At 43.8% G+C, this 41,643-nt stretch carries 30 protein-coding genes; 16 read left to right on the forward strand and 14 right to left on the reverse strand.

Annotation, left to right across the window (positions count from 1 at the left end):
- Positions 1 to 20: 20 nt before the first annotated feature.
- Complete coding sequence (locus L1D50_RS05400) at positions 21 to 677, reverse strand: AhpA/YtjB family protein (protein WP_128726721.1); 657 nt, start codon at positions 675 to 677, stop codon at positions 21 to 23.
- A 95-nt stretch (positions 678 to 772) separates the two neighbouring features.
- On the opposite strand from L1D50_RS05400, the gene serB reads away from it, so the two are divergent.
- Entirely contained in the window at positions 773 to 1,786 is a 1,014-nt protein-coding gene (serB, locus tag L1D50_RS05405; protein ID WP_128726720.1) for a phosphoserine phosphatase SerB, read from the forward strand.
- 710 nt (positions 1,787 to 2,496) lie between these two features.
- Here the strand turns inward: serB and L1D50_RS05410 are convergent.
- Positions 2,497 to 3,615 (reverse strand): DUF1570 domain-containing protein, encoded by a 1,119-nt coding sequence (locus L1D50_RS05410; protein ID WP_128726714.1) that lies wholly within the window; start codon positions 3,613 to 3,615, stop codon positions 2,497 to 2,499.
- A 231-nt stretch (positions 3,616 to 3,846) separates the two neighbouring features.
- Between L1D50_RS05410 and L1D50_RS05415 the strand changes: the two genes are divergently transcribed.
- The 6 genes from L1D50_RS05415 (at position 3,847) to L1D50_RS05440 (ending at position 12,561) form a co-directional block, all read left to right on the forward strand.
- Entirely contained in the window at positions 3,847 to 4,593 is a 747-nt protein-coding gene (locus tag L1D50_RS05415) for a transporter substrate-binding domain-containing protein (protein ID WP_239965653.1), read from the forward strand.
- A gap of 553 nt (positions 4,594 to 5,146) precedes the next feature.
- The gene (gene pdhR / locus L1D50_RS05420) at positions 5,147 to 5,896 is read left to right on the forward strand and encodes a pyruvate dehydrogenase complex transcriptional repressor PdhR (protein WP_125250480.1); all 750 of its coding nucleotides are present in this window, start codon (positions 5,147 to 5,149) and stop codon (positions 5,894 to 5,896) included.
- Between the two features lie 70 nt (positions 5,897 to 5,966).
- A complete protein-coding gene (gene aceE / locus L1D50_RS05425) occupies positions 5,967 to 8,633 on the forward strand; it encodes a pyruvate dehydrogenase (acetyl-transferring), homodimeric type (protein WP_128726712.1) in 2,667 nt (888 codons plus the stop codon).
- A gap of 11 nt (positions 8,634 to 8,644) precedes the next feature.
- Positions 8,645 to 10,534 carry a pyruvate dehydrogenase complex dihydrolipoyllysine-residue acetyltransferase gene (gene aceF / locus L1D50_RS05430; RefSeq protein ID WP_167815427.1) on the forward strand — a complete coding sequence of 630 codons (1,890 nt, stop codon included), beginning with the start codon at positions 8,645 to 8,647 and terminating at the stop codon, positions 10,532 to 10,534.
- A 211-nt stretch (positions 10,535 to 10,745) separates the two neighbouring features.
- The gene (gene lpdA / locus L1D50_RS05435; protein ID WP_095726763.1) at positions 10,746 to 12,170 is read left to right on the forward strand and encodes a dihydrolipoyl dehydrogenase; all 1,425 of its coding nucleotides are present in this window, start codon (positions 10,746 to 10,748) and stop codon (positions 12,168 to 12,170) included.
- 142 nt (positions 12,171 to 12,312) lie between these two features.
- The gene (locus L1D50_RS05440) at positions 12,313 to 12,561 is read left to right on the forward strand and encodes a DUF1289 domain-containing protein (RefSeq protein WP_128726710.1); all 249 of its coding nucleotides are present in this window, start codon (positions 12,313 to 12,315) and stop codon (positions 12,559 to 12,561) included.
- On the opposite strand, the gene L1D50_RS05445 is transcribed toward L1D50_RS05440, so the two are convergent.
- Positions 12,545 to 13,234, reverse strand: coding sequence for a hypothetical protein (locus L1D50_RS05445; protein ID WP_235956573.1), 690 nt, complete (start codon positions 13,232 to 13,234; stop codon positions 12,545 to 12,547). The two genes, L1D50_RS05440 and L1D50_RS05445, sit on opposite strands and share 17 nt — an antisense overlap.
- 180 nt (positions 13,235 to 13,414) lie before the next feature.
- Here L1D50_RS05445 and L1D50_RS05450 point away from each other — a divergent pair, with 180 nt between their 5' ends.
- The 3 genes from L1D50_RS05450 to L1D50_RS05460 are packed head-to-tail and all read left to right on the forward strand — an operon-like array spanning position 13,415 to position 18,529.
- The gene (locus L1D50_RS05450) at positions 13,415 to 13,618 is read left to right on the forward strand and encodes a DUF3283 family protein (protein ID WP_010374667.1); all 204 of its coding nucleotides are present in this window, start codon (positions 13,415 to 13,417) and stop codon (positions 13,616 to 13,618) included.
- Positions 13,618 to 14,043: a GNAT family N-acetyltransferase gene (locus L1D50_RS05455; RefSeq protein ID WP_128726709.1), complete on the forward strand. Its 426-nt coding sequence runs from the start codon at positions 13,618 to 13,620 to the stop codon at positions 14,041 to 14,043. The genes L1D50_RS05450 and L1D50_RS05455 overlap by 1 nt, the downstream gene beginning before the upstream one ends.
- A gap of 19 nt (positions 14,044 to 14,062) precedes the next feature.
- Entirely contained in the window at positions 14,063 to 18,529 is a 4,467-nt protein-coding gene (locus tag L1D50_RS05460; RefSeq protein WP_345773968.1) for an EAL domain-containing protein, read from the forward strand.
- Between the two features lie 9 nt (positions 18,530 to 18,538).
- Here the strand turns inward: L1D50_RS05460 and L1D50_RS05465 are convergent, their stop codons facing one another.
- Together L1D50_RS05465 and L1D50_RS05470 are read right to left on the reverse strand one after the other, a co-directional pair.
- Complete coding sequence (locus tag L1D50_RS05465; RefSeq protein WP_138523512.1) at positions 18,539 to 19,486, reverse strand: ion transporter; 948 nt, start codon at positions 19,484 to 19,486, stop codon at positions 18,539 to 18,541.
- Positions 19,487 to 19,520: 34 nt separating this feature from the next.
- Positions 19,521 to 22,190: a bifunctional acetate--CoA ligase family protein/GNAT family N-acetyltransferase gene (locus tag L1D50_RS05470; protein WP_239965655.1), complete on the reverse strand. Its 2,670-nt coding sequence runs from the start codon at positions 22,188 to 22,190 to the stop codon at positions 19,521 to 19,523.
- A 145-nt stretch (positions 22,191 to 22,335) separates the two neighbouring features.
- Here L1D50_RS05470 and L1D50_RS05475 point away from each other — a divergent pair, with 145 nt between their 5' ends.
- A complete protein-coding gene (locus L1D50_RS05475; protein WP_128726706.1) occupies positions 22,336 to 23,046 on the forward strand; it encodes an SIMPL domain-containing protein in 711 nt (236 codons plus the stop codon).
- 86 nt (positions 23,047 to 23,132) lie between these two features.
- Here the strand turns inward: L1D50_RS05475 and L1D50_RS05480 are convergent, their stop codons facing one another.
- The 4 genes from L1D50_RS05480 to L1D50_RS05495 form a co-directional block, all read right to left on the reverse strand.
- Complete coding sequence (locus L1D50_RS05480; RefSeq protein ID WP_239965656.1) at positions 23,133 to 23,615, reverse strand: NYN domain-containing protein; 483 nt, start codon at positions 23,613 to 23,615, stop codon at positions 23,133 to 23,135.
- A gap of 40 nt (positions 23,616 to 23,655) precedes the next feature.
- A complete protein-coding gene (locus L1D50_RS05485) occupies positions 23,656 to 24,345 on the reverse strand; it encodes a hypothetical protein (RefSeq protein WP_128726704.1) in 690 nt (229 codons plus the stop codon).
- Between the two features lie 73 nt (positions 24,346 to 24,418).
- A complete protein-coding gene (locus L1D50_RS05490) occupies positions 24,419 to 24,931 on the reverse strand; it encodes an NUDIX domain-containing protein (RefSeq protein WP_069022598.1) in 513 nt (170 codons plus the stop codon).
- A gap of 85 nt (positions 24,932 to 25,016) precedes the next feature.
- On the reverse strand, positions 25,017 to 26,069 hold the full coding sequence (locus L1D50_RS05495) for an aldo/keto reductase (RefSeq protein ID WP_128726703.1): 1,053 nt from the start codon (positions 26,067 to 26,069) through the stop codon (positions 25,017 to 25,019).
- 218 nt (positions 26,070 to 26,287) lie between these two features.
- On the opposite strand from L1D50_RS05495, the gene dinB reads away from it, so the two are divergent.
- From dinB to L1D50_RS05510, 3 genes are all read left to right on the forward strand, one after another.
- Positions 26,288 to 27,343 carry a DNA polymerase IV gene (gene dinB / locus L1D50_RS05500; RefSeq protein WP_128726702.1) on the forward strand — a complete coding sequence of 352 codons (1,056 nt, stop codon included), beginning with the start codon at positions 26,288 to 26,290 and terminating at the stop codon, positions 27,341 to 27,343.
- A 125-nt stretch (positions 27,344 to 27,468) separates the two neighbouring features.
- The gene (locus tag L1D50_RS05505; RefSeq protein WP_128726701.1) at positions 27,469 to 29,154 is read left to right on the forward strand and encodes a carbon starvation protein A; all 1,686 of its coding nucleotides are present in this window, start codon (positions 27,469 to 27,471) and stop codon (positions 29,152 to 29,154) included.
- Between the two features lie 69 nt (positions 29,155 to 29,223).
- A complete protein-coding gene (locus L1D50_RS05510; RefSeq protein ID WP_138523508.1) occupies positions 29,224 to 30,756 on the forward strand; it encodes a leucyl aminopeptidase family protein in 1,533 nt (510 codons plus the stop codon).
- Positions 30,757 to 31,022: 266 nt separating this feature from the next.
- On the opposite strand, the gene L1D50_RS05515 is transcribed toward L1D50_RS05510, so the two are convergent.
- From L1D50_RS05515 to L1D50_RS05530, 4 genes are all read right to left on the reverse strand, one after another.
- On the reverse strand, positions 31,023 to 33,173 hold the full coding sequence (locus tag L1D50_RS05515; RefSeq protein ID WP_138522649.1) for a M3 family metallopeptidase: 2,151 nt from the start codon (positions 33,171 to 33,173) through the stop codon (positions 31,023 to 31,025).
- 117 nt (positions 33,174 to 33,290) lie between these two features.
- Positions 33,291 to 34,208, reverse strand: a complete 918-nt coding sequence (gene folE2 / locus L1D50_RS05520) for a GTP cyclohydrolase FolE2 (protein ID WP_128725229.1) — start codon at positions 34,206 to 34,208, stop codon at positions 33,291 to 33,293.
- Between the two features lie 285 nt (positions 34,209 to 34,493).
- The gene (locus L1D50_RS05525) at positions 34,494 to 35,828 is read right to left on the reverse strand and encodes a dihydroorotase (protein WP_138522651.1); all 1,335 of its coding nucleotides are present in this window, start codon (positions 35,826 to 35,828) and stop codon (positions 34,494 to 34,496) included.
- An 11-nt stretch (positions 35,829 to 35,839) separates the two neighbouring features.
- A complete protein-coding gene (locus L1D50_RS05530; RefSeq protein ID WP_138522653.1) occupies positions 35,840 to 36,331 on the reverse strand; it encodes a Fur family transcriptional regulator in 492 nt (163 codons plus the stop codon).
- A gap of 66 nt (positions 36,332 to 36,397) precedes the next feature.
- Between L1D50_RS05530 and L1D50_RS05535 the strand changes: the two genes are divergently transcribed.
- Both L1D50_RS05535 and L1D50_RS05540 read left to right on the forward strand, forming a co-directional pair.
- A complete protein-coding gene (locus L1D50_RS05535) occupies positions 36,398 to 38,791 on the forward strand; it encodes a TonB-dependent receptor (RefSeq protein ID WP_138522655.1) in 2,394 nt (797 codons plus the stop codon).
- A 140-nt stretch (positions 38,792 to 38,931) separates the two neighbouring features.
- On the forward strand, positions 38,932 to 40,320 hold the full coding sequence (locus tag L1D50_RS05540) for an alkaline phosphatase PhoX (protein WP_239965657.1): 1,389 nt from the start codon (positions 38,932 to 38,934) through the stop codon (positions 40,318 to 40,320).
- Positions 40,321 to 40,470: 150 nt separating this feature from the next.
- On the opposite strand, the gene L1D50_RS05545 is transcribed toward L1D50_RS05540, so the two are convergent.
- The gene (locus L1D50_RS05545; RefSeq protein WP_138522659.1) at positions 40,471 to 41,442 is read right to left on the reverse strand and encodes a YihY/virulence factor BrkB family protein; all 972 of its coding nucleotides are present in this window, start codon (positions 41,440 to 41,442) and stop codon (positions 40,471 to 40,473) included.
- Positions 41,443 to 41,643 lie beyond the last annotated feature (201 nt).

Genomic DNA, 41,643 nt, shown 5'->3' on the forward strand with positions numbered 1-41,643 from the left:
TATTTACACAGCTAACAGCGTTAGCCTTGTTCTAATTTATTACTACTTTTGTCTGGCGCTGGTAGCATTTTTACTTTCTTGCGAATTTTACGTTTTACTTCCCAGCGTTTTAATGCCCGTCCTATTTGCCATGTGAACACCATTGTGATCACTAGCATCAGCAAAACGACTCGTCCAAGTTCGTGGAAATGCGAGTGGCTTTGTGACATGGCAGCTTCTGTTAAATAGACCATATTGACGAACCCAAGAGGCTGTCCGGTGGGCGTATAAACGGGTTCAGAAATAATACTCTTGGTTTTACTGAGTCCCGGTAAGGTTTGAGGTAGCTGCTGATAATCTGTGGGTGAGGAATTTCCGTCGCTCCCCACAACAAAGCGCCCTTGATAATCATAAATCGCAACTTGAAGTACAAAGTCATCGCCAGCGAGGTGATTTGCCAGAGCGCTCAGCCTTGGCGTATCACTACGAGAAAGAGGCAATGCCACATTTTTTGCGAGCTGCTTGGTGAGGCTTCTTGCAGTAAGATCTGCACCGTTATGGAGCAAGCGATGAGATTCAAAACTGGTATTAAACGCAAGCCATGTCACCATGATCAGGCAAGCCGCAGCAATACATAAACGAAATAATCTGCGTCCTCTGGTCGAGTTTAACACTTCTAATACATGTAAATTTTTCATATTTATCGCATATTGCCCGCTTTTGCTAAGGTCCAGTGCTGACAGCTTAGCGCAATCATGTTAAAAATCGGCTTAACGCTATCAAGGAGCAACTTATGTCGTCAATCATTCAATTCGCTAATAGTGAACTAAACACACCAATTCAGGAATACATGGCGCTAGCGCGCTGGTATAGCTACCAAGGTAACACAAGCCTCACTCAAGTAAATCAACTACCTGAGACGACGACTCAATCAATATGCTTTTTTGGCCCAAATATAGAATTACAACACCTTGTAGAAGTTGCTAAATTTCTTCGAACATTTGCTATCGAGCAGGCTTATTTTACGGCATATCAACCTCATGAACAGCTCCCCGTTGCTTTAGGTATTCGCTTTAATGCATCGCAATTGCCGAGTAAGGCTGAGGTAAGAAATTTTGCCAAAAGCATTAATGCGCAAGGTGCGGTGATAACACAAGCACCTACTCTAGAAGAGCCGGGGCTACTTGTGATGGACATGGACTCCACCGCAATTCAAATTGAATGTATTGACGAAATTGCTCGATTGGCCGACCGATATGACGAAGTGGCTTCTGTCACCGCACAGGCGATGGCGGGTGCACTCTCTTTTTCTGAAAGCCTACATCGCCGCGTTGCGTCACTCTCTGGCGTACCGTTATCACAAATTCAATCATTAAAAGAAAACTTACCGCTAATGCCCGGCATAGAACTGTTGTGTCAGGCGCTCAAGCAGCATCACTGGCACCTTGCCATCGCTTCGGGTGGCTTTACATGGTTTGCAGAATCATTGATTGAGCCACTCCAACTAGACGCTGTATTTGCTAATACTCTAGAGGTGGAAAATGAGCAGCTTACCGGCAAAGTGCTAGGTGATATCGTAGATGCCGACAAAAAGGCGGCAGTGCTAGGTCAACTTGCAACCCAGTATGCGATCCCAATAACTCAAACCGTTGCCATTGGTGATGGCGCAAATGACTTAGTGATGATGGCAAAAGCCCAACTAGGTGTGGCGATCCATGGCAAGCCAAAAGTGGTAGAAAATGCCGACGCGGCGGTTTGTGAAGGGTCTTTGCTACAACTGTTATATTTGCTAAGTGTGCCGAAATAATATGCGCGATGAGACGTACCATGGCAGGTGATTTCTTCAGTTACTCGAGACTATGAGTTAAGTCCGCCCGCGTTTCTGGCAGGCTTCGAGGCCCATCCATGGGTCACGAACTACTTTTCTTTGATGCCCAAAGAATCGTTGCGTAAAAGAAAGGGCTGTTCCTCTTTACCCGAAAATCATACTTCTCGGCAGGTGAACTGCCTCCCACAAAACTATTTGCACCGTGAGTTAGGAGGCTATGCTGATAGTTTATTTTAGCTGTTACAAACAACTTACTTGCTGAAATCGTAGAAGATCTTACAAGCAACTTTATTCCCCCTCCATCACACCCGAAAAGCATAAGCCGATATGCAATGTGCCGACAGGATGTCGGCCAAGTCTTGTCAGGTATCATGGACGTGCCTTACAAGACGGTTGCGATACCAATTGTATTAGGTAAATGAGCCATTTGAAGCGGAGAAATAGCTTTAGTAGCTAGGCAAAAATTTTGCTATTTAGTTGCTCTAAATGAGAAATTTTTAACGACGCTAATATGGTATTTCACCCTTCAAATTGATTGGAGACTTAGTGCAATTGGTATTATATATCGGCTTAAGGTTTGAGGATTAAGTGTGATGTTGGGGCGACGTTTTCTTGGTTCGTTCTTTTTCGTCGTTTAAAAAGAATGGACGAGGAGCACATGGATGCACTTTGATATTAAATAGGGAGAGTTATTGCCATGCGCCGTTTTGAATTTGGCGAGGCGTGCTACGCCATCCCTCAAATTGTGACTCGACGTTTTCATTAAAGTTACGAAAGAGCTGTTCGATGTTTTGTGCAGGTACAATATTGCACGGATTGCTGCTTTCTTGTCGTAAATACTCGAAAAAAGCGTTGCTGTTGTGCTCGACCATAAATCCCGTAAATAGGTAACTATTGGCATATAAGGTGGTACTTTGCATGGTTTGCCACTGATTTTCGCTATTGAATAGGGTGTTAATATCAAGCTTGGCAAAGCGGGATTTCAAAATCCCTTCTTTTGTCAACCAGTCTTCATCAGAGAGGTAAATCGAAAATTGACCCGTATCGGTAATTCTTAGGTGCTCAAAATACTCGGCTAAGCCTTCTGTTACCCAGCGAGGGGTTACGCCGAAATAGTAAAAAACTAGGGCATGCACGGACTCATGGATAAGTGTTCTTAGCGTTTCTTCCTCAGTGCGACTGCCATTAATAAAGCCCTGATTTTGAAACAAGAAGTACATGCCTAAAGTACCGGCTGGCTCTGCATCGCGAGAGAGAATTAACTCATTGTAGTCAGTATCATTGGCGGTAATATGCATGTTCAATTGTATGGGAGATAAGGCTTTTTTATGCGCTAATTGGTTAAAAAAGTGCTTAAACATCATATACACCACGTTGAGAGCTTGCTGCGCCTGATACTCAACATAAGGGCTCACGGGTTCACCCGTTAGATTAAGTTTAAAATTCTCAATGTCGTTGAATTGTGTTTGCAAGGAAAATACCTCGCGCTTTAGTGCTCCGCAGGTAGGTGTTGAGATACCACTGAACATATTAACAATATCACTGTGTCCGTTTAGGCTATAAAAGGTTTTGTCTGGTACTTCAGATAGGTGTTGTCTTGTTATTTTTGGCGGTGCAACCGTTGGGGGCTGAGCGATATCAGGATGACTTAAGTGTGTTTCTGTATGGGTTTCAAGCTGTATGCCGAATTCAGTCAATAAAGGTTTGATAGACCTCATCGAGTTTGCTGCGGCACTTGGATAGATAAAATAAAGTGCAAACAATATCAGTGTGATGATAAATAGTAGGACAAAGATCCGCCAAACCAAAGTGATATCCTTGTGTAATACCTGTCCGGAGACTTTGGTTATACTCGATTATCGGTAAGTTTGGCAATGGGTAATTTGATTATCTACTTATTCCCAAACCGTTAAATAACAGTCAGTTTAGTGTGTCATAAAGTGTATTGCTTGCTTTATGTATCATTCTTTTTTCTACAACAATGTACCCATAACTTAATTCGTTGCCTATACTTTTTGAAAAAATAACAGAGTATGCAGATGAAAGTGGTTTGGCCGTTAGTTTTGCTGTGTTGTGCGAGTACGAGCGCACTCGAGGCTCAGGTGAATATTACGACGGGGCAATGGCCGCCGTACTTAGATCAAACAAAACAAGATCAAGGTTGTGTGGCTGTGGTGATCAGAGATGTCTTTGCGCTCTCTGATATTAAAGTTCGGTTTTTATTTATGCCTTGGGAGCGTGCTTATCAAGAAGGTATGAAGGCGGCTTACATTGGTAGCGCCTATTGGTATTATAGTGAGCAAAGGAGTAAAGACTATATTTATACACAATATCCACTTACCGAAGAAACAGCACGTTTTTATCATCATCGAGATCTAGCATTTACCTATACGAGTTACGCAGATCTTAAGCCATTTAGGTTGTTGCTCAATCAAGGATTAACTTATCCGCCCTCTATGCTAGAGGCGATAGAGACGCTTGAAATCAAAACCTCATACGCCACGTATACCAGTAAAAATGTGGCACTGATCCTACGAAACCGTGCAGATATAATGGTTATGGATGAAAAGTCGGCGAAATCCTATCAGCAGGAGCTGCCAGCTCAAGAAGCCCAGTTATTAGTGGCGCAAGCGGTCCCGGCTTTTATTCAAAAAGGCTATTTGCTTATTAATAAGCATCACAGTGAATATGTCAAACTGTATAATGAAGGGCTTAAAAAGCTGTGGGGGGATGAAGACTATGTTGCTCAATATCGTGCTCGCTGCTCTCGTGTGTTTACCGATTGATTGCTTTTTGGCTTTGCTAAAACCAAATAATGTCCTGATTCGTTGCAAAATCATTCATAAGTGAGAACCCAAATTCGGTTTTAATATTTTTCATAGCCTGTTGCCTATTTTAACGATATATCAAGCATAAAGAATGTTATTACACGTAAAGCCTAATGGTGTATTCAGTGGTTTTTAAAGCATGCTTTGCAGCCAACAACCGTAAAGGCTATCTTGAATCTCATTGGCTGCTTTAGATTAAGACTTGCCTATCCAAAGCGCCTTTCTGATAGTTTTATTTAGAGTTAAATAGAATATTACCATCTGGTCTGACCATTTAAATCACCTTTTAAATTTTGCTAATTCTTGGTTAAAGTTTATGCACTTCAACTGTTGTTTTTACACTCAGCTATTTATTGAATTGGGCTGAATTTTGACAGTTGTCATGGATTTTGATAACGTATTGTGCAAATTTGGTATGACCAATTTACCTATGAAGTTAATTCTTACCAAATTGATTAAAATAAGTCAGCAGTCTGGCTAGGTCACATCATAAAAAATTGGCGTTATTTCAATGTCTTTAAAGATTAAAGCAGCAAAACTATCGGACGTAATACTAGAACAGCTTGAGAATATGATCCTCGAGGGCTCGTTATTACCGGGTGAAAAGTTGCCGCCTGAGCGTGAGCTAGCTAAGCAATTTGAAGTGTCGCGTCCATCACTACGTGAGGCTATCCAGAAATTGGAAGCAAAGGGGCTTGTAACCCGTCGTCAAGGTGGTGGTACGTATGTTAAGAATCAGCTCGAAGAGGGGCTGACTGATCCATTATTCGACTTGATCAGTAAACACCCTGAATCTCAGTTCGATTTACTTGAGTTCCGTCATGCACTAGAGGGCATTGCAGCCTACTATGCGGCGCTCAGGGGCACAGAGAATGACTTTGCAAAGGTACAACAAAGCTTTGACAATATTGCACAGATAGGTGATGACCTGATGCAAAAGGCAAGAGCAATTAATGCTTTTCACTTTGCCGTTGCGGAAGCGTCGCACAACGTCGTCTTGCTTCATCTTGTAAAAGGGATGCAGTCACTGCTTGAGCAAAACGTGTTGCAAAACTTAACCGTCTTGGTGCAAAAATCAGACGTGAGTGAGCAGCTCGGTGAGCACAGAAAGTTGTTATTAGATGCGGTGATCAATGGTAATCCTGAACAAGCAAGACTTGCTAGTAACGCCCACTTAGCCTTTATCGAAGAAGCGTTATTAGAAGCCGGTAAAGAGCGTTCGCGAATAGAGCGCTCACTGCGTAGAACAAAACAGCAGTAATCGGGCTTGATTCAGTAAGAATTGGCACAAATAGAATAAATTCGTATTTTAAACATAAGGAACACTCCATATGTCTGAAGTCAATAAAATTGACGTAGACGCGCTAGAAACCCAAGAATGGTTACAGGCGCTTGAGTCGGTCGTAAAAGAAGAAGGCGTAGAGCGCGCTCAGTTCTTGTTAGAGCAAGTATTAGAGCAAGCGCGTCTTGATGGCGTAGATATGCCAACAGGCACTACGACTAACTATGTCAACACTATCCCAGCAGATCAAGAACCTGCGTATCCAGGGGATGTGAACCTTGAGCGTCGTATTCGCTCTATCATCCGTTGGAATGCGATCATGATCGTACTTCGTGCGTCGAAGAAAGATCTTGAGCTGGGCGGGCATATGGCCTCTTACCAGTCGTCAGCTGCATTCTATGAAATGTGTTTCAACCACTTCTTCCGTGCACCAAACGAGAAGGACGGTGGTGACTTAGTATATTACCAAGGCCACATTTCTCCGGGTATTTATGCTCGTGCGTTTGTCGAAGGCCGCCTAAGCGCTGAACAGCTAGACAACTTCCGTCAGGAAGTAGACGGTAACGGTATTTCTTCATACCCACACCCTAAATTAATGCCTGAATTCTGGCAGTTCCCAACGGTTTCTATGGGTCTAGGTCCAATCGCGTCTATCTATCAAGCGCGCTTCCTTAAATACCTAGATGGCCGTGGACTAAAAGACACCTCTGAGCAACGCGTTTATGCCTTCCTTGGTGATGGTGAAATGGACGAGCCAGAATCACGTGGTGCAATTTCATTCGCTGCCCGTGAAAAGCTAGACAATCTATGCTATCTAATCAACTGTAACCTACAGCGTCTTGACGGCCCAGTAATGGGTAACGGTAAGATCATTCAGGAGCTAGAAGGCCTATTTAAAGGTGCTGGTTGGAACGTGATCAAAGTGGTTTGGGGTTCTGGTTGGGACAAACTACTGGCTAAAGACACCACAGGTAAATTACTACAACTGATGAACGAAACAGTTGATGGCGATTACCAAACCTACAAATCAAAAGATGGTGCGTTCGTACGTGAGCACTTCTTTGGTCGTTACCCAGAAACTGCAGCATTGGTTGCTGATATGACTGACGAAGAAATCTTTGCGTTGAAGCGCGGTGGTCACGAGCCGTCTAAACTATTCGCGGCGTTTAAAGCGGCGCAAGACACCAAAGGTCGTCCAACAGTTATCTTAGCTAAAACGGTAAAAGGTTACGGCATGGGTGCTGCGGCTGAAGGTAAGAACATTGCTCACCAAGTTAAGAAAATGGACATGACGCACGTAGCGCATCTACGTTCACGTCTAGGTCTAGATGACTTAGTGTCTGACGAGCAATTACAAGACCTACCATACTTAACGCTAGAAGAGGGCTCAAAAGAGCACGAGTATTTACATGCTCGCCGTAACGCCCTTCATGGTTACACGCCTAAGCGTTTGCCTAATTTCACAGAAACGTTAACGCTACCAGAGTTAGATGCATTCAAACCGCTTCTAGAAGAGCAAAAGCGTGATATTTCTACAACGATGGCATATGTTCGTGCATTAAACATCTTACTAAAAGATAAGAGCATCGGTAAAAATATCGTACCTATTATTGCTGACGAAGCACGTACTTTTGGTATGGAAGGTTTATTCCGTCAAATCGGTATTTATAACCCACATGGCCAAAACTACAAGCCTGAAGACCGCGATATTGTTTCTTACTACAAAGAAGCAACCTCTGGTCAGGTACTACAAGAAGGTATCAATGAGCTAGGTGCAATGTCTTCATGGGTGGCTGCGGCAACCTCATACAGCACCAACGATTTGCCAATGATCCCGTTCTATATCTACTACTCAATGTTTGGTTTCCAACGTGTAGGTGATATGGCGTGGATGGCGGGCGATCAACAAGCGCGCGGCTTCCTACTTGGTGCAACCGCTGGTCGTACAACGCTAAATGGTGAAGGTCTACAGCACGAAGACGGTCACTCGCACATTCAAGCAGGTACGGTGCCTAACTGTATTTCTTACGACCCAACGTTTGCATTTGAAGTAGCGGTTATTTTGCAAGATGGTATCCGTCGTATGTACGGTCCAGAGCAAGAGAACGTGTTCTACTACCTAACGCTCATGAACGAAAACTACCATCAACCTGCAATGCCAGAAGGCGCTGAAGAAGGTATTCGTAAGGGTATTTACAAGCTTGAAAGCTACACTGGCGACAAAGCACAGGTTCAGTTAATGGGCTCTGGTACTATCTTGAACGAAGTACGTAAAGCGGCGCAAATTCTAAGCGACGACTACGGTATCGGTTCTGATGTATTCTCTGTAACGTCATTCAACGAGCTTGCTCGTGACGGTCAAGATGCTGAGCGCTTTAACATGCTAAATCCAGAAGCAGAGCAAAAAGTACCTTATATCACGAGTGTGCTTGGTGATGCGCCAGCAATTGCAGCTACCGATTACATGAAAAACTATGCTGATCAAGTACGTGCATTTATGCCGAGCGCATCTTACAAAGTACTTGGCACAGATGGCTACGGTCGTTCAGACAGCCGTGAAAACCTACGTCGTCACTTTGAAGTGAACGCAGGTTACGTAGTAGTTGCTGCACTTGGTGAGCTAGTTAAGCAAGGCAAGATTGAAAAATCAGCTGTGACTGACGCTATCAAGAAATTTGATATCGACACCACCAAAACTAACCCACTTTACGCATAAGAGGACGAGTAATGGCAATCGAAATTCATGTTCCAGATATTGGTGCCGATGAGGTTGAAGTAACCGAGATCCTAGTAAGCGTAGGTGACACGGTTGCAGAAGAGCAATCGCTTATCACGGTTGAAGGCGACAAAGCATCAATGGAAGTACCTGCCTCTGTGGCAGGTACGGTGAAAGAAATCAAAATAGCCGAAGGCGATAAAGTCTCGACAGGTTCTTTGATTATGGTTTTTGAAGCAGCAGGTGAAGAAACAGCTGCAGAACAGCCAGCGGAAGAAGCCAAGCCAGAAGCCAGCACTTCAGGTCAAACAGAAGTAAAAGAAGTTCATGTACCAGATATTGGTGGCGATGAAGTTGAAGTCACAGAAATCTTAGTGGCAGCTGGTGATGTTGTTGAAGAAGAGCAATCACTTATCACGGTTGAAGGCGACAAGGCTTCAATGGAAGTACCTGCACCTTTCGCTGGTACTATCAAAGAGGTGAAAATCAACGCGGGTGACAAAGTGTCAACGGGTTCATTGATCTTCACTTTTGAAGTTGCAGGTAGCGGTGATGCGCCAGCAGCTTCTGAAGCGCAAGCACCAGCACAGGAACAAGCGCCAGCAGCATCAGCTGAAAAAGAAGTACACGTACCAGATATCGGTGGTGACGAAGTTGAAGTCACTGAAATCATGGTTGCTGTAGGCGATAGCGTTGAAGAAGAGCAATCGCTTATCACGGTTGAAGGCGACAAAGCCTCAATGGAAGTGCCAGCACCGTTCGCAGGTACGATTAAAGCCATCAAAGTTAATGCTGGCGATAAAGTATCAACGGGTTCTTTAATCTTCGTATTCGAAGTGAAAGGCGCGGCACCTGCACCTCAGGCAGCAGCTAAAGCTGAAGAAAAGCCAGCGCAATCAGCGGCTCCAGCGGCGAAATCTGAAGCACCAAAAGCTTCTGCACAAAAAGATGATTTTGTGGCCAATGATCAATATGCCCACGCATCACCTGTGGTACGTCGTCTAGCGCGTGAGTTTGGGGTTAACCTAGCTCGCGTTAAAGGTACAGGTCGTAAGAACCGTGTACTAAAAGAAGACGTACAAAACTACGTGAAAGAGCTGGTTAAGCAAGTTGAGTCTGGTCAAGTCGCAAAAGGCGGCAACACCGGTGGCGGTGAACTTGGTCTTATTCCTTGGCCAAAAGTAGACTTCAGCAAGTTTGGTGAAGTTGAAGAGAAGAAGCTTTCTCGCATCAATAAGCTATCAGGTGCAAACCTTCACCGTAACTGGGTACAAATCCCACATGTTACACAGTTTGACGAAGCCGATATCACTGAGCTTGAAGCGTTCCGTAAAGAACAGAATGTGCTTGCTGAGAAGAAGAAAATGGGTGTGAAGATCACGCCATTAGTATTCGTGATGAAAGCCGCTGCAAAAGCACTTGAAGACTTCCCAACGTTTAACTCTTCACTATCTGAAGATGGTGAGAGCTTAATTCTGAAGAAGTATGTTCATATCGGTATCGCAGTTGATACACCAAATGGTCTTGTAGTTCCTGTTGTTCGCGACGTGAATAAAAAAGGCATCATTGAGTTATCACGCGAGTTGATGGAAATCTCTAAGAAAGCACGTGATGGTAAGCTGACATCTTCTGACATGCAGGGTGGCTGCTTCACTATTTCAAGCCTTGGCGGGATCGGCGGTACGGCGTTTACGCCAATCGTTAACGCCCCTGAAGTGGCGATTCTTGGTGTGTCTAAGTCAGACTTCAAACCGAAATGGAATGGTAAAGAGTTTGAGCCGCGCCTAATGGTGCCGCTAAGCTGTTCATACGACCATCGTGTCATTGACGGCGCACTAGCAGCTCGCTTTACTGTGACACTTGCAAACTACCTAAGCGATATTCGCCAGTTAGTAATGTAAGAATAGAAACCGCATCACTTAGGTGATGCGGTTTTCTTGTATTTTGTTGTTCCGCTTGATATTTAGGCGGGACAATAGAGAGTGTGAATGATACACTTTCGAGCAATAATAACTCTCTCTGCCCTGTGCCCCGAATCGGGTGTTTGGCAGGCACTTTGGGTCGGCTACTCTCGACGAGTAAACCCGTTCAAATAACAGTTAAGGTAATAACATGAGCAACGAAATCAAAACTCAAGTTGTTGTACTAGGCGGTGGTCCTGGTGGTTACTCTGCGGCATTCCGTGCAGCAGACTTAGGTTTAGACGTTACACTAATCGAATCTCGCGACACGCTAGGTGGTGTGTGCTTGAACGTTGGTTGTATCCCTTCAAAAGCCCTTCTTCACGTTGCAAAAGTAATCGACGATGCAGCTGAAATGGCTTCTCACGGTGTTTCTTTCGGTGCTCCACAAATCGACCTAGACAAAATCCGTTCATGGAAAGAGTCTGTAATTGGTCAGCTAACTGGCGGCCTTAGCGGTATGGCTAAGATGCGTAAAGTTACTGTAGTTAACGGCTACGGTAAGTTCACAGGTTCTAACACCATTGCGGTTGAAGGTGCTGACGGCGCGAAGACGGTAACTTTCGATAATGCAATTATTGCAGCAGGTTCTCAACCTGTAAGCTTACCTTTCATTCCTGAAGATGAGCGTATCATTGATTCGACTGGTGCACTTGAGCTTAAAGACGTGCCTGAAAAGCTACTTGTACTAGGTGGCGGTATCATTGGTCTTGAAATGGGTACTGTTTACCGTTCACTAGGTTCAGCAATTGACGTAGTTGAGTTTGCTGATCAACTAGTACCAGCGGCTGACAAAGACGTTATCAAGATTTACCAAAAGTACGTTAAAGACAAGTTTAACGTGATGCTTTCTACTAAAGTGGTTGCTGTTGAAGCGAAAGAAGACGGTATCTACGTATCTTTCGAAGGCAAGCAAGCACCAGAAGGCCAAGTTCGTTATGACAAAGTACTAGTTGCTGTTGGTCGTACACCAAATGGTAAGCTAATCGACGCTGACAAAGCGGGCGTAAATGTTGATGAGCGTGGCTTTATCAGCACTGACAAGCAAATGAAAACCAACGTTGATCACATCTTCGCTATCGGTGACATCGTAGGTCAACCTATGCTTGCACACAAAGCGGTTCACGAAGGTCACGTTGCTGCTGAAGTTATCTCTGGTAAGAAGCACTACTTCGATCCTAAATGTATTCCTTCAATTGCATACACAGATCCAGAAATTGCTTGGGTTGGTGTGACTGAGAAAGAAGCAAAAGAGCAAGGTCTAAGCATTGAAACTGCGGTATTCCCGTGGGCGGCTTCTGGTCGCGCGATTGCTTCTGCACGTACTGAAGGTTCAACTAAGCTTATCTTTGATAAAGAGTCAGGTCGTGTGATCGGTGGTGCTATGGTTGGTATCAACGCTGGTGAAATGCTTGGTGAAATCGGCCTAGCAGTAGAGATGGGTGCTGATGGTGAAGACCTAGCGCTTACTATCCACGCTCACCCAACGCTGAACGAGTCAATTGGTCTAGCTGCTGAAATCTTCGAAGGTTCAATTACTGACCTTCCAAACAAAAAAGCCGTGAAGAAAAAGTAAGTTTTTCTAAGCTTTTCAAAAACCCAGCCTCGCGCTGGGTTTTTTGTTTTTGGGGCCCAAGGTTGTAACTCGCTCCTTATAACCTTGGCAGACTAGTTTCTAACCAGTATGCTTAGACAAGGGGCAAAGGTGTTGAGTGTACATGGAACAAATTGAGATATTTGAGATCCCAAGTCCGTGTAAGGGGATCTGTCAGGTAAATAATCGCGGCTATTGTAAAGGTTGTTATCGTAGTCGAGAGGAGCGTTTTGAGTGGAATAATCTTAGTAACGAGCAAAAACGTAGAGTTATTGCGTTGTGTCAACAGCGTTACAAACGGTACTTGCAACGTAAATCAAAAGCGGATCAAGCTGATGATCAAACAGCAGAGAACTTTAAATTTGATATTTAGCTCTAAGCATTTCTATTATTCCTTCATGCTCAAACTCTTCTAGTTTTGCTTTGATAAGTGGGATTAAATGCTCATAGCGTTTATGCACAAAATGAAAGCTTTCAACAACAGCTAAGTTTTTTATTTGCAATGTTTCTTCGTTGATATTTTTTAAATGCGGCTTCAAATGAAAGTCAAGAATAAGCGCGCCTTCAACCTGCCGTTGCACAACTAGGTTGAGTTGTGTCACCGCACTTTTAACATCAATAATATAAGCTTGTATATGGTGTTCAGCCAAATAGGCCGTGGCTACGGGGTAGCCGCTTCGGATGGTCAAAGAGCTAACTGCTTTTAGATCACAGTGGCTGCAAAGGCTTAAAAATTGTAAGTTAAACTGAAACAAAGCGTAGTCAACCCGTCGTAGGTTCGGATACTCTGTTTCAACACTGGCAACGCGAGCCAGTTGCCCATCTAAATTACCTGCATTAGCTGCAATTAAAGAGCCCTTATGGTTAAATTCTTCAAGGCGTAGCTCTACGCCGAGTTCATGATAAACCATTCCCATGAGTTCTATTACATAGCGTGCTTGAGGGGTTTGTGGTGGCTTATTGAAGCGCATCACATTTGGTATGTCATTGGCTGCATGAACCACAGTCGAAACTATCAATAATAAACACAGTAATACCGCTTTCAATCCAACTCCTTTGATGCGCTACCCTAAAGTTGTAATGTCGTTAAGTATACATAATTTTTACAATAAAAGGCACAGTATCACGCTTTACTCAAAACCAGATAAAACTCGATTTTGCTGCAATAGCGGTAGTGGCTTGTGATACACTTGGTCTATCCTTTGCTGAAAATTGAATGATGTGTAATGAGCTATAATCTGTGTTTGCTGCCCAGACAAGAAAAGTACCAAATTCAACTTGAATATGAAGCGTCGTTTTGGGCTTATCAAATTAAACGAGGCAAAAAAAGCAGGGAGGCTATTTATGACACGATTAATCAAAGGCCGCTATCGGAGCAGGACACGCTAAAGCAAAAATTTGAATATTACCTGAGCCTAATGCTTGCTTAATGTATAAAGTTGAATTGCTTCCGGCTATTATGACGCCGCTTGTAAATAAATTTTATGATGCACACCGAGTTCGTGGGCGTGCTGCAAAACACGACAAAGTGTCAGTGGTAAAAGATGGCAGTGAAATTATCGCAGCTTGCCGTTTGCAACCTGTAGACGGCAACTGGTTGCTTGTTGGCGTTTATGTTGCGCCACAGCGCAGAAACCAAGGTATCGCGAAAACACTCATTGAATCCGCAATTAAGCAGTTTCGCAGTGAGCAGTCACGACAGATAATTTATACTTTTGCGTATTGCCATTTAAGTGACTTTTATCTCTCCCTTGGGTTTCAACGCAATTCACGAGAATTACCTCCTGAACTTGCTTCTCGCTTATCTAGTTATCTTGGACAAAATCGTAAACTCATGGCAATGTATTACGTCTAGTTAACAACTTCGGCTTTTTATGTTTCGCCTGTGCATTATAATCTGCATTTACCTATTTTCTACATTGGCAAGTGCGGCCCAAATTTCCCGACTTTCACCTGCGGAAGGCTTATCACAAAGTTACGTCAATACACTGCTTATTGATAAGCAAGGTTACTTATGGCTGTCCACAGAGGGAGGCCTCAATCGTTATGATGGTTATCAGGTCTTAGATGTGAATGGACCCGACGGGGTTCTGGACAAAGTACAAGTGAACTACATCTACCAGGATAATTTGGGCGGGATTTGGATCACCACAGGGATTGCTGGCCTTTTGCGATATGATCCCGCAAAAGATGAGTACAGAAAATACATTGAGCCACCCTCTACCGAAGATGAATTCTATTCCAATTTGGTCAATATTATTCTAACTAAAGACGATGACCACATGTGGGTTGTGCGCACTAATGATGTCGCTATTCTCAATATTCACAGTGGCAAGCTCGAGAGTGAGGTGACGCTTCCTTTGGATGAAGAAAGCGGCTTTATTCGGGCAGTTTACCACCATCAAGATATCTTGTTTATCGCGACCTCCGAACGTCTATTCGCTTATCACTTACCAACGAAAACATTAAGAACGATCGAGCACCTCTCCCCAGTAACGCACCCTTATCAAATGAATACCAAGTCTCTATTTACTTTGAATAAAGACACTTTGCTTGTTGGCGCAGTTCAAGGAATGTATGAACTAGACATCTCCATGTTAAATAAAGACTTTGATGCCGAAGTACCGTTTAAAACGCTACTGCCAGAACTTAATATTTGGAAAATGCTTAGACATGATAAGCATACTTTGCTGCTCGGTACTGATAAAGGGTTGGTGCATTATCACATTGAGGATGGTAATGCTGTGCGAGACAAACGGTTATCTTCAAGTATATTTTTGCCATCCAACACCAGCATTATCGATATCGTAAAAGATAACTATGGTGGGCTTTGGGTTGCTACCAAAGAAGATGGCGCATTTTACTTACCAGATAGCACGCTGGCGTTTGATAATGTCAGCGATCTCACTGTCAAAGGGGAAGGTTTCTCACACAGTAATGTGTGGGCGATGCATGAATCCAATCAATTTTTATGGTTAGCAACCAATGATGGCTTAACACGATACAACCCAAAAACAAGAGAAACCAAGCAGTTTTTAAAAGGATACTTGGGAGATGAAATTCTCTCGGAGTTTATTATATGGAAGATTGCTGAATATCAAAATAAGTTATGGTTAACCACGGGTAAGGGTTTGTTTGTGTTTGACCCAATCACACATGAGCTTGAAAGGCCAAAAGCGAATAATGCTAAAGATAAGGAAATATTAACGTCTTTTGCAAAGGGCGGTGAGCTATTAGCAGACGGTAAGTTTTATTTCGTCAATAGCGACATTGGCATGTTTGTTTATGATATTAATACAGCAGAGTTAAAGCATTTAACTCAATCATTTGAAAAAGTAGATCCGTTTCTGACCTATGGCTTTTACCCTCCTTTACCTAATGATCCTACTAAACCGCTTTATTACAACGCTGGGGTGCTGTATCAATATGATCCACAACTTGAAACCTTAACGGAGATTTACAAGGCTCCTAGGGCAAATAAACATTTAGCGGTTGATATCACCACTTACACTATAGATAAAAATAATATTTTGTGGCTGTCATTGTCGTCGTTTGGCTTAATAGGCATGACTTTAGATGGTTATGAGCCTATCTACAATATTGATCTAAAAGCCCATAAAATCGACACCTTAATGTATGAAATGCGCCAAGACAAAGAGGGAATGATTTGGATGTCGTCTCACAAAGGCATTTGGCGTCTAGACCCAGATAATTTGCACTTACAACAGTTCACAACCGAAGATGGCATTCTTTCCAACGAGTTTAATGGCGGCGCGTCTGTGATGCTAAAAGATGGTCGCATAGCATATGGTATGTTGAAAGGGTTTGTGGTGTTTTCTCCCGATGACAACCGCCCTAAAAAACCACTGCTTGACCATGTAAATATCACCAGTGTGGATCTTATTTCTCGTCCAAACCAAAAGGCGGGATTAAAGCAGTTTGAACATATTGAACTTGAACATGATGATATTGGGCTTGAAGTGTCTTTCTCAGCAATGGCGTTTAGCTATCAAGATAGGATCATTTATGAATACCAAATATCCGGTGGGCAGAAGATCCTAAGTCGCAACCAAAATCGCGTGGTATTTCCTAAGCTTAATCCAGGCGAATATGCATTAAAAGTTTGGGCCAAAGATCCGTTAACTGGAGATTACACGCCACCTGCAAAATTAACAATTAATGTGAACTACCCAGCATGGCGCTCACCCGTTGCGCTCACGGGGTATGTGTTTCTTACGCTCCTACTATTGTCTCTTTGGAGTTATCGGAAGTACCGTGTTGAACAACTTATTCTTGCCGCTCATAAGGAAACACAAGACCGAGAAGCTAGGTTGAAGATGGCACTTGAAGGTAGTAACTCAGGTGTATGGGAGTGGCATGCTGGAAGTACCTTAATCTATCAACCTCGATTGGTTAATGAGCTCGATTATGAGCTTGAGAGTGTTGGTTTAGATGACTATCTGCAAAAGATTCACCCCTCGGATAGAGCCATGTTCCGCTTACAGTGGCTGGAATTTGTTACGACTGATAAAGGGTTTATTGATTGTACCTATCGGTTAAAAGACAGCAAAGGTCAGTGGCGCTGGTATAAGGACTTTGGCAAGGTGCTTGAGTGGGATGAGGGAAATCCAACACAAGTTGCGGGCACCTATACTAACTTAACCCGTGAACGCTTATTCGAAGAGCGCGCAGCACTATTTGGTGCAGCATTTGAGCAGACCCGTGATTGGGTCATGATTTTAGATAAAAGACTTCATATTCAAGCATGTAATCGGGCGATGCAAAATGCCTTTAATCTCGACTCCATCCCGCCTTCAAGCACCGCCGTCAAGCTTGGTATGTCGAGACAAAAACGGATGATGTATCTACGCCAAACGCTGGCGTTGGAGGTACACCAGCACTTAAGTTCTGAGGAAGTTGTTAGCCTGCCGAATGGTGACGAAAGAGATGTGCTCATTAAGATAAGTGCTGTGGCGAATGGTGATGGTGAGCTCCACAGCTATGTTGTAGTGCTAACCGATATTAGCCAACAGAAGCGCACTGAAAAAGAATTATATCAGCTCGCTAACTACGACTTACAAACTAAGTTGCCGAATAAAGCATTACTGATGGATAGAGTGCAGCATGCAATCAAACAGTCGCAGGCTCAAGAGACACATTTTGCGCTGCTGGTGATTAAATTCAATCGCTTACAGAATCTATACGATATTTATGGTGCAGACTTTGTGGCCGAGCTGCTTCCGCTGCTGGCAAAAAAGCTACGCTGTTGCTTCCGTGAACTCGACAGTTTAGCAACGGGGCACGACAAGTCATTTTATGTGCTGATGGAGCATCTCGACAACCCTGAAAAGGTGCATCAATATGTAGAGTGTTTAGTTCACTCGTTTAGTACACCTTTGGAGGTCGCTGGACATACTGTACTGATGCAACCTGCGATAGGAATTGCTATGTACCCCGATGATGCGTCTGATGCGTTTGAGCTCAATCAAGCAGCAAAGGCGGCACTTGAGCATGTCAATGTACAACAAGTCTCTAGTTATCAGTTTTTCCGCGAAGAGATGAATGGTAAGGTCAGACGTTCTCGGGAAGTCGAACAAGCGCTTATGAGGGCGCTAAAAAATGGTGAGTTTAGTAACTACTATCAACCTATTGTTGATGTGCAGAGCGATACCCTGCTTGGGTTTGAAGCCTTATTACGCTGGCCGGAAAATAGTGAGTTTTGTGCTCAGGAATATGCGCTTGCAGCTGAGCATGCTGGCGTCGTGACTGAACTTACCCTGCAAACCCTCTCTCGGGCATTGGTTGAATTGAGACATTGGCAAACTATTGAGCGCGATTTATATATATCTATTAATCTATCAGCCATTGATTTTGAATCCTCAAGCTTAGTCGATAATATTCAACAAGCACTGAGCCGCAGCAAAGTGTCGGGTCGCTCTGTGGCTTTTGAGATAACGGAAAGTGCCTTACTGTCTAACATTGACAGCGCGGCAAAGGTGATGAGAGAAATTAAAGCACTTGGCTGCCAAATCTACATGGATGACTTTGGTACGGGGTACGCCTCTTTGACTTACCTGCAACAGTTACCAGTGGATGTCATCAAGATAGATAAAAGCTTTGTGCAACAAATTGCAGAAGATCCAGAAAGCTATTTAATTATACGCTCATGCGTGAATTTAGCTCATGGTTTAGGACTAAAATGTGTTGCAGAAGGAGTGGAAAACGACCTCCAGTATCAACGTATCAAAGCCGAGCAAGTTGATTATTATCAAGGTTACCGTTTCAGCTCGGCGATTAGTGGCGAACAAGTAGCGCAATTACTCACTGAAAAATCGCTGTAGCCTCTTTGGTTACAGCTTTTTGCCACAGTGACGACAGTACATATGATGGACACGTTGACTACTCATTAGTTTAATCGCTTGATTTGCTTCTAATTGACTTAAACCAAGTTCAATTCGTAGCGCTTCTAGATGGGCTCTTTCGCTTTTATCGACATCGCCATCGACTAATGCATGCAGCACAGCCTCGTTGAATGCATCTCGACGTTTGCGCATTTGGTCGGCAAAGCTTGAGGCCAAAAGACCTGTAGGGATTGCGACCATGCCCATACTGAGTAAAGTGATAAGACCACCAAAGAATTGCCCGAGTGGGGTGATTGGCACTACATCGCCGTAACCCACGGTAGTTAGAGTGGCCATCGCCCACCACATAGCTTTAGGAATAGAACCAAATTTATCCGGTTGTACATCGTGTTCAATAAGATAAATCCCGCAAGAGGCCATGATTAGCACCACACTCATGATAAAAAAGGCGGCAAGCAGTGAGCTCGACTCTTCTTTAAATGCTGCGAGCAGCAATTGCATGGCCCGAGAGTAGCGTGTTAGCTTAAAGATCCTAAGTAATCGGATAACACGCAAAAAGCGCAGATCAAAAGTGATAAAGGCCATCAATATGGTAGGCAAAATAGCAATGAGATCAATGATTGCCAGCGGCGATATCAGATACTTTAGGCGTTTTTTCCAATTGGGTATATCCAAATGGCGATAATCAAGCTTATCGACACAGCACCAAAATCTCAGTAAGTATTCGACGGCAAAGATAGCCACACTGACTAGCTCCAGGGTGAGAAAGTAATGATGGTATACCTTTGCTAAATCGCGCTCAGATTCCAACACGATAGCAACGACATTGGTTAAAATCAGGGTAATAAGGAAGATGTCGACTGCGCGACCAAGCTTACGATATTGTCCTGTGGCTTCAAGTACCGCAGCCGTTTTTTCTCTGATGTGAAGTTGCATCAAGTTGCCAACATCCCTTATCTTTTTTTTGTATTTAGTTTAAGTTTAACACCATCTGAATGGTGCCTTCCTCAAAATCTCGAGATACGGTAAACCCAAGCTTTTTGGCAAGTCCTATCATACCGCTGTTTTCTGGGAGGGTGATCCCTTCTATACTTTGCACGCCTTGTTTACGACAGTGTTTTATAGCAGCTTCCATGAGTATTCCTCCAAGCCCAAGTCCTTGACAATCTGAGCGCACAACCACTGCGAATTCAGCTACTTGGTTATCGGGGTCCATCAACACGCGTGATACTCCAAGCGTTTGATAGCTGGACTTGTTAGGGACCGTGACAATAAACGCCATTTCTCTGTCGTAATCAATTTGCGTCATTTTGGCGAGCTGTTCATGATTAAATTGTGGCAGCTCGCCAAAAAAACGGCGGTATCTATCTTCTTTACTTAAAGACTGGTCAAACTCTTGGTGTGCTCTTTCATCCTCAGGACGAATAGGTCTTAAGGTTGCAGGGCGACCATTCTTTAATGTCACGGATTTTACCAACTCCCGAGGGTAAGGTCGGATGGCTAAGCGTTTACGTCCAGATACCGGCTCGTATCGCCTTAGCGTAATGCTGGCGTCGAGCACTTGAAACTGACCCGAGCAGGCTAAAATAGGGTTGAGTTCCATATCACTGATATCAGGTTGGTCGACTACCATTTGAGAGACACGAGTGAGTAGGGCGCACAGGCGGTATTTATCGACCTTTTCAGGCAGCGCTCGCTCTTTGATAAAGCCTTTATCATGGGCGGCTGCAATCAGGTACTTTGCAAGGTTCATATTCAAAGGTGGTAATGCCACCGCTGCTTGCGAGAAATTAAGCCCAGTGCCCGCTTCCCCCAGTAAAATAACAGGGCCAACACCGGGTTCTGTTTTTACCGCTATCCGTAATTCTTGTCCACCAGCGCGTTTTGCCATGCGTTGCAAAGAGAAGCCTTCTATTTCAGCTTCGGGGGCTGCCTCACGGATCCGTAGTAACATCGAAAATGCGGTTTGTTCTACTTCTTCGGCGTCGTTGAGGTTAAGTACAACCCCACCCACTTCCGATTTAGAGGGAATATCATGACTTATCAGTTTAAGTGCAACGGGAAAACCTAATTGTTGAGCTTGCTCTTTTGCTTCTGAGGGGGTGAGTGCTATTTGCGTCTCTATACATTCTATATCGTAATTAGCCAGCACTTGGGAGGCCAAATGGGTCGCGAGTTTATTGGCGCCTGAGTTTAAAAAGTCATTGATTAAACGTTTGCTTTGCAGGTGTTGTAGCTGCCCTTCGTCACTGTAGGATTCTGGCGTTTGCGTAAGGTGCTTTTGGTTTCGGCGGTAGCTTACCAAGTGCATAAAGGCGCCAACAGCACCTTCTGGGGTACGATAAGTTGGGATCTGAGCGTTTGCACATACAAGTCTTGCAGCGTATGCCGCTTCTTCACCCATGAAGTTTGTCATCACATAAGGACGTGCCATTTTTGGAATTTTGGCTAGCGTCTGCGCAATGATCTCAGCATAAGCGGTACTTGGCGCAAGCGCTGATGGAGTATGAATTATCAGTAAATTTTTGACTTCGTCAGCTTTTAATAAAATCTCTAGTGCTTGTTGGTAACGCTTTGGTGAGGAATCACCAAAAATATCTACAGGGTTACAAGCATGATCCGTTTGTGGGATCAAGGCGCTGAGCGCTTGTTTGGTTTGCTCGCTTAGTACTGCCAGTTTGCCTGAGTTCTGTAGTAAGGTGTCCACTGCCATGATCCCAGGGCCGCCGCCATTGGTTAAAATGGTCAGCTGTTCTACTTGCAGCAGTTTGGGATGTAAAGCAAGGGTTTGAGTGGCAGCAAAGAGCTCCCTAAGATCGTTTACTCTTAGCATACCAGCTCGTTGGAACATGGCATCATAAACTGCGTCATCGGAGGTATTACCGCCTGTGTGATTCAGCGCAGCGATTGCACCAGCTTTGGTTTTTCCTGTTTTTATAGCAATCACAGGTTTACTAAAGGCCGCCGCTCTTGCTGCGGAGATAAACCGTCTAACATCATCGATATTATCAATATAAAGTAATATGGCCTGTGTCTTCGGATCGCGACCTAAAAAATCAAGCAACTCATCAAAGTCAATATCAAGACAATCCCCGACAGAAACAAAATAGGAAAAACCAATTTTTTTATGTTGTGCCCAGTCCAGTATGGTTGAACATACTGCCGCCGATTGTGAAATAAATGCAAGCTTACCGGGCGCTGCAACCGTATGAGAAAAACTGGCATTAATACCCAAGTGAGGAATGAGTAAACCGAGACAATTAGGACCAAGTAAAGTGACCTTCGCTATTTTGGCAGCTTCTTTTAATTGTTGTTTGTGCTGATTATCAAGACCTGCTGCGATGATGATTGCATGTTGACAGCCAATATCACCAAGTTCATTGATGATTTGCACTAAGGTTTGTTTATTGGTACAAATAACGGCGAGATCAGGGACTTTGGGTAACTGTTCGATGGCACTGTAGGCAAGCACCCCATGCACGGCGGTGTGCTTTGGACTGACGGGCATAATGGGCCCTTTAAATCCTCCTTGTAGCAAGTTACGCATTACGATAAAGCCGGCGCGATCAGGATTGTTAGAGGCGCCAATCACCGCGATAGATTGGGGGTTAAAAAATTGGCTAATACGCTTTACGCTCATACTGTTTCCTAGTTCAGCCACAGCTCATACGAAACACTCTACCATTTTGCTCGCAGTTTTCGAGTGCAATTAAGGTAGACTTTGATCTATCCCCATTATAATTGTTTGAAAACCATGACTGAGGCGTAACGTTGAGGACAGAGATATGTCTACTATGACTAAATATTTGGCTCCTGCGGCTTTGCTATCACTGGCGGTGGTAGTAAGTGGCTGGATGGTAAAATCGACCATTCTAGAAGTGAAGGGGATGGAACGGACGGTAAGTGTAAAAGGGTTATCGGAAAAGGAAGTAACAGCAGACACGGTGATTTGGCCCGTATTTTATCGTGATGCAGATAACGATCTGGAGGCCTTGGTAGAGCGCACGGAAAAGAAAAATGCGGCTATTCGTGCGTTTTTGACCTTGCAAGGCTTTGATGCATCAGAGCTGTCCATATCAGCGCCTTCTATTACTGATAAGTACGCCCAAGAGTACGGTCAAAATAATCAAGGGTTTCGCTACGTAGCGAAAGCCGGTGTGACTGTGTACTCTAATAATCCAGATAAAGTATCGCAAGCACTTGGGCAGTTAAGTGAACTGGCCAAACAAGGTATTGCCATCACTAAAGATGATTATCAAAACCGAGTTGAATATTTGTTTACTGGTCTTAATGATATTAAGCCTGAAATGGTGCAAGAAGCCACACAAAAAGCTCGAGAAGTGGCGGTAAAATTTGCTAAAGATTCTGACTCTGTGCTTGGCAAAATAAAATCGGCAAGACAAGGACAATTTAGTATTCGCGACAGAGACAGTAATACGCCACAGATAAAAATTGTGCGTGTCGTGACGAGCGTGGAATATTACTTATCGGATTAAAACGCGTTTATTGCGCGGCTAAGCTAGCAAAAATGACAAATTCGTCAAACAAGCAAAGCTCCTTCTATCAAAGGGGTTTTGCTTGCTTATTTCTTGCCAATTAATAACTCGTTTTCGATTGGTATAAACTCACTGGCAGCACGGATCAAAGAAGCAGCGGTAAGCTGCGGCACGCCGTAAACTTCAACTCGGGTATGGTATTTATCTCTGAGTTTACTTGCGAGTAAATCAAAATCACCATCGCCAGTTACTAGAATAATTACATCGGATCCAGACGCACACTCCATGGCATCAATGGTAATGCCAACATCCCAATCACATTTCGCCGAGCCATCGGCACGTTGAATATAAGGCTTTAACTTCACCTCAAAGCCAATTGCTCGCAGGATATTTTGAAACTGTCTTTGTTTATCGTCACCTCGTTCGCTGGAATAGGCAATGGCTTGATATACCTCGCGATTAGCCGTTGCTTTGCGCCAGAACGCATTGTAGTCAAAGCCTGTTTGGTTGGCTTGCTTGGTAGTGTAATAAACATTCTGGGCGTCGACTAAAATGGTGACTTTTTCCATAACGGGCTCATAGCAATAAATTTGCTTTATGATAGCAAGATTAGCGTTTGTTTAGCCATTTACTCATCGCGGCATCATAGGCTTTTTTAATGGCTCCGCCATCGCAAGGGCGAGGCGCAGTACGCCAATTCTTATTTAATCCTTCCGGTGTAGGAATGCTCGGATCGGGCCTAACTTCAGCGTAACATAGGCCATTTTCACGGTAGACTGTGTATTGAGACGTAGACTCGAGTTGCTCCCTTTGCATGCTCGCAGCGGTGGTTTGATGTGTTTTAGGCACGGTGAGCCGCTGTGGCTTTTCTTGGTTTTGGCTGAGTACAGCGTCACTCGGAGCGCGTTCTAAAAGTTGCTGACGAAATTGAGAGATTGCTTTGCGATGATCTAGCTTTTTAGGTTGCGTGACGATCGCTGCTTTGGTTATGTGCTTTGTTTTACTTTCAATCGCAGGTTTTTTTGGTTCCGTTTGCGCAGTTTTTAGTATTTCAACCGTATCGTCCGGCAACGTCGGTTTTAACTTCTCTACTGGCTTATCTTCAGTTATCGTCGGTGTCCCAATACGTTCCATCTTGGGCTTGGCAGGCTCAATAACCAAATAGGTTTTCATTGCCTTAATTTCTATAGGCTTTGAGGGGATATAAATACTTTGCTGCAGATACCAGCCGAGCAGTAGATGCAGCACAATAGAGGCGATAATGGTGAAACTAATCAGGTTGTGTTGGAGCAGCCGCATTATTCTTATTAAATCCTTGAGTCATGCGGAGTTAGAGCTTAATAAAGACTTAATTGTTCCCTCAATAGGCAAATTAATCTGTGACTAATTGCGCGGAAATATGTTTTAGCAAGGTGAGTTCACGTAAAACGGACATCCCTTTGTTATTCGCATCATTGAGTTTTGCTTCGTTATGCGCGATGGCTTGGTTTATATTGATCCACACCGGTTTCATACCATTGGCGTGTTCATAATCCTCCATCGCTGGCGCATCAAATTCGCCACAAATCTCACAAACGTAGCAATAAGAAATAATATGCACATTGTCATGATCGGGTTTATACCAAGGGCGGTACTCTTCATAGCGGCCAAACGGCGTCAACCCTGTGATGGATACTGCACCCGTTTCTTCTTTTAGCTCGCGCTCCAATGCTGCTTCTAAGCTTTCACCCTCGTCGACGCCGCCACCTGGCAAGGTGTAATCGTCATAACGTTTGGTGTAAAGCATAAGGATGTCGTTGCCTCTAAGGACAATGGCGCGAGTGGTCTTTCTGGTAAAGCAGCTGCCTTGAAGCGGAATGACTGGGGTGTTATTTAAGCTTTGCATGGGGTTTTAACTTCGATCTAGTTAACAAGGATGGGTTTACAATGCGATACGCTAGCGTAAAAGCGGCGTATCGCGAAAGAAGATATTAAAACGGAGAGGGGTACGCTTTAAATACCGTATCAATCTCGGCTAAAGACTCTGCACATAGCGGCTGTTCAAACGCTTGGATATTTTCTTTAAGCTGCGCCATGGTTGTCGCGCCGATTATGGTTGAAGTCACCCCGTCTACTTGGTCGCACCAAGCTAGCGCCAGCTGCGCCGCAGTCATATTAAATTCTTTGGCGATTTCTAGATATTTTGCAACGGCTTCTTGAGCTAATTGCGTATCTCTGAATAAGCCCTGCCGTTGTACCAAAGTCCAGCGGCTACCTTCAGGTCTTGCGCCCCCTAAATACTTACCGCTTAGCATTCCCCCAGCTAATGGCGACCAAGGTAAATAGGCAATATCTTCGTTTACACAAGTCTCAATCAAGTAAGGCCAATCTTTGGCATGTAGCAAGCTAAACTCATTTTGAATTGAAACCGGCTTAGGTAGGTTGTGCTGCATCGCCAAATTAAGGTAAGTGTGAATGCCCCAAGGTGTATCATCAGAAAGACCCCAATGGCGAATTTTACCTGCTTGAATACAGCTTGCTAAGCCTTCCAAAATATCTAGCATGCCCGCGCGCTCTTCGTCGCGGTCAAGTGCAGTCAGAGGAACCATGCCAGGCCATTGTTTACCAAAGTGCGGTGAAGTACGGTTTGGCCAATGTAGTTGGTAAAGGTCAATATAGTCGGTATTCAGGCGCGCTAACGAATCGTCCACCGCTTGGATCACTGATTGTCCCGTAATAGGGCCGCCTTCACGGATCCAAGGCAAACCGCTTCCCGCAATCTTTGTGGCAAGTACAAGTTTTTCGCGCTTTTCTTGATGGCGCTTTAACCAATTGCCAATGATGGCTTCGGTTTTACCGTAGGTTTCAGGTGAGGGAGGGACCGCATACATTTCAGCGGTATCAATGAAGTTAATACCACGGCTTAGTGCATAATTGATTTGCTCGTCGGCATCATGCTGGTTGTTTTGTACGCCCCAAGTCATGCTTCCTAAACAAATGCGTGAAACTTCAAGTGGGCTACTACCAAGTCGTGAGTACTCCATGCAGGCTCCTGATTGCTGAATGATTAGATAAAGTCAAAGTAACGGATTTAGTACTTTGAACAGTATTGATATTGTTAGCATTATCTCTGTTTTGCAGTGCAAGTTGCAACAGACATCCACACAAGTATAGCTTAGAACACTAAGGCCTACGTTCAAGATTGCAACAGTTGGAAAATTAGCACATAATAAACACTGTTTATTTAGACAGTGTTTTTAGCGTGCGTAAATTTATTCATATTGATATGGACGCGTTCTATGCATCAGTAGAAATGCGCGATAACCCCGAGCTTGCAAAGGTGCCGATGGCGATTGGTGGTCGTAGCCATCGCGGGGTGCTATCCACAGCTAACTATATTGCTCGGCAATATGGCGTGCGCTCGGCCATGTCGAATTATCAAGCGAAAAAACTCTGCCCTCAGCTGGTGATTGTACCTGGGAGAATGGAGGTCTATAAGGCAATATCGCAACAAATTCGCGCTATTTTTGCCCGCTATACTGAGCTAATTGAGCCACTGTCTTTAGATGAAGCTTATCTAGATGTTACTGAGTGTCAGCAATGTAATGGCAGTGCAACGCTTATCGCCGAGCAGATACGAGCGGATATCTTTGCTGAAACGGGCCTTACAGCTTCGGCGGGAATTGCGCCAATCAAGTTTTTAGCCAAAATTGCCAGCGATGAAAACAAGCCTAATGGTCAGTGTGTGATCCCGCCTCACCAAGTGAGCGCTTTTATCGATGCGTTACCTCTCAAAAAAATCCCAGGTGTAGGTAAAGTGACTCAACAACGTTTGCTTGCCATGGGACTTGAGTATGGCCGAGATATTAAGGCACTGTCTGAAACTCAGTTACGCCAGTCATTTGGCAAGTTTGGCACTGTATTATGGCGGCGTTGTCAAGGTATTGATGAGCGCCGAGTTGAAACCGACAGAGTGCGCAAATCGATAGGCGTTGAAACCACATTTGCAGAAGACACGCTCGACCTTGATACCTTAAAGCAAGTCATAAAAGAAAAGTTGTTACCTGAACTGACTCGCCGAGCACAGCCTTATTTACAGCGCGGCTTTAATAAGCTTGGCGTTAAAGTGAAGTTTTACGATTTCACCCAAACCACCAAAGAATGCCAATACCAGCATATTGACTTGCCGGTTTTTGAAGAGCTATTGATTGAAGCGATGGCACGGCAAAAGTTTAAACCTGTGCGCCTCGTGGGTTTGCACTTAGGGCTAAATGAAAAATCTAACACTCATGCTCAACTGGGACTTTTTGATGGCTAATTCTGACCTACCTAGACTAAAAGATAACTGCAATTAGTTTATTTTGTGCTAGCTTCGAAGTTGTCGTGCAACAAACTAATCACGCCAACTGCGTGTAATTAAAACAACAACAAGAGGTAAGCATTATGCAATCCATAATGATCGTACTCTTCGGCATCATAGGGATGTTATTTGGATGGTTTGTCTATTCCAAATTTATTGCTGAAAAAATATTTAAAATGGATGACAACTTTGTCACGCCGGCTCATGAACTTGAGGACGGCGTAGATTATGTTCCCACTAACAAAGTGGTATTGTGGGGGCATCACTTTACTTCAGTCGCAGGTGCTGCACCAATTGTTGGTCCTGCTATCGCCGTGTATTGGGGCTGGGTGCCTGCGGTACTTTGGGTGGTATTTGGCACTATATTTTTTGCGGGTGTCCATGATATGGGCGCGCTATGGGCAAGTGCTCGCCATAAAGGTAAGTCGATGGGCGCTTTGTCTGAAAGCGTAATTGGCAAGCGCACTCGTTCATTGTTTATGATTGTGGTCTTCCTTGTGCTGCTCATGGTGAATGCCGTGTTCGGCGTGGTGATCGCAAACTCCTTCGTGGGCAACCCAAATGCGGTATTCCCTGCTTGGTCTGCTATTGTCGTGGCACTTATCATCGGTCAATTGCTTAAACGAAAAGTGCCGCTAGTACCGCTCTGTATTATCGGGGTTATTGTGCTCTACGCGACCATTTATATGGGCAGTAGTATGCCGATTACCTTACCAACCGAAATGTTCGGTCTAAGTGATAAAGCTAATTGGATCATCATTCTGTTTATCTATGCTGCCGTGGCGTCATTGCTGCCAGTTTGGATGCTATTACAACCTCGTGATTTTATTAATGGTATGCAGTTACTGGTTGGTTTGGTTTTATTATACGGTGCGGTATTTGTAGTGATGCCAGATATCACCGCGCCTGCATTTAATACCCAAACCGTGGAGAATACCCCAAGTATTATCCCGCTATTATTCGTAACGATTGCCTGTGGTGCGGTATCTGGTTTCCACGGTATTGTTTCGTCGGGAACGAGTTCTAAACAACTAGATAAAGAAAAAGACGGCCGTTTTGTCGGCTACTTAGGTGCAGTTGGTGAAGGCTCATTAGCACTTATTACGTTGGTCGCCGTAAGTGGTGTGATGCTCGCAGTATCGCCAGAAGAGTGGCACGAAATTTATAGTCATCTTGGTGCCGGTAGCGTATCAGCCTTTATTAATGGGGGTTCAAACCTTATCAGCACAGGTTGGGGACTACCAGTTGAAATCGCATCAACCTTACTTGCCGTTATGGTTGTACTTTTTGCAGGCACCACTATGGATTCTGGCGTTAGACTTCAGCGTTATATTATTCAAGAGTGGGGTGAAATTTATAATATCAAACTACTCAATAACGGTATTGTCGCAACCTTATTTGCTGTAGGATGCTGCTTGTTACTTGCCTTTGGTGCTGGTGGTGCTTCAGGTAGCGGTGGCATGGTAATTTGGCCGCTGTTTGGTTCAACCAACCAAATCTTGGCAAGCTTAACTTTGTTGGTTATCTCAGTATACCTTATCAAACTAGGTCGTCCTGCTAAGTACACCTTGATCCCTATGGTGTTTGTACTGGTAATGGCGTTTTTTGCTGGTGTGATCAAGCTAGGTGAATACTATCAAAAAGGCAATTGGTTGTTGGTTGTGCTTGACGTTATCGTGCTAGTGGTCAGTATTTTAGTCATGTTAGAAGCTTGGTCTGTGATCAGCAAAACCAAAGCGAAACCAGATGAAGCCCGTGATATGTCGTAGTTCCCTTGGAACTTGACCACAAATCACCTATAGTCGGCCCTAATTCTAATATAGAAAAGGGCCGTTTTTATGTCTTTTCCAATCGCATTACCTTGTAACACCCTATTTGAAAGCGATGCAGATGCTATCGTTGTTGTTACTCATGATATCCAAAATCTCGGCAGTGCACAGCTTGATGAAGTTGCTGCGCCATTTTTAGCCGTTGATGCACGCATTGCACAAAAGGCAAGCCTGCTTGTTTCGGACAAAGTACCTGGCAAGCGTTTGGTGATTGCGCCAACCGGATCACTAGACAGAGATTACGATGACGTTCGTCGTTATTTTGAAGCGGCAAAGGCTGGTATTTTAGAAGCGAAAGCGGCTGGTGCGGTAAAACCTGTGCTTGCTGTTGTTAATGTGCCTGCCGATGATCGTTACGAAAATGCGCGTGCTGTAAGCTTTTTAGGTGCATGCCAAGGCTTATGGCAGCCATTAGAGGCACGTGAGTACCGTGGCGAAGCGATTGAACCAATCGAAGCGATTTATGTTTTTGAAGCGTCAGCACAATGCTGCGATCAACTAAGCGCAATCGCTGCAGGCCAATATGCTGCGCGTGATCTGTGTGGTACAGAACCTGAGCGCATGGCACCGCCTCGTTTTGCTGACTACTGCGTTGAGCTGTTCCAAGGTTCAGCGGTAAGCGTTGAAGTTATCGCTGATCGTAAAATTATGGATGAGCAGTATCCACTTTTAAGCACGGTGGCGCGTGCCTCTTACGCCGTTGAACGCCATCACCCTCGTGTTGTAAAAATGGCATACGAGCCTGAAGGTGATGTTGAGCGTACTCTTATTTTTGTTGGTAAAGGTCTTGTTTACGATACCGGTGGTGCCGACCTTAAAGTAGGTGGCTTTATGGCGGGCATGAGCCGAGATAAAGGTGGTGCGGCTTCAGTGGTTGGTTTTATGGAAGCGGTTGCCAAGTATCAGCCAAAAGGCGTTAAGGTTATTGCTTACCTTGCCGTGGTTCGTAACTCGATTGGTTCTGACTGTTTCGTGCCGGATGAAATCATTGAGAGCAGGGAAGGGGTTCGTGTTCGTATTGGTAACACCGATGCGGAAGGTCGCTTGGCGATGGGGGATTTACTCAGCGAAGCGAAAGACTTAGCTCTGGGTGAGAAAAACCCTGAGATCTTTACGGTTGCAACACTGACAGGTCATGCGGCGCGCGCTATGGGTCCTTACAGTGCTTACGTTGAGAATGGTCCTGCACGAGCAGCGCAAGTATCTCGCAAGATTGCAGATATGGGCGACTTATGGGCTGACTGCGCGGAAGTGTCGCGTAGCCGACGCGAAGACTATGACTTTGTAAAACCACGCACCCTTGCGGATGATGTGCTATCGAGCAACAACGCTCCATCGGCGGTTACCGCTCGTGGTCACCAATTCCCAATGGCATTTTTGGCAATTGTTGGTGGTTTAGACAAGCATGGTTGTAATGCTGAGTTGCCAATTCCGTATGTACATATGGATATTGCAGGTAGCGGTGTTGAAGGTGGCGATTGGCAACATGGCAAACCAACCGCTGCAACCGTTGCAAGTTTGTTTGCTCGGTATTGTATTTAATACCAATTGAATTAATTCTCTAATCAATTTGAAGGGTGAAATAGCATATTAGCTTCGTTAAAAATTTCTCATTTAGAACAACTAAATAGCAAAATTTTTGCCTTGCCTATATGGATATAGGTACCTTAGCGGTAGCAGGACGCGAGAGCGGTGCTACTAAAGCTATTTTCCCGCTTCAAGATAGATCATTTACTTAATACAACTGGTATAAGATTGATAAAAGGGAAGCATAGCAGCTTCCCTTTTTGGCTGGGTAAACTAAATGGTTATTTAGGGGCTAGTCCTCTGCGTTTTAATAGCGCTTCAGTCGTTGGCTCTTTTCCGCGGAATGCTTTGTAAGAGTCCATTACAGGTCTTGAGTTACCAACCGATAAAATATGTTTACGATATTTTTCGCCATTTTCAAGTTTAAGTCCACCGAGCTTTTGCACGTATGCATAGGCGTCGGCTGCTAATATTTCACTCCACATATAAGCATAGTAACCAGCAGAATAGCCGCCTCCCATAGAGTGCGCAAAAAATGCTGATTTATAACGCGGTGGAACGTAATCGAGGGCGACTCCATGCTTCTTCAGTGCCGCTTGTTCAAATTCATTGATATCAGTGGGTGCATGCTCAGGTGAAATTGTATGCCACTCCATATCTAAGAGCGCAGATGCCATGTACTCCAATGTATCGTAGCCCATATTAAAAGTTCGTGAGCGGATCACTTTATCAAGCAGTGTTTTTGGGATAGGCTCCCCGGTTTGGTAATGCTTTGCATAGTTACTGATAACTTCAGGGTGTGCAGCCCAGTCTTCCTCAAAGGTTGAGGGAAACTCAACAAAATCACGAGAAACAGCGGTTCCAGCAAGACTCGGATATTTTACGTCAGAAAACATCCCATGTAAGCCATGTCCCATTTCGTGAAACATAGTTGTCACTTCACTGTAGCTCACAAAGGTTGGTTCACCATCAGGTGCCTTTGCAATATTCATGACATTGATAACCACAGGCTTTTGGTTTAATAACTTAGATTGCCCTACAAATGAATTCATCCAAGCTCCACCACGTTTACCTTCTCTTGCAAAATAGTCGGCAAAGAATATCGCGAGGCTTTCACCATTGTTATCGAACAGTTCATAAGCCTTAACATCTGGATGATACACAGGTAAGTCAGGGCGAGCTTTGAAACTTACGCCGTACAGCTTATTCATGGTATAAAAAACACCATTTTCTAAGACGTTATTAAATTCGAAGTACTTTTTCACTTCTGTTTCGTCCAGATCATAACGAGATTGACGAACTTTTTCAGCGTAGTATGCCCAGTCCCAAGGTTTGATGTCGAACGAGTGCCCTTCGCTTTGAATAAGCGTTTTAATATCTGCTGCTTCCTTTTCCACGTTGGAAACAACGGCCGGCACCATGCTGCCAAGCATGTTGTAAACTGCTTTAGGGTTTCCAGCCATTTGCTTTTCTAGGCCGTAGTCTGCCCAGCTTTTATACCCTAACAGCGCTGCTTTTTCGGCCCTTAGCTGTGCCAGCCGAATGATAATTTGAGTGTTGTCATTATCACCTGACTGAGCACGATAAGCAGAAGCTTGCCAAATCTGTTGCCTAAGTGCTCGGTTGGTTAAAGACGCTAAAATAGGTTGACGAGTGGTGTTGGTAATACCGATTAAGTACTTGTCTTTATGTCCTGCAGCTTCAGCCGCACGTTTAGTGGCAAGAATTTGTCTTTCTGTTAAACCGTCTAATGCGGCTTTATCATCAACAATCACTGATATGGCAGACGTTTCTGCTAATAGGTTTTGTGAAAACTGGGTAGTCAGAGAGGAATGCTCTTCATTGATTTTGCGAATTTTCTCCTTATCTTCAGCACTTAGTTTTGCGCCAGCTCGCACAAAGTTGGTGTAGTAAACATCCAATAAACGCTTTGATTCTGAGTCCAGTTCGAGTGTGTTGCGATTATCATAAAGCGACTTTATACGGTCAAATAATGCGGCGTTCAAATTGATGTTATCGCGGTGTTCTGCGAGCATTGGGGCTAGCTCTTTTTGTAATTGACGACGCTTTACTGAGCTATCTGTGCCTATTAAGTTAAAAAACACGCTACTGGTTCGCTTTAGCAGTGCACCACTTTTTTCCATTGCAATTAAGGTGTTTTCAAACGTAGGCGCTGCAGGGTTAGTTGCAATACGCTCGATTTCTTTGAGGTGCTCTGCCATACCCAGCTTAAATGCAGGCATAAAATGTTCATCTTTGATCTGGTCAAACATTGGGGTTTGATAGATTAAAGTACTGGCTTTGAACAGTGGATTGTGACGGACTGATTCACTTTTCTTAGGCACGGTAGATGCCACCTCCGTTGTATAATTTGAACAACCAGAGACAAAAAGCGTGGAGTAAATTGTAACGGCGATGATGGTTTTTTTCATAAACTTCTCAATATTTGATGTAATGTTATAGTGTATCTATTGTGTATTTTTAGTTGTGTTTTATCGCATAATAATGGCGGTATCGTGATTCTTGCATCTTAGGCAGATAAGTGTTTCTTAAGTCAGTTTTTGGGCCGGAAACTTATTATCAATGGCGACAGCATTGTGAGCATGCAAACTTTCTTGGTGTTCAATTTTGAACCAATAATCAACAAACTGTGTGTTTTGCTCTAAAAATTGTTTGACTCGTCGTGCGGCATCTTCACAAAACATTAGGTTTTCTGCATTTAGCTTCGCAAATGCTTGTTCATCTTCACGTTTTACCGCAGTTTGAACTGGCGTGCCAATGGCTTGTTCTAGCGCTTTTATAAGGCTTGGAATGAGTGGCAACGTCCGTTCAGTTAGTTTTACCGTTACGTAAGCGAAAGAGCGCTGGCTATGAGGTGTGGCAATGCTCCCTTGTAGAGAGGTTATCCACGTCATTAGTTCGTGTTTTGAAATCATCTGTTGGGAAAACTGTTCTTCGATCTCTTCACTTAATGCTTGTCTAGAAAGTGCCGCTGAACAAGGGCAGGTACTTGAATAGGCAATAGTAAGTGATAACTCATAGCTAAGCTCTGAGTTTATATACTCACAATTAAGCGTGATAGGGTAACTTTGATAGCCGAATTGATCGCTCAACAATGCTGGTTTATCTATGGTTACTTCAAACTGTAACTCAAGCTTGGCTGCTTTGCTCAATCCTTGTTGAGATTGAACCGACTCTTTTAATAACGCTTCAATCGTTTTAATATTCAAAGGAGTCGTACTTAGTATCTCTCTCAAGCGAATGTATAACCGGGACATATGGATCCCTTTCGCCTCAGGTTTATCAAGACTAACAAAAATATTTGCAAGAGCGTTAACTCTTTGGCTGGAAGTGCTTGATATTTCCACTTCTAAAGGTATGGCAATTTTTTCCATACCCACCCACTTTAGCGGTAAGGCTGTTGTTGCAAGTTGCCCAGAGGCAACATCAGGTAAAGATACTGTCATATTTATTTCCGGCGAGGTTTCTAGGGCCTGTTGAACTTTGCTGTTTGATTTTTGTTCTCCTGAGTGTGTTTTGGTCGCGACGTTCGACTTGCCGCCTAGTAATCTAGGCAAAAGTTGAGCAACAATGAACAAAGCGCACTCAGGTGAACCCAAAGGGCAGCGCTTGATTAGCATTTCTACTGTGTTCTCGCCTGACTCACGTAGAATAACTATGCTACGCAGGCTCTGCCTTGTACAAATACCAATCAAACTGCTGCAAAAACAAACTTGAAAGGTAAACATGCCCTAGCGATTAAAAATTAGTGGCATAGCGGCTGTGGGTGTATTAAGCGGTTGTTGGCCGTCATAAACGAGACTGCCATTCACCCAAGTTTTTAAAACTTTTGCTGAAAAACGGTGACCGTCGAACGGGGTCCAGCCACAGTGATAGTGTGTTTTCTGATGGCAAGTGGGTGTTTCGTGATGAGGGTTCACGAGTACCAAGTCAGCATAGTATCCTTCACGAATAAAGCCTCTATCTACAATGTGATATCTTAACGCTGGATTATGTGCCACCTTCTCAACGAGCTGCTCTATAGATAAACGCTGATGATGCACATGGTCGAGCAAGCTTAACAATGCATGTTCAACTAAAGGCAAACCCGCAGGTGCTTGCTGGTAGGGGAGTTGCTTTTCTTGCCAAGTATGAGGCGCGTGATCAGTAGCAATAATATCTATTTGATTATTTCGTACCGCTGCTAATAAAGCATCACGATCGCTTTTCGCTTTAATCGCTGGGTTGCATTTTATTAGGTTACCCTGCTGTGCGTAATCTTCTTGACTGAACCACAAATGATGAACACATGCTTCTGCCGTAATATGTTTGTCGCGAATATCGCCTGAAGGGAATAAGCTCAATTCTTTTTCTGTTGTGATATGCAGTACATGTAAATCGCTACGATATTGTTTCGCTAAAGATACAGCGTACGAAGAGGATGAATAACACGCTTCGACGTCACGAATGATGGGGTGATCTTGAATTGTTAAACTGCCACTGCGTCCGATGCACATGGATAAATTCTTTTCAATCACTCTTCCATCTTCACAGTGGGTGACAATTAGGGTTGGACTTTCTCTGAAAATTGCGTCGAGTGCTTGTGGATGCTCAACGAGTAGATCGCCTGTTGATGCCCCCATAAAAACTTTAACACCACAGTACTTCTTCGCATCTAAACGTTTTATTTGTTCTAAATTATCTTCGGTTGCCCCTAAGTAAAAACTATAGTTTGCCAGCGAGCTTCTAGACGCAATCGCGTATTTCTGTTCAAGAGCTTCAATGGTTGTAGTCGCAGGGCTTACGTTTGGCATTTCCATATAGCTGGTGATACCACCTGCCACAGCAGCTCTCGATTCTGAGGCTATATTCCCCTTCTGTGTTAAGCCGGGCTCACGGAAATGTACTTGGTCGTCTATCATTCCAGGGAGTAGAAAATAACCTGTCGCATCCACAATATTGTCATTTGGCTGCGCAGTTATTGAGCTTGCAATTTTGTTTATTCTGTTATCAACGATAAGTACATCACATTCTTGTGATTGATTCTCGTTGACCACAATTGCATTTTTTATCAGTGTGTTTTTCATATTGTAGGGACCTATTTGTCAAGTTTGGCTTTGCAAAGGTTACATAAGCCAGGCAACTCTAAGCGTGCATTTGCAGCTGAAAATCCAGTGCTTTCTACCGCTTTAAATAGATGCTTGGCAGCCTCTTGAACAGAATCTATTTCTTCTATTTGATGGCAGGATTTGCAGACTAAGATCACGGATAGATGGTGATGGCACGCACCATCTAGACTCTTACAGGCTATATATTTATTTGCAGAATGGATCCGGTGTGCCAGATTGACTGATTCTAAGAATTCAAGAATGCGGTACACGGACATTGCTAGAATAGGAGAGTTGGTGCTTTTATTGTATTTGCTAGTAAGTTCATACGCTGATAGCGGCTCGACTGTTTGCAATAATATTTCAAGCACGCCCTGTCGTTTTTCAGTTAAACGCAGCCCTAACGATTGGCATTTTGCTTGAGCCTGTTTGAGAATAAAGTTTCGTTGAGTTTTGTTCACGGCAATGACGACATAATCCATTCAACTGTTGATACAATATAACATATCAAGCATAATTGATACAATATAACATTTATTGGAGTCGTTATGTCTAAACTATCAACAATATCCTTGCTCGTTGCTGCACTGTTACCACCAAGCCTTGTAGCAAAGTCTATAGAAGGTACAGTCGTCAATAAAGCTGGTAAAGGGATTGCAAATGCATCAATTGAGGTCGAAGGAACTGATATTCGCGTACTCACAGATAACAATGGTCATTTTCAAATTTCGGGTGTTGGGCTTGGAAATAAACAAATCCATGTAAGAGCACCTGGTTTTGCTCATCTGCATAAGGCGCTCACTCTGGAGCAAGGTGGCGTTAAAAACGCAATGCTAATGTTAAATCGTTCTCCAATAGAAGTTATAGATATTGTTGCTACTCCTGTACATATGTCAGCGATGGAATCGGCAGTTCCAGTTAGTGTTTTGTCAGGTGAAACATTGCGTCGACAGCAAACCGCTACACTAGGGGATAGCTTAGAAAAACTGCCTGGCGTCAATACAAATTTTCACGCCAAAGTAGCAAGCACACCAATTATTCGAGGTTTGAGTGGCCCGCGAGTGTTGGTGACGCAAAATGGATTAGATGTCAGTGATGTATCTAGAGTTGGTCCTGATCACTCAGTCGCCTCCGAAGCTTCAACGGCTCAACAAATCGAGGTGTTGCGAGGACCTGCAACTCTTTTTTATGGTAGCGGTGCGATTGGGGGAGTGGTTAACGTCGTCGATACAAGAGTGCCAACCGATAATACAACTCGCGGAGAATGGAATCTGGAAAGTAACTCTGTTGATGACCAAAATACAGCCTCGTTTAATGCGACATCGGGTATTGGTTCTGTGGCCTTATATGTTGATGCATTCTGGCGAGAATCTAATGATTACGAAGTACCTGTTCCTGCTGAAATTCATGAGCATAGTGAAGGGAATGACAATGATGAACATCACTATAAAGTAGCAAATAGTGCTGAAGAGTCTGATGGTTTTACTGTTGGCTCAAGTTACTTATTTGACCAAGGTTATGTCGGTGTGGCTGTTGAGAAATTTAACCGCAAATACGGCATTCCGGGGCATACGCATGGTGATGAAGAAGCACATAATGAGGCTGAAGAGCAGGTTTTTGCCGACTTAGCACAAACAAAAGTGCAACTATTAAGCGAGTACAAGTTTAACAAAGGTTGGCTTGATAAAGTGAATGTGCGTGCTGGTTTTACAGAGTATGAACATGCTGAAGTTGAGCACGGCATGATTGGAACAACATTTAAGAATGATACCAATGAGTTAAAGGTTGATTTACTACATCAGCCTCTGTCCGCTTGGACTGGTGGCGTAAGCTTACATTACAAACACAGTGATGTTGAGGCTCAAGGTAGTGAGGCGTTTACGCCGCCATCTGATACCCAAACACTTGCGATAGGGGTAATGGAGGAAAGGCGGTTTGGTGATTTTTTAGTGCAGTTAGGTGGTCGTATTGAGCAAGTGGAGATCACCGCAAGTAATGTGCCTTTACCGAGTATTGATGCCCACTCGCACGATGCTGAAATGCATGACCACATCGGTCACGATTCAGAAGCAACAAAGGTATATGCGGTTGAGCATCAGTTTACCCCTGTCAGTTTATCTTCGGGTCTTGTATGGGACTTTGCGCAAAATTATAACCTGGGGTTATCTGTTTCACACTCTGAACGCGCTCCTTCTTCATCGGAGTTATTTTCCTTTGGTCCTCACATAGGAACTGGCACTTACGAGGTAGGAGCGTTGTTCAAAATGGATGAGCACGGTCATTTTGAACTCGATGAGCAAGGCATAGCGCTAGAAAAGTCGCACAATATTGATATTACACTGCGAAAAACCCAAGGTGATATAGGCTTTATTTTTAACGCTTTTTACAACCAAGTAGATAACTACTACTATCAAATAGAAACTGGGTTGTACGCCCAGAGCGGCCATAGTCACGACCACAATCATGAACATGAGCACGATCATGCTTCCGAATTACCTATTTATTTATTCAAGACAGATGATGTGGTTTTGCACGGTTTTGAAGCGCAAGTTGCTTGGCAATTGACCGACGAGTTGAAAGTTGATGTTTTCTCTGACTTTGTGCGCGCCAGATTAGAAGAAGGCGGCGATTTACCTCGTACACCACCTCTGCGCTTTGGATCGCAGTTAAGCTATCAGACGGATAATCTCAGTGCACATATCCACATTACTCGATATCAAGAGCAGGACCGGATTGCACCAGAAGAGACCGCGACCGACGGATATACCTTAGTTGATGCTAGCATCTCTTATGATCTTTCTGTGTTAAATCAAGATCTCTCTATTTATCTTAGAGGGAGCAATCTGACGGATACAGAAGCACGAGTACATAGTTCATTCTTAAAAGATATAGGCCCTCGTCCGGGACGCAGTTTCGCGCTTGGTATTCGCGGCTATTTTTAGTTTTAGCAGGTTAAACCATTGTGTACCTGCTGGTTAAAGCCACACAGGTACACAAGTCACTGAGTTGTACAACAACATAAATCTTATCTATATGTAGCACGAGATTATTACCGACACGACTACGATCAGCAGGAGAAATTATGGTTTCACGTCGAGGGTTTTTAAGGGGGGCTGGCACCCTCGCATTTATCGGCCTTTCTAAAAGCGCATTTGGCAGAGTGTCACTATTAGACTTTAACACAATGATAGCTGGGTATGGACCGTTGATCACCGACCCCAATGGTTTACTCGATTTGCCCCAAGGTTTCAGTTATCAAATAGTATCAAGCCTTGGAGATAAAATGTCCGATGGTTTTACTGTACCTGACAAAGCCGATGGTATGGGTTGTATTGCTTTAGATGGAGAGCGAGTTGCATTGGTCCGCAATCATGAATTGAAACCAACAGATTTAGCAAAAGCCGAGAACAGTATTCGCCAGCATAAAAGTGAGCTTGCTTTTGATACAAATGACTCAGGCATCGCACTTCCAGGTGGCACAAGTCATATTGTCTATAACCTAAAAACACGCCAAAAAGAACAAGAATATTTATCCTTGGTTGGCACTATTCGTAACTGCTCTGGTGGAATAACGCCTTGGGGGAGTTGGCTTACTTGTGAAGAAACAACTGCAACTAAAAATGATGGTTTTACACAAGATCACGGATATATTTTTGAAGTACCAGCGACTGCAAAGGGTTTAATTAAGCCACAACCTCTAAAAGCAATGGGGCGGTTTAATCATGAAGCTGCTGCTGTTGATCCCAAAACAGGTATTGTTTATCTCACGGAAGACCGGGGAGACAGTGTGTTTTACCGCTTTATTCCAAACGAAAAAGCAAAGCTCCACAAAGGCGGGAAACTACAAGCGTTGGCTGTGAAAGAAAGCCCGCAATTTGATAGTCGAAATTGGAATAAAAAAGCGATGCCACTTCATCAGGAGTTTATCGTTGAGTGGATAAATTTGGACGACCCGCAAAGTGCTAAAGACGATTTACGGATCCGTGCTTATCGAAGTGGAGCCGCGCTATTTGCTCGAGGTGAAGGGATCCATTGGGGTGAAAACGAGCTGTACTTTTGTTGTACCAATGGCGGAAAAAAGCAGCTAGGGCAAATCATGAAGTATCAGCCATCTGAGTTTGAGGGAACAGAAAAAGAACGTCTCAATCCAGGAAAGTTGTCTTTATTCGTGGAAAGCGCTAGCCAGTCTCTCTATAACTTTGGTGACAATCTTACCGTGTCGCCACAAGGACATTTAATTGTTTGTGAGGATCAGTATTCCGATGTTGTAGATAACTATCTAAGAGGCGTAACACCAGAGGGAGAACTCTATAATTTTGCACGGCTAGCTAAGCAAACTGAGCTCGCCGGTGCTTGTTTTTCACCAGACGGCAAGACTTTATTTGTTAATGTGTACTCACCAACGACAACATTGGCGATTGTGGGGCCATGGGAGCACTTTAATCAAGCAAAAAATAAAGAGCCTCTCTAATTTTAATTTGTTGAATTAGGGCTTGTTGATCTTTTCGCTATTTGGTTTATGTTCTCATAAGTGTATTTTGGTCGCGACGCTCAACTTGCTGCTGAGTAATCTAAGCAAAATTTAAATCGTGAAAGTGAGCTATTGATATTGATGCTATTATCAATGAGGCTCCTTTTCTTTACGTTGTCTTGTCGTCAAATTATCAGCCACAAATGCGCCTCGTTGTCCTCTGGTTTTTGCTGGCCCAACGGTACTATCTTTTAAAGTTTGTAGCTCAGCACTGGCATTTAATGCAGCACCAAAAATAATGATGTATGCACTCAAGTATAACCACATCATCATAATGACGACACCTCCCAATGAACCATAAGTTTCATTGTAAGAAGCGAACTGCGCGACATAATATGAAAATCCCAATGACGCTAAGATCCATAAGCCGGTTGCGGTAAACGAGCCGAGTGTTATCCAGCGCCATTTTGCGGCTCTGCGATGAGGCGCGTAACGATAAACAAACGCTAAGGAAAAGTGAAATAGTACCGCTAAAATAGACCAAGTAATTAGCTGTATTACAGAGTCCAGTGCTGTGGTAAATCCTACGAGGTTAAGCACAATCGGTAAAATTCCGATAATAGACAGTGCCACAATCGCGACGAAAATCGCCCCCACAGAAAACAAAAAGCGCACCACTAGCGCTTGCAAAAACTGCCTTTTATTGTGCTCATGATACGTAATGTTGCAGGCTGTAATCAACGCTTGGCAGCCTTTACTGCTACTCCAGATTGTTAAAAAGAGGGTAAAAATAGCACCTAGACTTAGGCTCGCCTGCGATTTTTGAGTGAGCGCCTTGAGTTGTTGCAACATAATTTCTTGACTGGATGCTGGTAAGAGCTCTATTAGCGGCAGTAGCTGATCAACCATTTCTGTAGGAGAAGAAAAATAGGCGTAGATAGAAACGACGGCTGCTAATGCGGGGAATATTGCCAGAAGGGCATAAAATGCCACTCCAGCGGCAACCAGAGATAAATTATCCTGGGATAAGCTGTGATATAGCCGTTTACTGACATCCCACCAACCGAGTGCTGGAATATCACTTGGCCTATCTGCATTAAAGCCATGTTTATGAGCTGCCATTGGTCTTTCCTAAATCAATTCTGGGCCTGTTGTTCTAAAGTGATATACAGCAAAAGGTCTGCCAATCTCGTTTGGCGTTATATTTGCTACTAGTTAACTCGTGATCTTGTCAATAAAAACCCAAAGAGTGCAATATGGAAATCAATAATCTTATTAAAAATCAAATTATTAATATGATTCAGACGGCAGCTTCTAGCGAAG

Source organism: Pseudoalteromonas sp. Isolate6 (assembly GCF_022398435.1).
Classification (GTDB): Bacteria; Pseudomonadota; Gammaproteobacteria; order Enterobacterales; family Alteromonadaceae; genus Pseudoalteromonas; species Pseudoalteromonas galatheae.

Coding starts and splice junctions, on each gene's coding strand:
- L1D50_RS05400 (WP_128726721.1), bottom strand. CDS start 677: ATGAAAAATTTACATGTATTAGAAGTGTTAAACTCGACCAGAGGACGC.
- serB (WP_128726720.1), top strand. CDS start 773: ATGTCGTCAATCATTCAATTCGCTAATAGTGAACTAAACACACCAATT.
- L1D50_RS05415 (WP_239965653.1), top strand. CDS start 3,847: ATGAAAGTGGTTTGGCCGTTAGTTTTGCTGTGTTGTGCGAGTACGAGC.
- pdhR (WP_125250480.1), top strand. CDS start 5,147: ATGTCTTTAAAGATTAAAGCAGCAAAACTATCGGACGTAATACTAGAA.
- aceE (WP_128726712.1), top strand. CDS start 5,967: ATGTCTGAAGTCAATAAAATTGACGTAGACGCGCTAGAAACCCAAGAA.
- aceF (WP_167815427.1), top strand. CDS start 8,645: ATGGCAATCGAAATTCATGTTCCAGATATTGGTGCCGATGAGGTTGAA.
- lpdA (WP_095726763.1), top strand. CDS start 10,746: ATGAGCAACGAAATCAAAACTCAAGTTGTTGTACTAGGCGGTGGTCCT.
- L1D50_RS05440 (WP_128726710.1), top strand. CDS start 12,313: ATGGAACAAATTGAGATATTTGAGATCCCAAGTCCGTGTAAGGGGATC.
- L1D50_RS05450 (WP_010374667.1), top strand. CDS start 13,415: ATGAGCTATAATCTGTGTTTGCTGCCCAGACAAGAAAAGTACCAAATT.
- L1D50_RS05455 (WP_128726709.1), top strand. CDS start 13,618: ATGTATAAAGTTGAATTGCTTCCGGCTATTATGACGCCGCTTGTAAAT.
- L1D50_RS05460 (WP_345773968.1), top strand. CDS start 14,063: ATGTTTCGCCTGTGCATTATAATCTGCATTTACCTATTTTCTACATTG.
- L1D50_RS05465 (WP_138523512.1), bottom strand. CDS start 19,486: ATGCAACTTCACATCAGAGAAAAAACGGCTGCGGTACTTGAAGCCACA.
- L1D50_RS05470 (WP_239965655.1), bottom strand. CDS start 22,190: ATGAGCGTAAAGCGTATTAGCCAATTTTTTAACCCCCAATCTATCGCG.
- L1D50_RS05475 (WP_128726706.1), top strand. CDS start 22,336: ATGTCTACTATGACTAAATATTTGGCTCCTGCGGCTTTGCTATCACTG.
- L1D50_RS05480 (WP_239965656.1), bottom strand. CDS start 23,615: ATGGAAAAAGTCACCATTTTAGTCGACGCCCAGAATGTTTATTACACT.
- L1D50_RS05485 (WP_128726704.1), bottom strand. CDS start 24,345: ATGCGGCTGCTCCAACACAACCTGATTAGTTTCACCATTATCGCCTCT.
- L1D50_RS05490 (WP_069022598.1), bottom strand. CDS start 24,931: ATGCAAAGCTTAAATAACACCCCAGTCATTCCGCTTCAAGGCAGCTGC.
- L1D50_RS05495 (WP_128726703.1), bottom strand. CDS start 26,069: ATGGAGTACTCACGACTTGGTAGTAGCCCACTTGAAGTTTCACGCATT.
- L1D50_RS05505 (WP_128726701.1), top strand. CDS start 27,469: ATGCAATCCATAATGATCGTACTCTTCGGCATCATAGGGATGTTATTT.
- L1D50_RS05510 (WP_138523508.1), top strand. CDS start 29,224: ATGTCTTTTCCAATCGCATTACCTTGTAACACCCTATTTGAAAGCGAT.
- L1D50_RS05515 (WP_138522649.1), bottom strand. CDS start 33,173: ATGAAAAAAACCATCATCGCCGTTACAATTTACTCCACGCTTTTTGTC.
- folE2 (WP_128725229.1), bottom strand. CDS start 34,208: ATGACAGTATCTTTACCTGATGTTGCCTCTGGGCAACTTGCAACAACA.
- L1D50_RS05525 (WP_138522651.1), bottom strand. CDS start 35,828: ATGAAAAACACACTGATAAAAAATGCAATTGTGGTCAACGAGAATCAA.
- L1D50_RS05530 (WP_138522653.1), bottom strand. CDS start 36,331: ATGGATTATGTCGTCATTGCCGTGAACAAAACTCAACGAAACTTTATT.
- L1D50_RS05535 (WP_138522655.1), top strand. CDS start 36,398: ATGTCTAAACTATCAACAATATCCTTGCTCGTTGCTGCACTGTTACCA.
- L1D50_RS05540 (WP_239965657.1), top strand. CDS start 38,932: ATGGTTTCACGTCGAGGGTTTTTAAGGGGGGCTGGCACCCTCGCATTT.
- L1D50_RS05545 (WP_138522659.1), bottom strand. CDS start 41,442: ATGGCAGCTCATAAACATGGCTTTAATGCAGATAGGCCAAGTGATATT.